At 67.5% G+C, this 56,927-nt stretch carries 50 protein-coding genes and 4 tRNA genes (2 of these 54 running past the window's edge); 26 read left to right on the plus strand and 28 right to left on the minus strand.

Annotated features, from left to right (window positions below; translation table 11 throughout):
• Together INR38_RS17550 and INR38_RS17555 are read left to right on the plus strand one after the other, a co-directional pair.
• A protein-coding gene (locus INR38_RS17550) for an alginate O-acetyltransferase AlgF (protein WP_207443076.1) crosses the window boundary here: on the plus strand, positions 1–453 show its 3' portion. 249 nt of this gene lie to the left of the window's left edge; the window shows 453 of its 702 coding nt (coding positions 250–702); its start codon lies off the left edge, out of view; it ends in the stop codon at positions 451–453.
• 26 nt (positions 454–479) lie between these two features.
• Complete coding sequence (locus INR38_RS17555) at positions 480–1,625, plus strand: acyl-CoA dehydrogenase family protein (protein WP_063326554.1); 1,146 nt, start codon at positions 480–482, stop codon at positions 1,623–1,625.
• A gap of 17 nt (positions 1,626–1,642) precedes the next feature.
• Here the strand turns inward: INR38_RS17555 and INR38_RS17560 are convergent, their stop codons facing one another.
• Together INR38_RS17560 and INR38_RS17565 are read right to left on the minus strand one after the other, a co-directional pair.
• Positions 1,643–2,617, minus strand: a complete 975-nt coding sequence (locus INR38_RS17560) for a DUF4434 domain-containing protein (protein WP_099734084.1) — start codon at positions 2,615–2,617, stop codon at positions 1,643–1,645.
• A gap of 160 nt (positions 2,618–2,777) precedes the next feature.
• Positions 2,778–4,124: a dicarboxylate/amino acid:cation symporter gene (locus INR38_RS17565; protein WP_063326556.1), complete on the minus strand. Its 1,347-nt coding sequence runs from the start codon at positions 4,122–4,124 to the stop codon at positions 2,778–2,780.
• Positions 4,125–4,337: 213 nt separating this feature from the next.
• Between INR38_RS17565 and INR38_RS17570 the strand changes: the two genes are divergently transcribed.
• Positions 4,338–6,989, plus strand: coding sequence for a PAS-domain containing protein (locus tag INR38_RS17570; protein ID WP_207443077.1), 2,652 nt, complete (start codon positions 4,338–4,340; stop codon positions 6,987–6,989).
• A 24-nt stretch (positions 6,990–7,013) separates the two neighbouring features.
• On the opposite strand, the gene INR38_RS17575 is transcribed toward INR38_RS17570, so the two are convergent.
• Positions 7,014–7,652, minus strand: coding sequence for a response regulator transcription factor (locus INR38_RS17575; protein ID WP_034392075.1), 639 nt, complete (start codon positions 7,650–7,652; stop codon positions 7,014–7,016).
• Positions 7,653–8,181: 529 nt separating this feature from the next.
• Between INR38_RS17575 and INR38_RS17580 the strand changes: the two genes are divergently transcribed.
• Positions 8,182–9,210 carry a porin gene (locus INR38_RS17580; RefSeq protein WP_013803085.1) on the plus strand — a complete coding sequence of 343 codons (1,029 nt, stop codon included), beginning with the start codon at positions 8,182–8,184 and terminating at the stop codon, positions 9,208–9,210.
• Positions 9,211–9,444: 234 nt separating this feature from the next.
• Complete coding sequence (locus INR38_RS17585) at positions 9,445–9,609, plus strand: hypothetical protein (RefSeq protein ID WP_013803086.1); 165 nt, start codon at positions 9,445–9,447, stop codon at positions 9,607–9,609.
• Between the two features lie 59 nt (positions 9,610–9,668).
• On the opposite strand, the gene INR38_RS17590 is transcribed toward INR38_RS17585, so the two are convergent.
• The 4 genes from INR38_RS17590 to INR38_RS17605 all read right to left on the minus strand — a co-directional run bounded on the left by INR38_RS17590 (position 9,669) and on the right by INR38_RS17605 (position 12,798).
• On the minus strand, positions 9,669–10,403 hold the full coding sequence (locus INR38_RS17590; protein WP_207443078.1) for a hypothetical protein: 735 nt from the start codon (positions 10,401–10,403) through the stop codon (positions 9,669–9,671).
• Positions 10,400–11,392, minus strand: a complete 993-nt coding sequence (locus tag INR38_RS17595; protein ID WP_013803088.1) for an MlaD family protein — start codon at positions 11,390–11,392, stop codon at positions 10,400–10,402. Before INR38_RS17595 ends, INR38_RS17590 begins: the two co-directional genes overlap by 4 nt.
• Positions 11,393–11,457: 65 nt before the next feature.
• Positions 11,458–12,261, minus strand: a complete 804-nt coding sequence (locus INR38_RS17600; RefSeq protein ID WP_012204765.1) for an ABC transporter permease — start codon at positions 12,259–12,261, stop codon at positions 11,458–11,460.
• 72 nt (positions 12,262–12,333) lie between these two features.
• Entirely contained in the window at positions 12,334–12,798 is a 465-nt protein-coding gene (locus INR38_RS17605) for a Cd(II)/Pb(II)-responsive transcriptional regulator (protein WP_207443079.1), read from the minus strand.
• 39 nt (positions 12,799–12,837) lie between these two features.
• Between INR38_RS17605 and INR38_RS17610 the strand changes: the two genes are divergently transcribed.
• From INR38_RS17610 to INR38_RS17655, 10 genes are all read left to right on the plus strand, one after another.
• Entirely contained in the window at positions 12,838–15,036 is a 2,199-nt protein-coding gene (locus INR38_RS17610) for a cation-translocating P-type ATPase (protein ID WP_207443080.1), read from the plus strand.
• Positions 15,033–15,419, plus strand: a complete 387-nt coding sequence (locus INR38_RS17615; RefSeq protein WP_012204762.1) for a DUF3703 domain-containing protein — start codon at positions 15,033–15,035, stop codon at positions 15,417–15,419. Before INR38_RS17610 ends, INR38_RS17615 begins: the two co-directional genes overlap by 4 nt.
• A 48-nt stretch (positions 15,420–15,467) precedes the next feature.
• Positions 15,468–15,947 carry a hypothetical protein gene (locus INR38_RS17620; protein ID WP_224986015.1) on the plus strand — a complete coding sequence of 160 codons (480 nt, stop codon included), beginning with the start codon at positions 15,468–15,470 and terminating at the stop codon, positions 15,945–15,947.
• Positions 15,948–16,068: 121 nt separating this feature from the next.
• Entirely contained in the window at positions 16,069–16,428 is a 360-nt protein-coding gene (locus INR38_RS17625; RefSeq protein WP_063326562.1) for a hypothetical protein, read from the plus strand.
• Positions 16,425–17,873: a TolC family protein gene (locus tag INR38_RS17630; protein WP_207443082.1), complete on the plus strand. Its 1,449-nt coding sequence runs from the start codon at positions 16,425–16,427 to the stop codon at positions 17,871–17,873. Before INR38_RS17625 ends, INR38_RS17630 begins: the two co-directional genes overlap by 4 nt.
• 1 nt (position 17,874) lies before the next feature.
• A complete protein-coding gene (locus INR38_RS17635) occupies positions 17,875–19,257 on the plus strand; it encodes a copper oxidase (protein ID WP_088165228.1) in 1,383 nt (460 codons plus the stop codon).
• 20 nt (positions 19,258–19,277) lie between these two features.
• A complete protein-coding gene (locus tag INR38_RS17640) occupies positions 19,278–19,769 on the plus strand; it encodes a cupredoxin family protein (RefSeq protein WP_012204757.1) in 492 nt (163 codons plus the stop codon).
• A gap of 35 nt (positions 19,770–19,804) precedes the next feature.
• Positions 19,805–20,335: a DUF411 domain-containing protein gene (locus INR38_RS17645; RefSeq protein ID WP_065346266.1), complete on the plus strand. Its 531-nt coding sequence runs from the start codon at positions 19,805–19,807 to the stop codon at positions 20,333–20,335.
• A 15-nt stretch (positions 20,336–20,350) separates the two neighbouring features.
• Positions 20,351–20,743, plus strand: coding sequence for a copper-binding protein (locus INR38_RS17650; RefSeq protein ID WP_013803097.1), 393 nt, complete (start codon positions 20,351–20,353; stop codon positions 20,741–20,743).
• Positions 20,744–20,809: 66 nt separating this feature from the next.
• Positions 20,810–21,820 carry a P1 family peptidase gene (locus INR38_RS17655; protein ID WP_034392050.1) on the plus strand — a complete coding sequence of 337 codons (1,011 nt, stop codon included), beginning with the start codon at positions 20,810–20,812 and terminating at the stop codon, positions 21,818–21,820.
• Positions 21,821–21,826: 6 nt separating this feature from the next.
• Here the strand turns inward: INR38_RS17655 and INR38_RS17660 are convergent, their stop codons facing one another.
• The 3 genes from INR38_RS17660 to ettA form a co-directional block, all read right to left on the minus strand.
• The gene (locus INR38_RS17660) at positions 21,827–22,972 is read right to left on the minus strand and encodes an FAD-dependent monooxygenase (protein WP_207443083.1); all 1,146 of its coding nucleotides are present in this window, start codon (positions 22,970–22,972) and stop codon (positions 21,827–21,829) included.
• 194 nt (positions 22,973–23,166) lie between these two features.
• The gene (locus tag INR38_RS17665; protein ID WP_207443084.1) at positions 23,167–25,770 is read right to left on the minus strand and encodes a DUF1631 family protein; all 2,604 of its coding nucleotides are present in this window, start codon (positions 25,768–25,770) and stop codon (positions 23,167–23,169) included.
• A 60-nt stretch (positions 25,771–25,830) separates the two neighbouring features.
• Positions 25,831–27,492 carry an energy-dependent translational throttle protein EttA gene (gene ettA, locus INR38_RS17670; protein WP_013803101.1) on the minus strand — a complete coding sequence of 554 codons (1,662 nt, stop codon included), beginning with the start codon at positions 27,490–27,492 and terminating at the stop codon, positions 25,831–25,833.
• A 267-nt stretch (positions 27,493–27,759) separates the two neighbouring features.
• On the opposite strand from ettA, the gene INR38_RS17675 reads away from it, so the two are divergent.
• The 4 genes from INR38_RS17675 (at position 27,760) to INR38_RS17690 (ending at position 31,671) form a co-directional block, all read left to right on the plus strand.
• On the plus strand, positions 27,760–29,559 hold the full coding sequence (locus tag INR38_RS17675; protein WP_063326567.1) for a DEAD/DEAH box helicase: 1,800 nt from the start codon (positions 27,760–27,762) through the stop codon (positions 29,557–29,559).
• 94 nt (positions 29,560–29,653) lie between these two features.
• Positions 29,654–29,803: a hypothetical protein gene (locus INR38_RS17680; RefSeq protein WP_156517002.1), complete on the plus strand. Its 150-nt coding sequence runs from the start codon at positions 29,654–29,656 to the stop codon at positions 29,801–29,803.
• Entirely contained in the window at positions 29,800–31,509 is a 1,710-nt protein-coding gene (locus tag INR38_RS17685; protein ID WP_207475982.1) for a M14 family metallocarboxypeptidase, read from the plus strand. The genes INR38_RS17680 and INR38_RS17685 overlap by 4 nt, the downstream gene beginning before the upstream one ends.
• Before the next feature lie 85 nt (positions 31,510–31,594).
• Positions 31,595–31,671, plus strand: a tRNA-Arg gene (locus INR38_RS17690).
• Between the two features lie 428 nt (positions 31,672–32,099).
• Here INR38_RS17690 and INR38_RS17695 read toward each other — a convergent pair.
• Positions 32,100–33,002, minus strand: a complete 903-nt coding sequence (locus INR38_RS17695) for a LysR family transcriptional regulator (protein WP_016445413.1) — start codon at positions 33,000–33,002, stop codon at positions 32,100–32,102.
• Between the two features lie 132 nt (positions 33,003–33,134).
• On the opposite strand from INR38_RS17695, the gene ycaC reads away from it, so the two are divergent.
• Both ycaC and INR38_RS17705 read left to right on the plus strand, forming a co-directional pair.
• Positions 33,135–33,761 carry an isochorismate family cysteine hydrolase YcaC gene (ycaC, locus tag INR38_RS17700; protein WP_043823485.1) on the plus strand — a complete coding sequence of 209 codons (627 nt, stop codon included), beginning with the start codon at positions 33,135–33,137 and terminating at the stop codon, positions 33,759–33,761.
• A 10-nt stretch (positions 33,762–33,771) separates the two neighbouring features.
• Positions 33,772–34,461, plus strand: a complete 690-nt coding sequence (locus INR38_RS17705) for a hydrolase (protein WP_013803115.1) — start codon at positions 33,772–33,774, stop codon at positions 34,459–34,461.
• 105 nt (positions 34,462–34,566) lie between these two features.
• On the opposite strand, the gene INR38_RS17710 is transcribed toward INR38_RS17705, so the two are convergent.
• The 16 genes from INR38_RS17710 to INR38_RS17785 all read right to left on the minus strand — a co-directional run bounded on the left by INR38_RS17710 (position 34,567) and on the right by INR38_RS17785 (position 51,672).
• The gene (locus INR38_RS17710; RefSeq protein WP_197945244.1) at positions 34,567–34,980 is read right to left on the minus strand and encodes a type IV pilin protein; all 414 of its coding nucleotides are present in this window, start codon (positions 34,978–34,980) and stop codon (positions 34,567–34,569) included.
• Between the two features lie 95 nt (positions 34,981–35,075).
• Positions 35,076–39,581 carry a PilC/PilY family type IV pilus protein gene (locus INR38_RS17715; protein ID WP_207444435.1) on the minus strand — a complete coding sequence of 1,502 codons (4,506 nt, stop codon included), beginning with the start codon at positions 39,579–39,581 and terminating at the stop codon, positions 35,076–35,078.
• A gap of 19 nt (positions 39,582–39,600) precedes the next feature.
• Positions 39,601–40,194 carry a PilX N-terminal domain-containing pilus assembly protein gene (locus INR38_RS17720; RefSeq protein WP_207444436.1) on the minus strand — a complete coding sequence of 198 codons (594 nt, stop codon included), beginning with the start codon at positions 40,192–40,194 and terminating at the stop codon, positions 39,601–39,603.
• Positions 40,191–41,051: a prepilin-type N-terminal cleavage/methylation domain-containing protein gene (locus INR38_RS17725; RefSeq protein WP_242699100.1), complete on the minus strand. Its 861-nt coding sequence runs from the start codon at positions 41,049–41,051 to the stop codon at positions 40,191–40,193. Before INR38_RS17725 ends, INR38_RS17720 begins: the two co-directional genes overlap by 4 nt.
• On the minus strand, positions 41,014–41,535 hold the full coding sequence (gene pilV, locus INR38_RS17730) for a type IV pilus modification protein PilV (protein WP_228676794.1): 522 nt from the start codon (positions 41,533–41,535) through the stop codon (positions 41,014–41,016). The genes INR38_RS17725 and pilV overlap by 38 nt, the downstream gene beginning before the upstream one ends.
• A 23-nt stretch (positions 41,536–41,558) precedes the next feature.
• Positions 41,559–42,071 (minus strand): GspH/FimT family pseudopilin, encoded by a 513-nt coding sequence (locus INR38_RS17735; protein ID WP_013803121.1) that lies wholly within the window; start codon positions 42,069–42,071, stop codon positions 41,559–41,561.
• 450 nt (positions 42,072–42,521) lie between these two features.
• Positions 42,522–42,597 (minus strand) — tRNA-His (locus tag INR38_RS17740).
• Between the two features lie 254 nt (positions 42,598–42,851).
• Positions 42,852–42,927, minus strand: a tRNA-His gene (locus tag INR38_RS17745).
• Positions 42,928–43,001: 74 nt separating this feature from the next.
• Positions 43,002–44,897, minus strand: coding sequence for a SurA N-terminal domain-containing protein (locus INR38_RS17750; protein WP_013803122.1), 1,896 nt, complete (start codon positions 44,895–44,897; stop codon positions 43,002–43,004).
• A gap of 60 nt (positions 44,898–44,957) precedes the next feature.
• Positions 44,958–45,033, minus strand: a tRNA-Val gene (locus tag INR38_RS17755).
• A gap of 14 nt (positions 45,034–45,047) precedes the next feature.
• The gene (locus tag INR38_RS17760) at positions 45,048–45,320 is read right to left on the minus strand and encodes an HU family DNA-binding protein (protein WP_012204727.1); all 273 of its coding nucleotides are present in this window, start codon (positions 45,318–45,320) and stop codon (positions 45,048–45,050) included.
• A 452-nt stretch (positions 45,321–45,772) separates the two neighbouring features.
• Positions 45,773–46,342 carry a CDP-diacylglycerol--glycerol-3-phosphate 3-phosphatidyltransferase gene (gene pgsA, locus INR38_RS17765; protein WP_207444437.1) on the minus strand — a complete coding sequence of 190 codons (570 nt, stop codon included), beginning with the start codon at positions 46,340–46,342 and terminating at the stop codon, positions 45,773–45,775.
• 77 nt (positions 46,343–46,419) lie between these two features.
• Positions 46,420–48,372 carry an excinuclease ABC subunit UvrC gene (uvrC, locus tag INR38_RS17770; protein ID WP_063326573.1) on the minus strand — a complete coding sequence of 651 codons (1,953 nt, stop codon included), beginning with the start codon at positions 48,370–48,372 and terminating at the stop codon, positions 46,420–46,422.
• Positions 48,373–48,430: 58 nt separating this feature from the next.
• Complete coding sequence (locus INR38_RS17775; protein ID WP_207444438.1) at positions 48,431–49,417, minus strand: tripartite tricarboxylate transporter substrate binding protein; 987 nt, start codon at positions 49,415–49,417, stop codon at positions 48,431–48,433.
• A gap of 51 nt (positions 49,418–49,468) precedes the next feature.
• Complete coding sequence (locus INR38_RS17780) at positions 49,469–50,458, minus strand: hydroxymethylglutaryl-CoA lyase (protein WP_034391949.1); 990 nt, start codon at positions 50,456–50,458, stop codon at positions 49,469–49,471.
• Entirely contained in the window at positions 50,455–51,672 is a 1,218-nt protein-coding gene (locus INR38_RS17785; protein WP_207444439.1) for a CoA transferase, read from the minus strand. Before INR38_RS17785 ends, INR38_RS17780 begins: the two co-directional genes overlap by 4 nt.
• Before the next feature lie 168 nt (positions 51,673–51,840).
• Here INR38_RS17785 and INR38_RS17790 point away from each other — a divergent pair, with 168 nt between their 5' ends.
• From INR38_RS17790 to INR38_RS17810, 5 genes are all read left to right on the plus strand, one after another.
• On the plus strand, positions 51,841–52,725 hold the full coding sequence (locus INR38_RS17790) for a LysR family transcriptional regulator (RefSeq protein WP_012204721.1): 885 nt from the start codon (positions 51,841–51,843) through the stop codon (positions 52,723–52,725).
• A gap of 5 nt (positions 52,726–52,730) precedes the next feature.
• A complete protein-coding gene (earP, locus tag INR38_RS17795) occupies positions 52,731–53,864 on the plus strand; it encodes an elongation factor P maturation arginine rhamnosyltransferase EarP (protein ID WP_207444440.1) in 1,134 nt (377 codons plus the stop codon).
• A 162-nt stretch (positions 53,865–54,026) separates the two neighbouring features.
• Positions 54,027–54,581 (plus strand): elongation factor P, encoded by a 555-nt coding sequence (gene efp, locus INR38_RS17800; protein WP_012204719.1) that lies wholly within the window; start codon positions 54,027–54,029, stop codon positions 54,579–54,581.
• Positions 54,582–54,717: 136 nt separating this feature from the next.
• A complete protein-coding gene (locus INR38_RS17805; RefSeq protein ID WP_207444441.1) occupies positions 54,718–55,338 on the plus strand; it encodes a DUF2239 family protein in 621 nt (206 codons plus the stop codon).
• Between the two features lie 54 nt (positions 55,339–55,392).
• The gene (locus INR38_RS17810; RefSeq protein ID WP_071954990.1) at positions 55,393–56,811 is read left to right on the plus strand and encodes an MATE family efflux transporter; all 1,419 of its coding nucleotides are present in this window, start codon (positions 55,393–55,395) and stop codon (positions 56,809–56,811) included.
• 63 nt (positions 56,812–56,874) lie between these two features.
• On the opposite strand, the gene adhP is transcribed toward INR38_RS17810, so the two are convergent.
• Positions 56,875–56,927 carry the 3' portion of an alcohol dehydrogenase AdhP gene (gene adhP / locus INR38_RS17815; RefSeq protein WP_034391942.1) on the minus strand. 976 nt of this gene lie beyond the right edge of the window, so the window shows 53 of its 1,029 coding nt (coding positions 977–1,029); its start codon lies beyond the right edge, outside the window; its stop codon occupies positions 56,875–56,877.

Consider the following 56,927-nt stretch of genomic DNA (forward strand, 5'->3'; position numbering starts at 1 on the left):
AAGGGCGACACGCCCTTTGCCATTCAGCTGGACGGCAAGAGCGCCGGCAGCATGAAGGTGGCGCCGGGCAGCTTCACCACCTTGGTGCCGCAGCGCCAGGGCAAGAACGCGGCCGCGCGCTTCACGTCCATCGACGACTCCGGCGGCAGCCAGGACGCGCTCAAGGCCGAGCTGCGCTTCTACAACCTGATCGACGATTGCACCGAAGGCGGGCTCAAGATCGCCGGGACGGGCACGCCGCTGTTCACGGGCGTGGCGCAGGCCAAGTCGGCCAGCCGCTCCATCAACCCGGTCAGCGCCCAGCTCGCCGCCACCTGCGCCACTGCGGCCAGCGCGCCGCTGGCGCTGCCCCAGCTGCAGCCGGGCGACCACTACAGCCTGTTCATGACGGGTACGGCCGCCGCACCCGTGCTGCGTGGCCAGGCCAGCGCCACCGACACCTACCGCCCCTGACCCGGCCCAAGGAGACCGACACAGACATGCGAACCCGCTCCGTATTGCGTGAAGACCACCTGCTGTTCAAGGAACAGGTGGACCGATTCGTGGCCACCGAGATCCTGCCCCACATCAATGACTGGGAGGCCGAGGGCATCACGCCGCGCGCCCTGTGGCGCAAGGCCGGCGACAGCGGCCTGCTCAACTGCGACCTGCCCCCGCCCTACGGCCAGGGCGGCGACTTCGGCCACGCGGCCGTGGTCATCGAGGCGCTGGCGCGCGCCAACTGCCTGGGCATCGGCTTTTCCATCCATTCCGACATGGTGGCGCCCTATCTCTGGAACTTCGGCACGCAGGTGCAGAAGGACCGCTGGCTGCCGCGCATGGCCACGGGCGAGCTGATCGGTGCCATCGCCCTGACCGAGCCCGGCGCGGGCAGCGACCTCAAGGCCGTGCGCACGCGCGCCCGCCGCAAGAGCGAGGGCGAAGGCGGCGGCTACGTGCTCAACGGCCAGAAAACCTTCATCACCAACGGCGTCAACGCCGGCCTGATGGTGGTGCTGGCCAGCACCGAGCCCGACCTGGGCGCGCGCGGCCTGTCGCTGTTCGTGGTGGAAGAAGGCATGAAGGGCCTGGGCAAGGGTGCCGCCCTGCGCAAGATAGGCCAGCACAGCCAGGACACCTGCGAGCTGTTCTTCGACGAACTGCACCTGCCGGCCGACCACCTGCTGGGGCGCGAAAACGCCGCCTTCGAGCATGTGACGCAGGAGCTGGCGCAGGAGCGGCTGGCGATCGCGCTGCGCGCGGCAGCCTCCACCGAAGGCATGCTGGACGAGGCCGCCGAGTTCGTGCGCAACCGCAAGGTCTTCGGGCGCCGCGTGCTCGACTACCAGAACACCCGCTTCAAGTTCGCCGACGCCCTGGCCAAGACCACCATGCTGCGCGTCTTCCTGGACGACTGCCTGGCCCAGCACATGGAAGGCTCACTGGACTCCGTCACCGCCGCCATGGCCAAGCTCAACGCCACCGAGCTGCAGGGCCAGGTGCTGGACGAGCTGCTGCAACTGCACGGCGGCTACGGCTACATGGCCGAATACGGCATTGGCCGCGCCTGGGCCGATGCACGGGCGCTGCGGATCTTCGGGGGCAGCAGCGAAATCCTCAGAGAGATCATCGGCAAGCGCTTCTGACCCGGCAGCCACCGCGCTCAGCGGGCAGCGGCCTTCCACTCGCGCAGCAGTTGCCGGGCCTCCGGCGTGTCGTTCAGCACCCAGGGGTCGATGGCGAAGGCGACGACGCGCTGGGCGCCGTAGTCGCGGGCCACGTCCCACTGGCGGCGCACGCGCTCGAAGCTGGCCGTGCGCGCCTGGAAGTCCGAGCCATCGGGCCGCGTGGACGGCAGTTGCTCGAACAGTTCCACGATGAGGTCGAACGGTGCCCTGCGCTCCAGCAGCATCTGCTGCAGCGGTGCCAGCGCCTCGTAGTTGCGCAGTCCCGCCACGCCCACGCCGTCCTGCACCATGGGGCGCAGGGACACGCGGTCCAGCAGGATGCTCCACAGCGTGGGCAGGCTGCCCAGCGTCTGCAGCTGGCTGAAATAGGTGGAGATGCCGGGCACCTGGCCGGACGTGGCCGCTGCCGCCTGCGCCAGTGGCTGCAATGCGCTCAACAGCAGCTCGATGCGCTCGGGCGCGGCCCAGTGGTATTGCTCCAGCTCGTAGGGGATGTACCAGCCGCGAAACGCCGCATGGCGCGGCCAGGTGCTGGCGTACATGTGGTTGGTGCCCTGCTCGGCGATATGCGCCAGGTAGGGCGCGGGGCCTGCTGCATTGGAAAGGCTGATCTGCTTCCACCAGCGCTCGTCATAGGGCAGGCCCAGGTGCACGCCCATGCCCAGTTCGGTACAGATGTCCAGCAGGTCGGCGATCTGCGCGTCGGCCAGCATCCAGCTGTCCGCCTCTGAATCGCCCAGCAGGCCGCTCCATTGCACGAACAGCTCCCGGCAGCCCAGCGCCTGGGTGGCGGCCAGGCGCTGGCGCCATTGATCGCGCGGCATCTCCAGATGGCTGCGCCACGGCTGCAGGAAGCTGCCCGACACGGGCGCCGAGGCCGCGCAACCGACCAGCGAGGCACAGGCGGCGGCCGCGCCGGCGCCGAGGAATTCGCGTCTGGACAAATGCATGGTGGGAACGGCCGCAAGGCTGCGTGAAGCGAAGCACCAAGAATACAGCCAAGCGGCGCGGCAGCCGCCTTAAAAAGCAGCAGCCCAGCCAGGCTTGACCTGGCTGGGCTGAGGGTTGTCGCTTTCAGGGGCCGCGCAACATGCGTCGCCCCGGTATGGATCAGGAAACCTTGCCGACAGCGGCAGGTACCGCTGTTCCTGCCGGGGTCACCTCCATGGCGGGAGCACCATCCAGGGCGGCATTGAGCTTGGTGTAGTCCAGCTCGTTTTCCCAACGCGAGACCACCACGGTGGCCACGGCGTTGCCCATGAAGTTGGTCAGCGAGCGGCACTCGCTCATGAAGCGGTCCACGCCCAGGATCAGGGCCATGCCGGCCACGGGCACTTCGGGCACCACGGCCAGCGTGGCGGCCAGGGTGATGAAGCCCGCGCCGGTCACGCCGGCAGCGCCCTTGGAGCTGAGCATGGCCACCAGCAGCAGCGCGATCTCATGGCCCAGGGTCAGGTGGGTGTTGGTGGCCTGGGCGATGAACAGCGCGGCCAGCGTCATGTAGATGTTGGTGCCGTCCAGGTTGAAGGAGTAGCCCGTGGGCACGACCAGGCCCACGACGGACTTGCCGCAGCCGGCGCGCTCCATCTTCTGCATCAGCGAAGGCAGGGCCGATTCCGAGGAAGAGGTGCCCAGCACCAGCAGCAGTTCCGCCTTCAGGTAGCGCGCCAGCTTGAGCACCGAGAAGCCGCACAGCCGCGCCACGAAACCCAGCACTACGACCACGAAGAGCAGCGAGGTGATGTAGAACGAGCCCACCAGCCAGGCCAGGTTCACCAGCGAACCCAGGCCAAACTTGCCGATGGTGAAGGCGATGGCGCCAAAGGCTCCAAGCGGCGCGGCCTTCATCAGGATGCCGACCAGCTTGAACACGGGGGCTGTCAGCGCCTCCAGGAAGTTGAGCACGGGCTTGCCCGCGTCACCGACCATGGCCAGCGAGATGCCGAACAGCACAGCCACGAACAGCACCTGCAGGATGTTGTCGCCCACGAAGGGGCTGACCAGCGTCTTGGGGATGATGTCCATGGCAAAGCCGGTGAGCGTCAGCTCGTGCGACTTGGCCACATAGCCCTTGACGGCGGCCTGGTCCAGGTCGGCCGGGTTGATGTTCATGCCCGCGCCGGGCTGTACCACGTGCGCCACCACCATGCCGACCACCAGGGCCAGCGTGGAGAAGAACAGGAAGTAGGCCATGGCCTTGAGAAACACGCGGCCCACGGTGCGCAGGTGCGTCATGCCCGCAATGCCGGTGACGATGGTCAGGAAGATCACCGGCGCAATGATCATCTTCACCAGCTTGATGAAGGCATCGCCCAGCGGCTTGAACTGCTCGGCGTACTGGGGTTCGAAGTGACCGAGCAGCACGCCTGCCACGATGGCAACCACCACCTGGAAATACAGCTGGCGGTAGAAAGGCAGCCGCTCGGGGCTGGCGGCGTGGGTGGGGACGGCATGCATGGTGCGGCTCCGGCGGGACTGTGTGGGGGTGGGCGCACCACCAAGGTGCGGCGAGGTCCAGTTTGTACCGCTGGCGTGCTCCGGCGCCGATAACCTATTGGTATTAGGCGCAGGTGCGCTCCCAGGGAGAATGCACGCAGAATCAGGGTAATCCCCAACTCCTTCCCGCCCCTGGAAGGCACCAAGCTGGCGCCCAATCGGGTCCAGACCACCATGCCCCAACCCGTTCGACGCCCTTCACGCCGTTCCTTCTGGACCCTGCTGCTGCTGTTCGGCGGCATGCTCGCCTGCATGCTGCTGGCCGGTGAACTGGTCTACCACCGCGCCCTGCGCGGCGAGGCCGAAAGCGTGCAGCGCCAACTCAGCCTCTACGCCCAGGCCCTGGGCCAGCGCATAGACCGCTACCGCACCCTGCCCGAGGTGCTGGCGCTGGACGCGCAGCTGCGCGCCGCCCTCACCCACCCGCTGTCTCCCGCCGAGGTCGATGCCCTGAACCGCAAGCTGGAGCAGGCCAACGGCGCCAGCCAATCGTCCACGCTGACCCTGATCGACCGCCACGGCACGGCCCTGGCTGCCAGCAACTGGCGCGAGACGCGCAGCAACGTGGGCGTGGACTACAGCTTCAGGCCCTATGTGCAGCAGGCGCTGTCACGCGGCAGCGGACGCTTCTACGGCATCGGTCTGACCACGGGCCTGCCGGGCTACTTCCTGTCGCAGGCCATCCTGGACGAACAGAACGCCGTCGCGGGCCTGGTGGTGATCAAGATCGCGCTGCTGGAGCTGGAGCGCGAATGGCTGCAGACGCCCGACGTGGTCATGGCCTCGGACGAGCACGGCGTGGTCTTCCTGGCCAGCCAGCCCGACTGGCGCTACCGCCTGCTGTCACCGCTGAGCCCCGCCGACGAGGCGGACCTGGCCGCCACGCGCCAGTACATCGACCAGGAGCTGCACCCCATGCGCTACCGCGTGCGCCAGGGCCTGGAGCAAGGCAGCCGCCTGGTGCAGATGCAGGAGCCCGCCCTGCCCGGCACCACGCTGTGGCAGACCCTGCCCCTGCCCGGCAGCGACTGGCAGTTGCACCTGCTGCACGACACGCAGGCCAGCACCGTGGCCAGCCGCTGGGCGGCGGCGGCCGCTGCGGGCGGCTGGCTGGCCCTGGGCCTGCTGGTGCTGTTCGTGCGCCAGCGCAGGCGGCTGGCTGCGCTGCGCCTGCGCAGCCGCCTGGAGCTGGAGACCGTGCTGCGCCAGCATGCCCAGGAGCTGCGCACGGCCCAGGACGGCATCGTCCAGGCCGCGCGCCAGGCCGACACGGGCCTGAGCCGCAGCCTGGAGCACCTGCCCCAGGGCGTGGTGGTGATCGATGCCGACCTCAACCTGGTGGCCTGGAACTCGCGCTACGTGGAGCTGTTCCGGTTTCCCTCCGAGCTGCTGCGCACGGGCCAGCCCATAGAGAACCTGTTCCGCTACAACGCCCGGCGCGGCCTGCTGGGGCCCGGCCCCATCGAAGAGGCCATCCACCGGCGGCTGCAGCATCTGCGCAGCGGCAGCCCGCACCTGCGCGAAAGCACCAAGGACGACGGCACGGTGCTGGAGATCCGCGGCAACCCGCTGCCCGATGGCGGCTTCGTCACCAGCTACGCCGACATCACCAGCTACAAGAACGCCGCGCGCGAACTGCGCTCGCTGGCCGATGCGCTGGAGCAGCGCATTGCCGAGCGCACGCGCGACCTGGCCGAAGCCAAGCGCGAGGCCGAGCAGGCCAACCGCTACAAGACCCGCTTCGTGGCCGCCGCCGTGCACGACCTGCTGCAGCCACTGAACGCCGCGCGCATGTTCAGCTCCCTGCTGCGCAGCCATCTGCATGACGACGCGGGCCGCCATGTGGCCGACAGCATCGACGGCGCCCTGGCCGCGCAGGACGCCATCCTGGGCAGCCTGCTGGACATCTCGCGCATGGAATCGGGCCAGTTGGAGGTGCGCGTGCGCGACTTCGCGCTGGGCCCGCTGCTGCAGGTCATGCGCCACAACTTCGGCATCCTGGCCGAAAGCCGGGGCCTGCGCCTGAGCGCGGTGGACACGCGCTGCGTGGTGCGCAGCGACGAGGCGCTGCTGCGCCGCATCCTGCAGAACTTCCTGTCCAACGCCATACGCTATACGCGCCATGGCCGCATCGTCATCGGCTGCCGGCGCCAGGGCCAGCAGTTGCGCATCGAGGTGCACGACCAGGGACCGGGCATTCCCGAAAGCCTGCAGCATGAGATCTTCGAGGAATTCCGCCGCCTGGACGAAGGCCATGGCGACGACCGTGGCGCCGGGCTCGGCCTGGCCATCGTCGAGCGCCTGGGCCGCCTGCTGGGCCACGAGATCGGCCTGCGCTCGCACCTGGGCCGGGGCAGCGTGTTCTGGGTCTGCGTGCCGCTGGGCGATCCCGCAGCCGTGCCGCAGATCGCCGCAGCCACGCACTCCGGCGAGGCAGGCCAGGACGCACCGCTGCAGGGCATGAGCGCCTGGTACGTGGAAGACGATGCCCAGTCCTGCACCGCCATGCGCGCCCTGCTGCAGCGCTGGGGCTGCAACGTGCCGCTGGCAGGTGGCCCGGCCGAGGCGCTGGCGCTGGCCGCGCCCGGCGAAGCGCCGCAGCTGGTGCTGCTCGATGTGCGCCTGGGCCAGTTGCACGGCCCCGATGTCTACGCGCAGCTGTGCCAGCGCTGGGGCCAGTCGCCGCCCGTGATCCTGGTCACGGCCGAGCGCGACGGCATGGTGCGCCGCCAGGCGGCCGAGCGCGGCTGGGGCTTTCTGGCCAAGCCCGTGCGCCCGCCCGCGCTGCGCGCGCTCATGAGCCAGATGCTGCTGCGCCACCGATAGACGTGGCACGGCAGGGCATGGCGCTCAGACCGTGCCGTCGTTCTCCAGGCTCTTGACCAGCACGGCCGCCTGCGTGCGGCTGTAGCACTCCAGCTTCTTGAGAATGGCCGTCACATGCACCTTGACGGTGTTCTCGGCCAGCCCCAGCTCGTGGGCGATCTGTTTGTTGAGCAGGCCATCGGCCAGGCACAGCAGCACGCGGAACTGCTGGGGCGTGAGCTGGGCCAGCCGCGCGGCCAGCGCGGCGTCGGCCTCGGAGCGCTCGGCGGCCATGGGCGGGAACCAGCTGCCGCCGTCCAGCACTTCCTGCAGGGCCGTGCCTATGGCCTCGGCCGGCGCCGATTTCGGAATGAAGCCCGCGGCACCGAACTGCTGCGCACGGCGGATCACGCGCGGATGGTCGTTGGAGGAAATCACCACCACCGGAACATCGGGGTACTCGCCGCGCACATGCAGCAGCGCCGAGAAACCGCGCGCCCCCGGCATGGCCAGGTCCAGCAGCACCAGCTCGATCTCGGGGTGTTGCTGCAGCGCCGCGCCCAGCGTGGCGGCGCTTGCGGCCTCCAGCACGGCGAACTGCGGCAGGGCCTCGCGCAGCACATGGATCACCGCGGCGCGGAACAGCGGGTGGTCATCGGCAACGAGCAGGGTGGATTCGGACATGGGCGCGAGTCTGACACGTCTGGAAGCAAATGCCCGGCTCATGGGGCCCATGCCTGGTCCATGGCCGGGTTGCAAGCTGGCACGCTGTTTGCAATCAGTTGCAGCCAAAGGCCTGGCAACAGGCACAAATCCACCGCCCAACCGACGAACAAGGAGCCCTGAATTGACCTTTGAGCCCTCTTGCAACGACCTGCTGCACAGCCCTGGTGCCCCGGCCCCATCCCAGTGCACGGCAGTGTTCAAGCCGCGAGAGTGCAAAACACAAATTAAGTTTCGTCATAACTGTGTCAAAGACACCACTTTATGGCCGGTGCAATGGCTGGGATGCGTTGTAATACGCGGCTTAGCCAGTCAAGACTGCCTTGCACACAGGCCGCAAAGACGTGCCGACGCCAGCCCGCCCCTGATGCGAAAACGCCACTGTCCCAGGTTTGCCACGTAGCCCAGCCCGGGCGATTGGTTCATCGTCTGCCCCGGTCACAGCACTGGCCACCCGTTTCCACTCTCCAACAATGAAAGACTCCTCAACATGAAACGTTCCTTCATCGCACTGGCCGCTGCACTGGCCTGCGCCGGCGCTGCACACGCCCAAAGCTCGGTCCAGCTGACTGGCCTGGTGGACGCCTATGCCGGCTCCATGCGCATGGCTGGCGACGCCAGCGGCAAGGGTGTCGTGGGTTCGGGCGGCATGACCACCTCCTGGTGGGGCATGAAGGGCCAGGAAGACCTGGGCGGCGGCCTGAAGGTCGATTTCCAGCTGACGGCCTTCATGCGTGTGGACACTGGCAGCCCCGGCCGTTTCGATGGTGACCCGTACTTCTCGCGCGATGCCAACGTCGGCCTGTCCGGCGGCTTCGGCACGGTGCGCCTGGGCCGCGGCATGGCGCCCAACTTCCTGCCCACCATCCTGACCAACCCCTTCGGCGACTCCTTCACCATCTCCCCGCTGGTGCTGCACGCCAACGTGGGCACGACAGCCTGGGGCTCGGCCAACCTGACCACGCCGTCCGACACCGGCTGGAGCAACCAGGTCGTCTACACCACGCCCAAGTTCGGCGGCCTGCAGGCCAACGTCCACTACCAGTTCGGTGAAAAGGGCGGCGATTCCGGCAAGAAGAACATCGGCGTGAACGCCATGTACTTCGGCGGCCCCCTGAGCCTGGTGGCCTTCTACGAGCGCGCCCAGATCAGCAACCCCGTGAGCCTGGCCGTGATGCCCACCAAGACCGACTGGATGCTGGGCGGCACCTACAACTTCGAAGTGGCCAAGCTGTACGCAACCTACGGCCAGGCCAAGGTCAAGGATCTGGACCGCAAGAACAGCACCTACTCGCTGGGCCTGGACGTGCCCGTGACCAGCGCCGGCACCATCAAGGCAGCCCTGGCCCGCACCAAGGCCGAGATCGGCGCCGTGGACTCCACGCGCACCACGGCCAGCCTGGGCTACGACCACTACCTGTCCAAGCGCACCGATGTGTACACCGTGCTGATGCACGACCGCATCACGGACCTGAAGTCGGGCACCAGCCTGATCGCGGGTATCCGCCACCGTTTCTAAGGCGACGCCTGGCCTGCCAGCACGGGCCAGGGACTTACGTCCCGAACTTTCAGCGAGGCTCTGCCTCGCTTTTTTTCGGCCTCTTGAAAGTCGATAGAAATTTTCTCTCAGCAGTTTTTTACAAACGTCAAGAGAGAAAGCGATTGTCCGACAGCCGCGCTGCGCAATCCGGTGTGCAATGGAGTCCAGGCCCAGCCCAATGCTCTGCCTGCGCTGCCAGACAGGAGGTCCACCATGCGCAGACCCAGCCCCTTCGGACGTCATCCCTTCATCGCCTTCACCGCCACGGTCGTGCTTGCCGTAGCCGCCAGCGTTGCCACCTTCTGGCTGGACAGCGCCGCCCCGGCCGCAGACACCTTGCTGCAAAAAGACCCGGGCGCCCTGCTGTCGTCGATGTAAGCCCCGCAAACGCCTGCAAATGCCTGCCCAGCGCCATCCCTTTCGGACTGGCGCTGTTTTCATTTGCCGGCCGATGCACCCCCACCGCTGGCCGTCTTCTCCAGCAGCGACAGCCTGCGCCTGACGGCCTGGGCCTTGTCCACCTCGCCCGCCTGATCATGGGCCCTGGCCTGCAGCAGCAGCCAGGCCATCACCGCACGGCGCCAGCCCTGGGCCGAGGCGGTTTCGGCACCCAGCTCCAGCAACTGCGGCTGTGCCGCACCCGCCCGCAAGGCCGCGCCAGCCGCCACCAGCCGGGGCAGCGGCTCCTTGATGGCGCTCACGGCGGCCAGCGCCGGCGCAGACCCGCCCAGCACCGCCTGTGCCACGGGGCGCTGTAATTCTGGCAATAGCGCAATGTCTTCGGGCCGGGGCCTGCCTTGCAGATACCGCGCATAGGCGGCCTCGGCCGGCGCAGCATCAAGCGCCAGCGCCTGGTAGCCGGGGCAGTCGTCCCATTCGAGACTGGCCACCTGGGCCGCGCAGCGCATCAGCTCCAGACGTGCGGCCAGGTCGGTGCGGCCCGTAGCGGCCACCTCGGCGCGGGCCTTGTCCCATTCCATGGCCTGCACGCGCTGGCGGCCTTCTAGGTAGGCGGTGGATGCGCGTTGCGAAGCCGATTCGGCATTCAGCGCCCAGTCAGGTGCGGGCGGGCGGCTGCTGCAGCCGGCCAGCACCAGGGTCAGCACGGCGCCGGCGGCGGCCTGGCGCGCCAGGAGGGTTGCGGCAGAAAGTTTCTTGGCGGCAGCACTCATGGCAGCTTCAACTCCGGTTGATGGGCAAACGGCCACTTGCGCTGCAGGTCGGCCAGCACGCCTTCCAGGCGGCGCAGGTTGCCCTCGACCTCGGCGCGCAGGGCGCCCAGGTCGGCCGTGGCCTCGCGCGCATTGGAGCCCACGGCCTGGGCCTCGGCCAGCACGGCGTCCACCTTGCCCAGCGTGCGGCGCGTATCGGCCAGCAGGCCGTTGAGCTGCACCACGGTGGAACGCACCTCGGGCATGACGCCGCCGGCGTCGAACACCTGGCTGTCGGCCCGCGCCACCATGCGCTCCATGCGGGCCAGCGTGGCGTTGGCGCGGTCCAGCAGGGCCGTCACCTTGCGCGCCTCCTGCTCGCTGCCCATGACCACGCCCAGCACGCCGCCCGGCCCCTGGGCCCGGCCGGCCAGGCCGCGCAGCTCGGTCAGCGACCCGCCCAGGGCCGAGTCCGGCGCGGTGAGCTGGGCGATGTTGCCCAGCACTTCCTTGGCCGTGGACATGATCTGCGGCAGCTCGGCCGTGGCATCGCCGCGCAGCACGGGGCGCACGGCCTCGTCGGGCAGCGGCGGATCGCTGAGGATGCCGCTGTAGGCCTTGATGGTGGTGCCGCCCACCAGCCCCTTGACCAGGGTGAAGACGCTGGACTCGCGCAGCCAGTGCGCGTCCTTGCGCGGCACGTCGATGAGGATGCGCACATTGCCGTCCTCGGCCAGTTCGATGCGGCGCACGCGCCCGATCGGAAAGCCCGAGAAGGTCATGTCCATGCCCACGCTCACGCCCTCGGAGTCGTCGGCCGTGAGCACCAGGCGCTGCGTGGCGTCGAACACGCCGCGCGAGTACAGCAGGTACAGGGCCGATCCAAGAATCAGCACCAGCGTGAACAGCAGCAGGCCAGCCGCCTTGGCGCGCAGGTGCGCCACGGGTTTGAGGGCCTCGATTTCCTCGCCGTCCCAGGGGTCTGGCGGCGTGCGCCGCGTATCGGTCATGGCATTCCTTGTTCTGGCACGGGCCTTGCCGTGCATGTGGGGTTCGTGGAGTTCAGCGGACGTGCTCAGTAATAGTTGCCCATGAGCGAGATCACCTCGATCACCAGCAGCACGGCAAACATGCGCGCAAAGCCGCCCAGTGCCGCGCCGCCCAGCCGGTGGCGCCGCAGCGGCGCATACAGGCCCGAGGCCATGGGCATGATGGCCACGGTGAGGCTGAAGAACCAGGTCTTGAGCACGAAGACCAGGGTCACGGCCGGCGTGAAGATCTGGCCGAAGATGCGCGTGTAGCCGGGCAGGCCCGCCAGCGTGAAGCCATAGACGCTCAGGTAGACGGTGACCAGGGCCACCACGCAGCTGAGCACGGCCAGCGTGACCGAGGCGAACACGCCACCGGCGGCGCGCGGCACCAAGGCCATGCGCAGCGGGTCGGAGCCGCGCTCCTGCCAGGCCTGGAGCTGGCCCCGTGCGCGCAGCTGCGCAATCAGCGTGCCGTTGGGAATGGTGCAGCGCATGGCCACGAACAGCGCGGCCGTCAGCGGGATCAGCTCGATCACCAGCACACGCACCACCATCTCCAGCGCATAGCGCGACAGCCCATAGCTCAGCGCCGTGACGATGACGATGCGCGTGATCACCGCGCACAACAGCGCCGCCAGAGCCGTGAAACCCAGCAGGATGGGGCCGGTCTGCACATAGATCTGGTGCGCCATGGCACGCCGTGCGCCGCGCCGGTAGCTGGAAGGGGACATGGCCAGCACCAGCAGCACGGCGCCCAGGTAGACGCTGCGCCACCAGGCCAGCGCATGGTCGCGCAGCGCCGCCCAGATGCGATCGGGAAGGGACAGGGCTGCGTGGCTGAGGCTCATCGGGCGATGATAGCGAGCCGTACCGGGACGGTCCGTCGGACGCCGGCGCAAGACAGGCGGCTGCGGACGGCGCTACACATGGCGCTTGGCGCCGGAGCTGCCCAGGGCGGGTGCCAGCGGTTCGTCGGCCTGGGCGTGCAGGGCCTCGATCAGATGGCAGTAGCTGTCCGACCCGTCGCACTGGCTGCGCAGCTGCATCAGCTCATGCTCCAGCGCGCGCAGCTCGGCCAGGCGCTCGCGCACATGGCCCAGGTGCGCATCCAGGGTTTCGTTGGCGGCCACGCAGTCGGCCTTGCTGGCGCCGTCCAGCGCCAGCAGGGTGCGGACCTCGTCCAGCGACATGTCCATGGCGCGGCACAGGCGGATGAAGCGCAGCCGGTGCACATCGCTGTCGCTGTACAGCCGGTACTGGTTGTCCTCGCGCACGCCTGCACTGAGCAGCCTTTCCTTCTCGTAGTAGCGGATGTTGGCGGCGGCCACGCCGGAACGCTTGGCCGCCTCGCCGATGCGCCAGCGCGCAGATTCATGCTTTGACATGCTTGACCTTGAAGTGACTTCACCGTTTCCAATGCTCGCATGAACTCCAATCGCCTGCCAAGCCCTCAGGGCAACGAGGCCCTGAAAGCCTCCCCAGCCCTTTCCAAGCCCGCCTCGACTTCGCCGTCTTCCGCCTGCGGCACCGATTGCTGCGCGCCCTTCACCATCACCCAGCCCACGCCGGCCCGCAAGAAGCCGCAAGGCCACTCGCATGCGCATGGCGAGGGCCATGGCCACGATCACGCCCATGACCACGACCATGACCACGGTCACGACGAGAGCGATCCCCATGCCGGCCACGACCACAGCGTGCTGCCCGGCTGGCCGCGCATCACGGCCGCGCTGATTGCAGCCGTGCTGGCCGAAGCCGCCCACTGGTTCAGCGGCTCCCAGGGCGGCGTGCCTGCCCTGCAATACGGCGGCATGGCCGTGGCCGTGCTGGCCATTGCCCTGTCGGGCCTGGGCGTCTACAAGGCCGGCATCCGCGACGTGCTGCGCCTGAAGCTGGGCATCCATGCGCTGATGGCCATTGCCGTCACGGGTGCCTTCGCCATCGGCCAGTGGCCCGAGGCCGCCATGGTCATGGCCCTGTACGCCGCGGCAGAGCGCATCGAGGACCAGGCCATGGACCGCGCGCGCAATGCCATCCGCAGCCTGCTGCAGATGGCGCCCGAGACGGCCGACGTGCTCCAGCCCGACGGCAGCGTGCAGCGCGTGGCCGCCGCCGACGTGGCGCTGGACGCCACCGTGCGCGTGGCCCCCGGCGCGCGCGTGCCGCTGGACGGCGTGGTCCTGCGAGGCCAAAGCTCGGTCAACCAGGCGCCCATCACCGGAGAAAGCGCCCTGGCCGACAAGGCCCCGGGCGACGAGCTCTACGCCGGCAGCATCAACCAGGATGGCGAGCTGCAGATGCGCGTCACCTCGGCGGCCAATGACAGCCTGATTGCGCGCATCGTCCATGCCGTGGAGCAGGCCCAGGCCTCCAAGGCGCCCACCCAGCGCTTCGTCGACCGCTTTGCTGCCGTCTACACGCCCATCGTGCTGGTGCTGGCCATTGCGCTGGCGGTGCTGGCACCGCTGGTCATGGACTGGAGCTGGCATGACGCGGCCTACCAGGCGCTGGCCCTGCTGGTCATCTCCTGCCCCTGCGCCCTGGTGCTGTCCACTCCCGTCACCGTGGTCAGCGCGCTCACGGCCGCGGCACGCCGCGGCCTGCTGATCAAGGGCGGCCAGGCGCTGGAATCGGCGCGCAAGCTGCGCGCCATTGCCCTGGACAAGACCGGCACGCTGACCACGGGCAGCCCGAAGCTGGTCGAATGGAAATCCTGGAGCGAAGAAGACGCGGCCCAGGACTCCAGCCAGCCCGCCGCATACGCCCTGGCCCTGGCCGGCCGCTCGGACCACCCGGTCTCGCGCGCCATTGCTTCCGGCCTCCAGGCCGATGCCGCCGTGGCCGCCGATGCCGCACGGGCCTCGGTCAGCAAGCTGCTGGCCCTGCCGGGCCGTGGCGTGCAGGCCGAGATCGACGGCCAGCTCTGGACCCTGGCCAACCTGCGCTGGGTGCAGGAGCAAGGCTGGGACAGCGCCGCGCTGCGTGCCAGCCTGGCCACCCATGAGGCCCAGGGCCGCACCGTGACCCTGCTGGCCGACAGCAGCGGCGTGCGGGCCCTGTTCGCCGTGGCCGACCCGCTGCGGCCCCAGGCCCGCGAGGCCGTGGCACGCCTGCAGGCCCTGGGCGTACAGCCCGTGGTGCTCAGCGGCGACAACACGGCCACCGTGCGCTCCATCGCTGCCGAAGCCGGCATCCAGGATGCGCGCGGCGGCCTGCTGCCCCAGGACAAGCTCGACGCACTGGCCGAGCTGCAGCGCACACGCGGCCCCACCGCCATGACGGGCGACGGCATCAACGACGCACCGGCACTGGCCCAGGCCGACATCGGCTTTGCCATGGGCGGCATGCACAGCACGGGCATGGCCATGGAAACCGCCGACGTGGTGCTGATGAACGACGACCTGCGCCGCCTGCCCGAAGTGGTGGAGCTGTCACGCAGCGCCCACGCCGTGCTCTGGCAGAACATTGCCCTGTCGCTGGGCGTCAAGCTGGTGTTCTTCGCACTGGCACTGGCCGGCAACGCCAGCATGTGGCTGGCCGTGCTGGCGGACATGGGCGTGAGCCTGCTGGTGGTCGCCAACGGCCTGCGGCTGCGCCGCTGGGGCAGCGACAGGGAGGCGGCATGACCGACGCCCAGCGCCGCGCCGCCTTCACCCACCTGCTGCACAGCTTCCGTTCAAGCCAGGACCAGGCGCCCGCACAGCGCTGGCTGCTGCTGGAGGCCAGCCATGTGCTGGGCCAGCAGCTGCTGGGCCTGCACTGGCGATCCCACTGCTGGATGCTGCGCCATGCGCTGCAGCTGCGCGATGGCGGGGAGGTGGCAGGCCAGTTGCTGCGCCTGGCCCTGGTGCCTGCAGGCCACCTGCTGGACCGGCTGCCGCGCGGCAACACAGGCCGCGCCACGGTGCCGGCCACCCTGCCCATGGACATGCCGCCCGCCGTATCGGCCCTGATCGCCGAGGCCCTGCGCGCCACGCGCCACACGCCCCGGCAAAGCCCACGCGCCTGAGGAACTTCGCGCCGCCGTCCGGTATCATCCAAACCTATGCGCCGCCCCTTGTCCATTGTCCTGGTCTTGCTGCTGGTCCTTCGGGGCCTGCTGGGCGACGCCATGGCCATGGGGGCTGCGCCGGTCATGTCGGCCCTGGCGCCGGCTGCCGCATCTGCGCCAGCGTTGGCTCCGGCGTCGGCACTCCACCACCACGCGCCCGAAATCGCTCTGGAAATCACGCAGTCGCCGGACAGCCCCGAGCAGCATCACGCGGCGCACGCCGCAGATCACGGCCCGGATCACGCATCACACGCCGAGCACAGTGCAGCCTGCGCTCCCCAGGCCGGTGGCCCTGCGGGCGGCAGCTGCGGCGAACATGAACATGGGCCCAGCTGCACCCTGTGCGGCATCTGCCATTCGGCCCTTTTCACCCCTGGCCAGATCGGTTCGGACGGCGCAGCGCCGTCCGCCGCACTGCGCCCCCAAGGCAGCGCGCGCTTTGCCAGCGCGGCCAAGCTGCAGGCCATCAAGCCACCCATTTCCTGAAGCCTGACGCCCGAAGTGCGTCCGCGCCATCCCTGCCGCCCCTTCATGGGCAGCCCGCTTGCGGGCATGGCGGGGCGTCTGGCCGCGGATGCGTTGTCCGTTTCGCATTCAGGAGAACACCATGCGCCGAGCGCATTTTCTCGTCCCCCTTATCCAATTCGGGTTGGCGGCCCTTGCCGCATCCAGCCCCGCTGCCTGGGCCCAAGCCCATGACGGCAGCCACCCCCCGGCCTCTTCCTCCGCAGGCCTGACCGGCGCCATCGATCCGGCTGCGGCCAGCCTGCCGCTGCGCCATGCCCCGCTGCCGGCCAGTGGCGCCGTGGAAACCGAGCTGACCGACTGGCGCCAGGCCAATGCGGCCGTGGCCGAGTTTCCCAACGGCCATATGGACATCCTGCGCTGGGAAGCCGCCCAGGGCGGCCGATCCACGCCTGCGCCGTCTCCGCACGGCTCTCACATGCAGCACGGAGGCCGGCCATGAAGCGCACCCTCTTCGCCCCCACCCGGCTGGTCGGCGCCATGGCTGCCGTGCTGGTCCTGGCCGGCTGCGCCAGCATCTCGCCCGACGGCCTGCGCGGCGCGGTCCAATCCCATACCGCCAGCCGCCTGCCGGACGGCGCCCAGCTGCCGCCAACCGATCTGCAGGCCCGCGACGCGGCGCAGCAGCGCATCGACGAGTGGCTGCGCCAGCCGCTGGACATGGACCAGTCCGTGCGCATCGCACTGCTCAACAACCCCGGCCTGCAGGCGCGCCTGGCGCAACTGGGCGTGCAGGATGCCGAACGCGTTCAGGCCCTGACCCTGCCCAACCCCACGCTGGCCCTGGGCCGCATGGTCAACAGCGACGAGCGCGAGATCGAGCGCCAGCTGAGCTTCGGCCTGGTCAGCCTGATCACCCTGCCCTGGCGCAGCCGCTGGCAGGGCATGCAGATGGAACAGGCCACCCTGACCGCCGCGCAGGATGTGCTGCGGCTGGCCGCCGACACGCGCCGCGCCTGGCTGCGCGCCGTGGCCGCACGCCAGCAGCTGGCGTCCAGCGAGCGCATGCACGAGGCGGCCGAGGCCGGTGCCGAGCTGGCGCGCCGCATGGCCCGCGTGGGCAACTTCAGCCGGCTGCAGCAGGCACGCGAGCTCAGCATCCAGCAGGACACCGCAGCCCAGCTGGCGCGTGCGCGCCTGGCCGCCACGGCAGAGCATGAGCAACTGGCCCGTCTGATGGGCCTGTGGGGACGGCGCATCGATTTCAAGCTGCCCGACCAGTTGCCCGCCATCCCGCAGGCCGCCACGCAGTTGCGCTCCGGGGACGATGCCGAGGCCACCGCGCTGCGCGAGCGCCTGGACCTGCGCGCCCTGCGCCGCGACCTGGATCAGTTGGCCGAGCGCCGTGGCTGGGCACGCCTGGGAGCCATGTTCGGCGACATCGGCCTGGGCTACAACCGCAACACCGCCACGGACCGGGCCACCGGCCACAGCGATGTGACACGCGGCTGGGAGATCGACCTGCCCCTGCCGCTGTTCGACTGGGGTGGCGCCGCCAGCGGCCGCGCGCGCGCCGAGGTCCAGCGCAGCGCGGCCCAACTGCAGCAAGGCGCCATCCAGGCGCGGGCCGAGGCGCGCAGCAGCTGGATGCGCTACCGCACGGCCTGGGACCTGGCCCACCAGCAGCAGGCCGAGGTGCTGCCGCTGCGCCGCTTCATCCAGGACGAAACCATGCTCCGCTACAACGGCATGTTTGTCAGCGTCTGGGAGTTGCTGGCCGAGGCCCGCAACAGCGCCCAGGCCGTGGCCACCGCCACCGACGCCCAGCGCGACTTCTGGCTGGCCGACACCGACCTGCAGCTGGCTCTGGCCGGAACCTCGCCAGGCACGGTCGAGGCCGCATCCAGCGCCGCCGCACCCATTCCCACGAACACAGCGAGCCACTGACATGAACCGCCGCAACTTCTTCACCGGCGCGGCCGTGGCCGCCGTCTCCAGCGCCGCCGTCAGCCGCGTGGCCCTGGCCGCCCTGCCCGAGGCAGCGACCCAGTCCTCGGCCGAAACCGCCGCCCCGCTGGCACCGCCCAACGGCCGCCCCTACCGCCCCGTGGTCACGCTCAACGGCTGGACCACGCCCTGGCGCATGAACGCAGGCGTCAAGGAATTCCACCTGGTGGCCGAGCCCGTGGTGCGCGAGGTGGCACCGGGCTTCTTCGTCAACATGTGGGGCTACAACGGCCAGAGCCCGGGACCGACCATCGAGGTCGTGGAAGGCGACAAGGTCCGCATCTTCGTGACCAACCGCCTGCCCGAGCACACCACCGTGCACTGGCACGGACAGCGCCTGCCCAACGGCATGGACGGCGTGGGCGGCGTGACCCAGCCGCACATCCCGCCCGGCAAGACCTTCGTCTACGAGTTCACGGCGCGCCGCCCCGGCACCTTCATGTACCACCCGCATGCCGACGAGATGGTGCAGATGGCCATGGGCATGATGGGCCTGTGGATCACGCATCCGAAGGCGGCCCATCCGCAGATCGCCGAGGTCCAGCGCGACTACGCCTTCTTGCTGTCGGCCTACGACGTGGAGCCCGGCTCCATGACGCCGCGCGTGGCCGAGATGACGGACTTCAACATCTGGACCTTCAACAGCCGGGTGTTCCCCGCCATCAGCCCCGTCGTCGCCAGGCGCGGCGACCGGGTGCGCCTGCGCGTGGGCAACCTGACCATGACCAACCACCCCATCCACCTGCACGGCCACGAATTCGAGGTCACGGGCACCGACGGCGGCCCCGTGCCCCGGTCCGCTCGCTGGCCCGAGGTGACCACCGACGTGGCCGTGGGCCAGATGCGCCAGGTGGAGTTCATCGCCGACGAGCTGGGCGACTGGGCCCTGCACTGCCACAAGAGCCACCACACCATGGGCGCCATGGGGCATGACACGCCGACCATGATCGGCGTGGACCACCGGGGCCTGGTCGGCAAGATCCAGAAGATCGTGCCCGACTACATGGTCATGGGCGAGCGCGGCATGGGCGACATGGCCTCCATGGAAATGCCCCTGCCCGACAACACCTTCCCGATGATGACGGGCACGGGCCCTTTCGGCCCCATCGAGATGGGCGGCATGTTCACCACCCTCAAGGTGCGCGAGCAGCTGGGCGCCAACGACTACGGCGACCCGGGCTGGTTCACCCACCCCAAGGGCAGCGTGGCCTATGAATGGAAGGGGCCGGCGGCCGAAGCCTCCGCACCGCGCCAGACCACGCCCGGCCAGTCCCCCGGCGCACCCAGCGTGCGCAAGCCCGGTGCGGGCCATGAGCACCACTGATGCCATCCAAGGAGCACCTCATGAACACCTTTGCCCTCCTCCTCGCCACCGCACTGCTCGCCGGCCCCGCTGCCGTCTTCGCCCATGGCAGCGAAGCCCACGATGACGCTCCCAAGACCGCCGCGGTCAAGGAGCAAAAGCCCTGGGGCATTGCCGGCGATGCCTCGGCCGCCCGGCGCACCATCACCCTGGACATGAGCGACAACATGCGCTTCACGCCAGAGCGCATCAGCGTCAAGCGCGGCGAGACGGTGCGCCTGCGCGTGGCCAACAAGGGCCAGGTCATGCACGAGATCGTGCTGGGCACGCCGGCCTCGCTGGACGAGCACGCGCAGATGATGCTCAAGTTCCCCACCATGGAGCACGGCGAGCCCTACATGGCCCATGTCTCGCCCGGCAAATCCGGCGACCTGGTCTGGAATTTCAACCGCGAAGGCAGCTTCGACTTTGCCTGCCTCATCCCCGGCCACTACCAGGCCGGAATGCGCGGAACCATCACGGTGACGCAATGAGCGCGCCACTTCTTCCCCCCTTTCAGGAGCACCCCATGAAACATGAACGCATGGCATCCGCCCACCCGCGCCGCAGTGCGCTGCGCCGCATGGCCCTGGCCTGCACGGCATTCGCCGCCCCTTCGCTGTGGGCGGCTGCACCCACGGCGCCCAAAGAAGCACCCAGCACCCGCATCCCCGTCGAGGTCTGGAAGGACCCCAACTGCGGCTGCTGCCAGGACTGGGTGGTGCACATGGAGCAAAACGGCTTTGCCGTCACCGTGCACGACACCGGCAACAGCGCCGTGCGCGCCCGGCTGGGCATTCCGGCGCGCCTGGGCTCCTGCCACACGGCCCTGGTCGAAGGCTATGCGCTCGAAGGCCATGTGCCTGCGGCCGACGTGCACAAGCTGCTCAAGCAAAAGCCCAAGGCGCTGGGCATTGCCGTGCCCGGCATGCCCGTGGGCAGCCCCGGCATGGACGGCCCCGAGTACGGCGGCCGCAAGGACCCCTACGAGGTGCTGCTGATCACCAAGAACCTCATGAACAGCGACGTTTCCACCCGTACCTTCACCAGCTACCGCTGAACCCCGGAGCACACCATGCACAACACAGCCCTCCTTGTTTCCCGTACGTCCCGTACCGCCCTTGCCGTGCGCCTGGCCCTTGCCGCCGCGCTGATCCCGGCCTGGGCCGGTGCCCAGGCCACGGCCCACGACCATGCGGCGCATGGCGCGCAATCTGCAGAAACCGCACCTGCCGCCGCCAGCCAGGACCTCAGCGAAGGCGAGGTCACGCGCTGGGATGCTCGCACCAGCAAGGTCACGCTGCGCCACGGCGAACTCAAGAACCTGGGCATGCCGCCCATGACCATGGTCTTCCAGCTGCGCGTGGCTGCACCCGAGCCCGCCCTCAAGGCCGGCGACAAGGTGCGCTTTCGCGCCGAGCAGGACCAGGGCGCCTTCGTGGTCACGCAGCTGGAAGTGCTGCGCTGAAGACGGGGTGCAGGGCTGCCGTTTCGGCTAAGGTGAAGGCCTGTCCATCACCGAGCAGAGCAGCGCATGCCAAGCACCGACTCAGACCCCGGCTCCATCACCCGCGTACAGGGCATCGAGGTAGGCCACCACACCGATGCCCGCCGGCCCACGGGCTGCACCGTCGTGCTGGCGCGCGGCGGTGCCGTGGGGGGCTGCGATGTGCGTGGCGCCGCCCCCGGCACGCGCGAGACCGACCTGCTGCATCCTTCCAACCTGGTGCAGCAGGTGCATGCCGTCATGCTCTCGGGCGGCAGCGCATGGGGGCTGGACGCGGCCAGCGGCGCCATGCGCTGGCTCGATGAGCAGGGCATTGGGCTGGATGTGGGCGTGGGCCGCGTGCCCATCGTGCCGGCCGCCGTGCTGTTCGACCTGGCGGTGGGCGACAGCCGCATCCGCCCGGGTGCCGATGCCGGCCATGCGGCCTGCCAGGCCGCCAGCGCCGCGCGGCCTGCCGAGGGCAATGTGGGCGCCGGCATGGGCGCCTGCGTGGGCAAGGTCTTCGGCATGGATCGCGCCATGAAGGGTGGCATTGGCACGGCCTCGCTCACCGTGCATGGCGTCACCGTGGGCGCGCTGATCGCCTGCAATGCCGTGGGCGATGTGGTCGACCCCCACAGCGGCGCGCTGCTGGCCGGCGCGCGCAGCCCCGATGGCCGCCAGCTGCACGACACCTGCCGTGCCCTGCTGCGCGGCGAAGAGCCCCGGCCGCTGCTGGCAGGCACCAACACCACCATCGGCGTGATTGCCACCGATGCACGCATCACCAAGGTCCAGGCCCAGCGCCTGGCCGTGGTATCCCATGACGGCCTGGCACGCGCCATACGCCCCGTGCACACCATGAGCGATGGCGACACATTGTTCGCCCTGGGCACGGGCCTGGCCGAGCACTCGCTGGGCATGCTGACCCTGTCCGCTATGGCCGCCGAGGCCGTGGCCCTGGCCACGGTGCGCGCCGTGCTGGCCGCGCAGTCGCTGACCACGGCCGAAGGGCTGGAGCTGCCCTGCGCCAGGGAGCTGGCCGCCTGCCGGCCCTGACCGGGTTCAGGCCTGCAGCGCAACCGCCCAGGCGTCGTAGCCGTAGACACCATCGGCATTGCCACCGGCGCGCAGCCAGTTGTTGCCGCGCGAGCCGATCTGGATCTCGCTGGTGCGCTGCATGCGCATGGCCTGGTAGCGCGCCAGGACCTCGGGCACCTGCTGCGGACCCGGGGCGGCATCCAGGTTGCGGGCCAGCACCACGGCGTCTTCGATGGCCATGCCTGCACCCTGGGCCATGAAGGGCATCATCGGGTGGCAGGCATCGCCCAGCAGCGTGATGCGGTCCTGCGACCAGGCCGGCAGGGGATCGCGCTCGTACAGCGCGGTCTTGAGCACGCCATCGCAGGCGTCGAGCAGCGCCCGGGCATCGGGATGGAAATCGGCGTAGAAGCCGCGCAACTCCTCGACGCTGCCGGGCGTGGTCCACGATTCCTCGTGCCAGGAATCCTGGGCCGTGGTGGCGAAGATGAAGGTGTCGCGCCCCTGGTTCAGAGGAAAGGTCACGATCTGGCTTTGCGGCGTGGCGCCCCACCATTTGGTGAAGGCCTGGATGTCGGGCACATGGCGCACGCGCTCGGTGGGCACCACCGCGCGGAAGGCCACCACACCCGTGAAGCGCGGGCTCTCGGCGCCGAACAGGGCCGCGCGCACCACGGAGTGGATGCCGTCCGCGCCAATGAGTGCGTCCAGCCCGGCCACTTCGCTGCCATCGGTGAAGGCGATGTCCACGCCTTGCCCCGCCTGCGTGATCTGGCTGGCACGCTTGCCCAACTGCACCTGGTCCAGCGGAAAGGCATCGGCCAGCGCGGCCAGCAGATCGGCGCGGTGGATGGTCAACTGCGGGGCGCCGTACTTGCGCTCGGCCTCGTCACCCATGGTCAGGCGCGAGGTTTCCTCGCCCGTGTCCCAGTTGCGGCTGATGCGGTGCGTGGGCCGGGCGGCGCTGGCGCGCACGGCGGCGGCAATGTCGGCGCCCAGGCCATCGAGGGCGCGCACGGCATTGGGCGTGAGGTTGATGTCCGCGCCCACGCGCAGAAACTGCCGGCTTTGCTCGAACACCAATACTTCATGCCCTGCCTGGTGCAGCGCATTGGCTGCCGCCAGTCCGCCAATGCCTGCTCCGACGATGCCTATCCTCAAACGCGCCATGATTCCTGTCTCCTGCTGGTGGGTCTATTCGGTGATGCGCCCCGTGATCCGGAGCGCACCGATGCAGGACATTGTCTTTTTGACAGGCCTCAGACCTCAACCTCCGCAAGGCCCGAATTGGGCACGATTCGTCCCCATCGGCGCCGGCGCATGTCCGGCAGGTGGGAGATGCAAAGGCAGGTGCGGCAGGCGCCTCAGTCCACGCGCCGCAGTTGCCCTTGCGCCAGCAGCTTGTCGCGCATGCGGCGCGTCATGGACTGGGTGCTGCCATCGGTGGCCGTGAACAGGAACAGCGTCTGCTGCGGGCTGACCCAGGTCAGCTGGGTGCGGATGCACTGCCGGGCATTGGACAGTTCCACCCAGGTGCCCAGCGCCCAGTCTTCGGACACCACGGGAACCACCGGCGGCGGTGGCTCCAGGGGCAGCGCGGGCTCGGCAGGCATTGGGGCGGCTTCGCCAACGGCCAACGCAGCCTGCCCCGCAAGCCCAGCAAGGGCCTGCGGCGCTTGTGCAGCCGGGGTGGCCGGCAGCTCATCCTGCAGCGCCTCGGGCAGTTCCAGGTCCTGCTCGGTCAGCGCGCCGATATCGTCCGCCATCGGCTGCCGCACATCGAGCGGCACCGGCAGGGAGGCCGCCACGCCAAACAACGACTGCGGCAGACGGCCCGCCAGGGAGCCGGGCGTTGTCTGGCCAAGCGTTGCCGCACCAGTGGAGGAAGACAGGGATGCCAGCACCGAGTCCGACCCGTAGATGGTCGGCGGTACGGAGTCCAGATAAATGTCCACGCTCTCTATGGGCTGGCGGACCACACCGGCATCCAGCGCGTCCTGGTGCAGGCCGGCCAGGCGCGCGGCAAAGGCCTGGATTTCCTCTTCCGTACGCCCCACGCTGCGCAGGCCGGCGCGCAGCCGGGCCTGCAGCCGGGGTGCCAGCGCCACCAGGCGGTCGGTATCACGGCCCGCATGGGCTGACACGCTCCACAGCAGGCTGGGCACCAGGGCCAGATAGCCGCCGGGGTCCCGGGCCTCGCTGCCGTCCACGGGTTCCTGAACGCTGGCGATCACTTCAGCCCAGGGTCCCGTGGCGAATTCCAGAATGTCATCGGGCACGCCCTGGGCGCTGGGCAGGCGCCGGATGGCGGCTGCGATCTGCTCGGCCCTGGGCATGGCGGTTTCGGGCCAGCGCGGGTCCACGCCCCGCCTTTCCACATGCCTGAGCGCAGCCGAGACAGGCCCGGTCACCGTGCCGCCTTCCGGCATTTCGCCAGGACCCACGGGCTGCATGCCGCTGCCGCCCCAACCGTCGCGCAGCTGCTGCAGCACCGTGGCAAAGGCCGACGCATCGGCACGCTGCAGGGCCGCCAGCCGCATGGCGGCGGAATCGGCCACCTGCAGGAATTGACCGTAGCCCGGCGCGGATTCACTGTCGAACCACAGGCTGCGTGCCGTCAGCTCATCAAGCAGCTGGCGCGCGGGGTGGCTGCGGTCTTCAAAAAAGCGCGCGTCCTGGACCACCAGCTGCTGCAGCAGCGGCTCCAGACGGCCCACGGTGCGCTGCACGGAAGGCAGCAGGCGCGTGTCGGCTGCCATGAAACGCATCATGCGCTGCAGGGTGTGCAGCGCGGCGCCGTCGTCGGCGCGCACGCCGGGTGCGGGCTCCTGCTGCTCGGGCGGCTGCAGCGCCTGCATCAGTTGCTCCAGCTGGGCCGAGTGGTGCTGCACGGACTCCAGCGCCATGCAGCTCAGCGAAGTCCAGCCTTCGGGCAGCGCCGCCAGCACGGTGGGTGCCGTCTCGCTGCCCTGCCAGGCGGTGGTCTGCAGGCGGCTTGCGCCGTCCATGGCCGGCGCAAACTGCCCGGGCACGGAATAGGCGGATGTGTGGGCCAGCGCCAACATGGAAGAAGGCGCCGCAGCGGGCGCCTCGCGGTGCGAATCCATCCAGCGTGGATCGGACAGCAGGGCCGCCACCAGGCGCCGCGTCAGCTCATCTTCCTGGGCCTGCTGGCCAAAGGAGCCATAGGCGCGGCTCTGGGCCACGGCATCGCCATAGTGGGAAGGTGCCCGCCAGCGGCTTTGCCCCGGCAGGTCGGAATGGCGGCGTCCCGCCTCGGGCGAAGGGGCCTGTACCGGCGCCAGGCCATAGGCCGCAGGCTGCACCCCCTTGTCACGCAGGGATTGGGCGATATGGCCGTACTCGGACACCAGCAGCGCACCCAGGTGCTCGCGCATGAAGCCCAGCCAGCAGGCGGCGGAGCCGGGGTCCACCCCGGTGTCGTCGATCACGCGCTGCAGCGCCTGCACATAGCTGTGGGGCCGCAGCGGATTGCGTTCGGGCTGGACACGGTCCAGGCCCTGGACGGCGCTGACCAGGGCATCGAGCTCGGCCAGCGCGATCTCCACCTGCGGCGCCACATGCTGCAGCAGGCGCTGGTGGGCCAGCTGCGACTGCAGCACGGAGTCGTCCAGGAGGGAGAGGGAGGCGAAATCGGTGGTGCCGGGCACACCGGACGCACCGGACATGCCAGGCACAGGGGGCCAGACAGCAGCGCCGCCGGATTGACCAAAGCATTCCAGCAGCGCCCGCCCATAGCCCTTGAGCATGGGCGCCCGGTGGCGGGCCAGCAGCTCCAGTGCCTCGGGGATTTCAGCGCGGCGCGGCAGGCCGGAGCCCGGCTGGTCGGCCTGCTCCATGGCATGCGCCGTGCGCTGCAGCAGCCGCAGGATCAGCGCCTCCGAGCCACGCACAGCCTGCACCAGGCAGGCTTGCAACGCGGCAACAGAAACGGGTGGAGGATTCATGGCCCGAAGAATACAGGCTCCAGCCCGTGCCGGAGGCGCTTTGAGGCTTGCCTTTGATGCTTACTTCAGTGCCTTGTAGCGCATGCGCTTGGGCTTGGCACCCTCTTCGCCCAGGCGCTTCTTCTTGTCGGCTTCGTACTCCTGGTAGTTGCCATCGAAGTACACCCATTGCGAATCGCCTTCGGCCGCCAGGATGTGCGTGGCGATACGGTCGAGGAACCAGCGATCGTGGGAGATCACCAGCACCGTGCCCGCGTACTCCAGCAGCGCATCTTCCAGCGCGCGCAGGGTTTCCACGTCCAGGTCGTTGGAGGGCTCGTCCAGCAGCAGCACGTTGCCGCCCTGGATCAGCGTCTTGGCAAGGTGCAGACGGCCGCGCTCGCCGCCGGAGAGGTTGCCGACCTTCTTTTGCTGGTCCTGGCCGTTGAAGTTGAAGCGGCCTGCGTAGGCGCGCGACGCCATCTGGAACTTGCCGACGTTGATGATGTCCAGCCCGCCCGAGATGTCTTCCCACACCGTCTTGTCGTTGGCCAGCGCGTCACGCGTCTGCTCCACATAGGCCATCTTGACCGTCTGGCCCACGATGACTTCGCCGGAGTCGGCCTGCTCGCGCCCCGCGATCAGCTTGAACAGCGTGGACTTGCCGGCACCGTTGGGGCCGATGATGCCGACGATGGCGCCAGCGGGGATGTTCATGGTCAGGTTGTCGATGAGCACGCGGTCGCCAAAGCTCTTGGTGACGTTGTTGAACTCGATGACCTGGGTGCCCAGGCGCTCGGCCACAGGAATGAAGATTTCCTGGGTTTCGTTGCGCTTTTGGTATTCGAAATCGCTCAGTTCCTCGAAGCGCGCGATACGGGCCTTCGACTTGGTCTGGCGGCCCTTGGCGTTCTGGCGAACCCACTCCAGTTCCTTCTTCAGGGCCTTGGCGCGGGCTTCCTCGCCCTTTTGCTCGGACTCCAGGCGGCTTTGCTTCTGGAACAGCCATTCGGAATAGTTGCCCTTGTAGGGAATGCCGTGGCCACGGTCCAGTTCCAGAATCCACTCGGCAGCGTTGTCCAGGAAGTAGCGATCGTGGGTGATGGCCACCACGGTGCCGGTGAAGCGGTGCAGGAATTGCTCCAGCCATTCCACGGACTCGGCGTCCAAGTGGTTGGTGGGTTCGTCAAGCAGCAGCATGTCGGGCTTGGACAGCAGCAGCTTGCACAGGGCCACGCGGCGCTTTTCGCCACCGGACAGCTTGCCGATCACGGCATCCCAGGCCGGCAGGCGCAGGGCGTCGGCAGCGATCTCCAGCTGGTGCTCGGAGTCGGTGCCGGCAGCGGCGATCTTGGCTTCGAGCTCGCCTTGCTCGGCGGCCAGCGCGTCGAAGTCGGCATCGGGCTCGGCATAGGCGGCGTAGATTTCATCAAGGCGCGAACGGGCCGCGTTGACTTCGGCCATGGCCTCTTCCACGGCCTGGCGCACGGTGTGCTCCGCATTGAGCTGCGGCTCCTGCGGCAGGTAGCCGATGGACAGGCCCTGCATGGGCAGCGCCTCGCCTTCGAATTCCTTGTCCACCCCAGCCATGATCTTGAGCAGCGAGGACTTGCCCGAGCCGTTCAGACCCAGCACGCCGATCTTGGCGCCCGGGAAAAAGCTGAGAGAGATGTCCTTCAAGATCTGCCGCTTGGGCGGCACGGTCTTGGTGAGGTGGTTCATCGAGAAAACGTATTGAGCCATTCTGGTCCGAGTACTTGAATCGTTGATTTCTGCAAAAACCGGGCAACAAATCGGTTGCACGCCAGCCGTGATTATCCGCGCATGCGACAATACCCTGCGTCACGGGTTCCAGTTGCCCGTGACATCAGCATTCCAGCTGGGGACGATGGACGCTGTTTTCCAGGCTCCCGACATTGAACTACATCCGCCTACGACTGGTCCGGCAACCGCCCTGGTTGCCTCGACAGGCAGATACCCAGCGCCCCGGACGGGCGCATCTTTGATCACATGACATTTGAAGAACTGAATCTGGCTCCCGCCATTCTGAAGGCCGTGCTTGAGGAGGGTTACGAGAACCCGACTCCCATCCAGGCACAGGCCATCCCTGCGGTGCTCGCCGGCCACGACCTGCTGGCAGGTGCCCAGACCGGCACCGGCAAGACCGCTGCCTTCACCCTGCCCATGCTGCACCGCCTCTCGCAAGGCCAGGTGCCGCGCAACAAGTTCGGCGGCAAGGGCATCCGCGCCCTGGTGCTGACGCCCACGCGTGAACTCGCCGCACAGGTCGAGGAATCGGTGCGCAGCTACGCCAAGTACCTGGACATCAACTCCACCGTCATCTTCGGCGGCGTGGGCATGAAGCCCCAGATCGACCGCATCAAGAAGGGCGTGGACATCCTGGTCGCCACGCCGGGCCGCCTGCTGGATCTGCAGCAACAAGGCTTCATGGACCTGTCCACCGTCGAAGTCCTGGTGCTCGACGAGGCCGACCGCATGCTGGACATGGGCTTCATCCATGACGTCAAGAAGGTGCTGGCCCTGGTGCCCAAGGACAAGCAAAGCCTGCTGTTCTCGGCCACCTTCAGCGACGAGATCCGCGACCTGGCCAACGGCCTGCTGCGCAACCCGCAGTCCATCCAGGTCACGCCCAGCAACACCACCGTGCAGCGCATCACCCAGGTGATCCACCCCGTGGGCCGCGGCAAGAAAAAGCAGGTGCTGCTGCACATCATCAACGAGAACAACTGGAGCCAGGTTCTGGTGTTCACGCGCACCAAGTTCGGCGCCAACAACGTTGCCGAATTCCTGACCAAGAACAACATCAGCGCCATGGCGCTGCACGGCAACAAGAGCCAGAGCGCCCGCACCCAGGCCCTGGCCGGCTTCAAGACCGGCGAGCTGCGCGCCCTGGTCGCCACCGACATCGCTGCACGCGGCATCGATATCGACGAGCTGCCGCACGTCGTGAACTACGAGATCCCCAACGTGTCCGAGGACTACGTGCACCGCATCGGCCGCACGGGCCGTGCCGGTCGCGAAGGCCACGCCGTCAGCCTGGTCTGCATGGACGAAGAAGGCTTCATGATGGACATCGAGCGCTTCACCAAGCAGGAAATCCCTGTGCAGGTGCTCGAAGGCTTCGGCCCCGAAGAGGACGAAGTGGCCGAACCCATCGCCATGGGCCGCCAGACCATCTGGGGCGGTGCAGGCAAGCCGCCCAGCCGTGACGTCATGCAGGCCGCCGCCAAGGCTGCGCGCCAGGAAATGATGGACCGCATCCGCACCACCAAGGCCACCCAGCCCGACCGTGGCGGCCGCGCAGGTGGCCGTGGCCAGGCTCCCAAGGCCGGCTCGGACGAAGGCCGCTCCGAAGGCAACGCCGGCGGCCAGGGCCGTGGCCGCAACCACGCCGGTGCAAGCGCCAACAACAAGCCGCGCCGCGATCGCTTCGATGGTCCGGGCAATGGCTCCGGCGCCGCCCACCGTCCCAAGGCAGCCCCCCAGAACGCCCCCAGGCGCGGCCCGCGCCCTGACGGCGAAGGCGGCGGCGGTGTCCGTCGCTTCGATGACCAACCCCCGCGCGCTGATGCCCACCTGGGCACGCAGCTGGGCCATGCACGCAGCAGCGGCCCCCGTGGCAGCGCAGGTGGCGGCCAGCCCGATCCGATGCGCACCAGCGTGGACACCATGGCCGAACGCGGCCGCCGTGGCGGCTTCAACCGCGGCGGCAATGGTGGCGGCGGCGGTGGTGGCGGCTTCGGCGGCGGTGGCCGTGGCGGCCCCTCGCGCGGCGGCTACGGTCGCTGACCTGCACCACGGCTCCTTGGCATGCCCTGCGGCAAGCCGAGGAATCCGCCAGCAAAAATGGGCTGCATCTCTCCGGGGCTGCAGCCCTTTTCACATGGCGCAGATTGCGCATTCAGCCGACAGCGCGCCGCAAGCCTGCATGGCTATCATCCCGATAGCATTGCGGCCTGCGGCGATTGAAGGCCGCGCCCTTTTCCCGGATTTCAAAGACTCCCCCGACTGGTTCCTCAAGGCCACGCCATGACACTGCAGACCCCACACGCCACCCCCTCCAGCCAGCGCCCCGATTCGGAGCTGCCACAGGACAGGTTGCGGTGGTCGGCCCTGGCGTGCGCAGCCCTGCTTTCCGCCTGCGCCAGCACCCCGCTGCCGCCATGGCCCACCACCTCCAAGCCCCAGGCGACCACGCAGCCCATCGCGCCGGCCAACAACCTGGTCCCCCTGCCCTACAACGCGGCCGTGGCTGCGCGCTTTCCCGATCCAGCCACCCGCTACGACACACCGGGCCTGGCGCCGCAGCGCAACCAGTTCACCACGGCCAGCGAACTGTCTTCCTGGCTGAACAGCCAGGCCAGCAAATCCCTGGGCCGCGACACGCGCCTGGGTATCGTGCAGCCCGGCAGCTCGCAGCGCGGCAGCCCCATCCAGGCCCTGGTGGCCACGCGCGCACCCGGCATTCAGCCGTCGGCGCTCTATGACAGCCGCCGCCCCACGGTCATGCTCGTGGCCGGCCAGCACGGCGACGAACCTGCGGGTACGGAGGCCTTGCTCATCATCGCCCGCGAGCTCGCTCCCGGCGGCCTGCTGGAGCCGCTGCTGCAGCAGATCAACGTGATCCTCGTGCCGCGCGCCAACCCCGACGCCGTGGAAGCCGGCACGCGCAACGCAGCCGATGGCACCGACATCGCCCATGACCACCTGCTCCTGAACACGCCCGAGGCCAAGGCCCTGGCCACCCTGGCACGCGACTACCGCCCCGTCGCCGTGGTGGACCTGCAGGAGTTCCCCGCCGCCAGCATCTTCCTGCAGAAGTACCAGGCCATACAGCGCTACGACGCCCTGCTGCAGTACTCGGCCACGGCCAACCAGAATGAATTCGTGACCAAGGCTGCGCGCGAGTGGTACACGGCGCCGCTGCGCACCGCGCTGTCGCAAGCCGGGCTGAGCAGCGACTGGTACTACACCACCAGCCAGGACCTGCAGGACAAGTCCATCTCCATGGGCAGCCTTGCGCCCGATTCGCTGCGCAACGTCAGCGGGCTCAAGAATTCGGTGGGCTACCTGGTCAGCAGCCGTGGCTCGGACCTGGGCCGCGCCCACATCCAGCGGCGCGTGCACACCCTGGTCACCGCGTCCACACGCATGCTGCATTCCAGCGCCGAGCGCGCCAAGGACCTCACCCAGGTGCAGGCCTTCGTGGCGCGCGAGACCGCCTCCCTTGCCTGCCACCAGCAACTGGCCGTACTGGCCGAGCAGACGCCCGAGCAGCGCACCCTCACCATGATCCAGCCGGACACGGGCGCCGACCAGCAGGTGCGCGTGGACTGGAACGCTTCGCTGCAGCCGCGCACCACGCTGTCGCGCCCGCGCTCCTGCGGCTATTGGCTGTCCGCCAGCGCCCAGCCCGCCGTGGACAGGCTGCGGCTGCTGGGCCTGCAGGTGCTCAAGGTGGCCGAGCCCGGCCAGCTTCTGGCCGACTCGTACAACGAAGCCCGCTCGGCCACGCCCGCCAGCGGCGCCTATGCGCTCACGCGCGGCGCCGTCGAAGCGTCCGTGGGCAGCTACTACCTGACGATGAACCAGCCCATGGCCAATCTTGCCGCTGCGGCGCTGGAGCCGGACACACCCTACAGCTACCTTGCACGCGGCCTGGTGCCCACGATGACCGACATGGCGCGCGTGATGGCGCCTCCTTCGGTGGTTTTCGAGGAAGAAGACGACGCCGAATGACGGCAAGGGCGCCAGGGCACGCCGCCAAGCCCTGAGCGCCCGCCCATTGCGGGTATGATCCGCGCTGGCCCGTCAGCGGCCATACCTGCCCGTAGCTCAACCGGATAGAGCAATTGCCTTCTAAGCAATAGGTCGGGGGTTCGAGTCCCTCCGGGCAGGCCATCCTGGCATCCCAAGAAATCCCAATACGTCCAAAGAAGTCCAAGGGCCCGCACTGGTCTCGGGCTTCAGGTACATCCAGCTTCCGACGTCGTCCAACGGCGCCCCGGTGGCGCGATACACGCTTGACGTGATGCCGTCCGGAGTGGGTTCGACGTGCCTGACTACGTGCCTGACTAACGGCAAGCACCGGGACATTGCCGTGCTCTACGGGCAGGATCGATGGCGCACAAGAGCTGTCTCCTGGCGTCCGCTCGGCGCACATGTAACACGACGGCCGCGTGATCGCACGGTCCCGATTGATTGAAAATCTGGTCGCTCTGGAAAAGCAGCTTCCGGAGGTGGAAGGCATCAAGGTACCCGGCCGGATCATTCATCTGTCAGCGATGAAGATGGAGCTCCGGGTGGTAGCCAGTCGGCTTGCCGGCAGCTCAGTCTTCGTCCAGCGCCTCAAACCGCTCTGCCAGGAAATCCAGCAGCGCCCGCACGGCCGGCAGCAGCCCGCGCCGTGAGGCGAACACCGCATGGATGATCTCGCGCCGTGGCGCCCAGCCCGGGATGACGTGGACCAGTTCACCGCGCGCGATCTGCTCGCGCACCATCATCGAGGGCAGTTGCACCACGCCCACCCCCGCCAAGGCCGCCGCGCGCAGCGCCAGCATGCCGCGCGTGACCAGGCGCGGCCGGTGGCGGATGGCCGCCTGCGTGCCGTCCGGGCCGATCAGGTGCCACACATGCTCGTGCTGCGGCAGGCCCAGGTCCATGCTCGGCAGGCCTGCCAGGTCGGCGGGCACCTGGGGGATGCCGCCTGTCAACAGCTGCGGGCAGGCCACCAGGCATTGCCCGCGCTCGGCGAGCATGCGCATCACCAGGTCGCTGTCCTCCAGCGGCGGCGGGCGCACGCGGATGGCAACGTCGATTCCTTCGCCCACCACGTCCACGCGGCGGTTGGTTTCCTCGAGGTGGATCTCCACGCGCGGATACGCGGCCATGAAGGCCGCCAGCATGTCGGCGATGCGCGCATCGAGCAGCGCCACCGGGCAGGTCATGCGCACGATGCCGCGCGGCTCGGCGTGGGTCAGCGCGATGGCCTCGTCGGCGGCGTCGGCCTCCACCAGCATCGCCTTGCAGTGGCCGTAGTAGGTCTGGCCGGTCTCGGTGACGGCAAATCGCCGCGTGGAGCGCTGGATCAGGCGCGTGCCGAGACGCTCCTCAAGCTGCGCGATGCGCCGGCTCAGCTTGGATTTGGGCATCCCCAGCGCGCGGCCCGCGGGCGCAAAGCCGCCGTGGTCCACCACCTGCACGTAGTAGTAGAGGTCGTTCAGGTCTTTCATTGCACACCGCCTTCATCGTTCCTCAGATAGGACTCTGATGGCAAATATTAACGACTACCGCGTTCATCGTTCAAATCCTATTCTCTATCCGTCAGCCAAGACCTTTGTCTCGGCGACCCAAGGAGATTCACCATGACCAAGCCCTACGTCCGCCTGGACAAGGACAACGCCGCCGTACTGCTGGTAGACCACCAGACCGGCCTGCTATCCCTTGTACGCGACATCGACCCGGACAAGTTCAAGAACAACGTGCTGGCGCTGGCCGACATCGCCAGCTATTTCAAGCTGCCCACCATCCTGACGACCAGCTTCGAGAACGGCCCCAACGGACCGCTGGTGCCGGAGCTCAAGAGCCAGTTTCCCCAGGCGCCCTACATCGCCCGGCCCGGCAACATCAACGCCTGGGACAACGAGGACTTCGTCAAGGCCGTGAAGGCCACGGGCAAGAAGCAACTCATCATCGCCGGCGTGGTGACCGAGGTGTGCGTGGCCTTTCCCGCACTGTCGGCCATCGAGGAAGGCTTCGACGTCTTCGTGATCACTGACGCCTCCGGCACCTTCAACTCCATCACCCGCGATGCGGCGTGGAATCGCATGTCGCAGGCCGGCGTGCAACTGATGAGCTGGTTCGGCGCTGCCTGCGAACTGCACCGCGACTGGCGCAACGACGTGCAGGGGCTGGGCACTCTGTTTTCCAACCACATCCCCGACTACCGCAACCTGATCACGAGCCACACCATGCTCACCCAGGGCAATTGAGGAGAAGACCGTGAGCACACCCCAAACCATCGCCAACTTCAACGGCGCCCGCCCGGTCATCGATCCCGACAATGTGGCAATGCTGCTGATCGACCATCAAAGCGGCCTGTTCCAGACCATCAAGGACATGCCCTTCACCGAGGTGCGTGCCAATGCCACCACACTCGCCAAGGTAGCGACACTGGCGAAGATCCCGGTCATCACCACCGCATCGGTGCCGCAGGGTCCGAACGGCCCCTTGATCCCCGAGATCCACCAGTACGCCCCGCATGCCCGGTACGTTGCGCGCAAGGGCGAGATCAACGCCTGGGACAACCCGGAGTTCGTCGCTGCCGTCAAGGCCACCGGGCGCAGGCAGCTCATCATCGCGGGGACGATCACCAGCGTCTGCATGGCCTTCCCCAGCATCGCCGCAGTGCACGAGGGCTACCAGGTCTTCGCGGTGATCGACGCCTCGGGGACCTACTCGAAAATGGCGCAGGAGATCACGCTGGCGCGCATCGTGCAGGCTGGTGTCGTGCCGATGGACACGGCGGCGGTGTGCTCGGAGGTGCAAAAGACCTGGAACCGTGAGGACGCGTTGCAGTGGGCGCAGGCCTACAGCGCAGTCTTCCCGCCTTACCAGTTGCTGATCGAAAGCTACTCCAAGGCGCAGGAAGTGGCCAGGAACGGTGAGCAGCTGGATTCGCAACGCACCTGACTGCGGTAGCACGGCACGGGTACGAGACCGCTTGCCCAAGGTGTCGGCGGCCATGGTGGAATTTGTGGATGAGGCGCAGGACTGAGACCCCGGCCCCGGTGGCGCTCAGCGCCAGCAGTCTCCCACCGTTCCCAAGGGCGAGATGCCCTTCACACCCAGGGCGTTCAGGGTGTAGTCGCCGCAGCGCCTGTCCGATGCCTGGCGGCCGGTGCGCGTGGCCTTGAGCGTGTAGCCGCCGTCATTGGCGGTCGTGGCCATCGTCAGGGTGTAGTGGCCGTTCTCGGACTTGTCCCCCCAGGGCAGTCTGAGGTTGGCGACGGAGCTTGTGTAGCCGCCGTTCTGCGCCCGCCAGCGCTCCTGCCGGGCGGCGGCCTCGCCCAGCAGGCTTTGCGCCTCCACGCGCCGCGATCGCAGCACGTATTCCTGGTAGGAGGGGTAGGCGATCGCCGAAAGAATGGCGACCACCGCCACCGTGATCATCAGCTCGATCAGCGTGAATCCATTTAGCTTGCTGCGCACGCATTTCTCCTTGGGGGCCCGCAGGGCCAGCCAGACGGCCGGGGCCGGCAGGCCCCTGTGTGTAGTGGATGGGTGTGTAGTGGATGGGATGGCGGTCACGGGTTCGCTGGCTGGCGGCGCCAGCTCTGTCGCCCCCGGTCCACTCCGCTGTTGATATCGTCGCCCCCGGTCTTGACTGGGTCTCCCGCCCCGCTTTGCTTTCCGCTGGAGTCGAAGATCTTCGCGCCGCTGATGGTGGGCTTGCCCGGCCCCACCTCGCGGCCGTTGACCTGCTGGCCTGCCAGGTTGTCGGAGGCGTTGAAGATGCCGTCGCCGTTCACATCGAAGGCGACATAGTCGGTCTTGCCCCCGGTGTCGGGATCGATGGCGTAGATCGTGCTGGCCAGGCCTGCGGAGCAGGGGTCGCCCAGCGGCGGCCGGATGGAGGTGAACACCAGCCCCCGCCCGTACAGGCTCATGTCGTAGACCAGTCTTTCGCCGTCGCGCGGCAGATCGACGTACCAGCCCCAGCTGTGCACATTGGAGTCGGCGGTGCTGGTGGCGTCCTTGTACCAGGTGACCGGATTGGCCGACAGGGCAAACTTGCCCGGAAAGCCGCTCACCTGGGTGAACTGCTGGGCCTGCAGATCCCCGCGCCCCTTGCCGGCGGTAGGCAGCGGCTGCGGCGCAGCCGTGGCGGGTGTGCCGTAGCGATCCCAGACGCCGAACACCGATTGCCGGCGCATGTCCAGCTTGTCGTCATCCGTCATGAAGCGGCCCGTGCCGAAGGCCACCACATCGCCCTTGCCGCTGGAGTGCCGCACCACGTAGGGTGCGGTGGTGATGGACAGCCGCTTGCCGCCGCTGCGTTCGGACTCGCGTGCCACAAAGAACAGCTGCGCATTCCATGAGCCGCTGGTACCACTGGCCAGGTCCACGCGCCATACATTGCCCGCAAGATCACCGGCATAGGCCACGTCCACCTTGCCATCGCCGTTGTTGTCCACCACGGCGGCGCGCGACAGGCCGTTTTTCGGCGCAGGCAGCGCGCTCAGCTCTGCGGCCGTCATGCCTGCCGCGAAATCAAAGCGCCGGATGACCTCGCCACTGGAGACATCCAGCACAAACAGGCTGGACTCGCCGGAGGCGCTGTTCGAAGCCTGGTAGCCATTGGACAGGAATACCACCCACCTGCCCTTGGACCGGCCGGCATCGTTGAGCCGCGCAACGACAGGCGCGGGCATCGAGTAACCCATGCGTTCGTCCTGTTCAACCCCGAACTCCCACAGCAACCGGGGGGAGGTGGGGTCCGTGACGTCCAGCGCGAAGACCTGCCGCCCGCCCGCGCCCAGGCTGCCGACCAGCACCCTGTGCCAGGCGTTGCCGAAGTAGACATCCGAGACCACGGGCGTCCCGTCCACGAAGTAGCGGTGAGGAGCGCCGCCCGCGCCATACCGGGACGCCAGGACATTGAGCGAATCCTTCACGCCCGATGGAATGAAGGCGAACTCCTCCTTGCCCGATGCCGCGTCGAAGGCGTGCAGCATGCCGTCGTTGGCGCCCACATACAGCATCTCCTTGGCAGCCTGTTTCGCGGCAAAGGCGGCATAGGTGGTGCTGCCCTCCAGCTTGTCCGCAGCGGAGGCGCGGTACAGGCCGCCCTTGACCCGCACCAGCGAGGAATTGACGATATCGCCCAGCACATTGGGCTTTCCGCTGTCCAGGGGCTTGCGCACGCGCAAGTCATCGCGCACCTCGCCGCGCAGGAACTCGATGCGCTTTTTTGCCTGGCCATCGGCGGAGTTCGTGGCCGGGTCCGTGTTGAGCACGGCCAGCCAGGACGCATCGGAGCGCTGCCCGCTGAGACTGGAGTACGTGAAAGGGCTCAGCGACACGGCACTGCCGGTCCTGCTGGGATAGTAGATCTTGCGGTCATCGGCGGACCGCGCCGACAGGAGTTCCGCCGCGCTCCAGACCAGCGTTCTGTCGCTGGTGGTGAGCTTCTCGCGGATGACATCGCCGCTCCAGTACTGGACCTCGAACGTGGTCCGGTACAGGTCGGCGCCTTCGCCCAGTGTCGCAGTGGGCATGTCCACGCTGACCGCCGTCACGGAACTGATGCTCTGCAGGATGTCGTTGAACGCCTTGGTCAATTGGTCCTTGAGCGTGCCGGCATTGGTCACCAGAAAATAGTTGTCCGGATCTCCCGTGATCTTGGAGGGGTCGCGGTCCGGCACTCCGTACTTGGCGGCATACCACAGCGGCCCCTTCAGGAAGCTGCCCGCGTCGGTCGCATTGCCCGGAGTGAAGCTGCGGGTGGCCGTGAGCCCCAGGTTCGTGCATTCCGTGCGCTGCTGCCCCGAGATGCTGCCCCGGCAGTAGCCCGGATCGCGATTGGGTGGCGTGTTGTAGGCGTAGTAGGCCGAGGCCGTGTCCTTGTCACGCACCTCCAGGTACATGCCGTCCTTGGTGGTGCCCGAGATCACATAGCCCATGTGCTGTCCCAGGCCGCCAGCGGCGTATTCGGACACCATGTCGATCTTCACCTTGCCATCGGCCTGCAGCGCGACCGTGTAGCGCGCGATGGCGTCCATGTCATGGTCGGCGCCCTGCTCCACGTCCTCGTAGTTGATGCGGAACTCCGCATAGGGCCGCCCGCCATTGACCGAGGCATCGATGTCCGCCTTGCCCGTGTTGGCAATGTTGACCACGTAGTAGTCAACGATCTGGTTGGTCGGCGTGAAGACCGCATTGTTCACGGTGCTGCCGCCGGCACTGCCGGAGACGGTCTTGGCAAACGGCGCAATGGTCACAAAGCGTTTGCCGCCGATCGGAAAGCGTATTTCCGGCAGCGGTGACGCAATGGCCACGGAGTAGGTCCTCAGCGCATTCTTGCCCTGGCTGTTGCCGAAGATGGCATTCCTGGCGCCAAAACGGGCCACACCGGCGGCATAGTAGGTGCCTTCCTTGCTGGGCTCCTCGGGAGACAGGCCGCGCGCCCAGGACAGGTCAGCAATGGTCTTGACCGAAGGAGCCTGGTCGGCATTGGCCGACGTTGACTGGCCGATGAAGAAGTTCTTCCCGTCTATGCGCTCGGCCGAGCCGATGGCCGCCACCTCGTCAGAGACATTGAAGCCATTGAGGGCGCTGGCACTGACGCTCGCGTAGCGGCTGCCGGGCAGCTTGCCGTCGTAGGAGGGATTGATGTCGCTGAGCACCGTCATGACGGGACGGGAGCAGTACTGGTAGCCGCCCCCGCCTTCGGCCTTGGCCCTGTAGGGCGTTTCCCAGGCGGGCTTGGACAGGCCCAGGGACGCGTCCTTGGAGGAGCCGCCGGCGTAGTCATAGATGCCGAGGGCCTGGGACGCGCCGCCGAAATAGCGCATGGTCTCGAACATCATTTCGCTGATGGGATTGCCCCACATGGCGCACTTCGAAGGCTTGTCCAGCGAACTGATGGGGCCGGACGTGATCCAGCCGCATTCCACGTATTTGCCGCCGGTGTAGCCGATCAGGCGCTGGCGGTCTATGTTGGCGACCACGCCATTGACACCCGTCCTGAACTGGCCCGTCTGAGGGTCGACTTCCTCTGCGAAATTGCTGATATTGCGGCGCAGCACGCCGCCGGCGATGTTTTTCTCGTACGAGCCTGTGAGCAGGCCGAAGTACATCTTCCCGTTCTCTCCGAAGTCGTGCAGCAGCCCCGTGGGCTTGTAGATGGTCTTGCCGCCGTTGGGATAGGCCTTGCAGCTGGCCTCGAGCAACTGGACATTGCTGCTGGAGCAGGCCTCCACAAGCAGGTTGTAGTCGGTGATCCTGCTGGTGCCTCGCGCGCACGAATTGCCGCCTGCACAGTTGCTCTGCCCTGCAAAGCCCTCCTGGGACACCCAATCCCAGATCTGGAACGAGGAGTCATTGAGCACGCGCAACTGGGTGATGACGCCAGCGGCCTCCCCCAGCGTGGTGACGGCAAACAGATGGCGCGTACCGGACGCCGGCTGGCGCAGCGGCGCATAGTCCGAAATGCTGTAGACCCCGAGATCCCGCGCAGGGTCATAGGCCTTGCCCCAGCTGTGCGCATCCCTGGGAATGTAGGCGGTCTGCAAAACGGTGCGCGAAGCCGTGTCCTCCGCACGCATGCCGCCATAGAGCACGCGGCGTATGGCGTCCATGCGCGATGTGCCCAGATAGTTCAGGAAGTCGCCACTCCAGTTGTTCGAGCACTTTTTCCTGTTGCTTCCGGTCGCTGCCTGCGAGGGCACGTAAACACCCTTGGAATAGCTGTAGCAGACGTTGTTGTTGAAGTAGCCGTAGTAGTCGATCTGGTCCGGCTTGTACCCGACATCGATCACACCGTCGCCGTTGAGGTCGGAGGCATCGTTGTAGGCCTCGTAGTACAGCTTGTGGTCACGCCCCATCACCAGCATGTTCAAGGGCGCCAGCGCCTGGTTCACGAACAGAGGCATCTGGGACAGCACGGTGTCCGCGCCCCCCTGGGCATGCGCCGGCGTACTGGCCAGTGCCAGTGCGCACGTCCACAGCGCCAGGGCCGGCCACACGAGTGCCCGGCCCTGGCGCGCCCTCGGGCCATGCATGGTTTTCCAACTTGCAATGCGAGCCATTGAAGCTCCCTCCCCCTGCTTACTTTATGAACATGTTGACGCTGGACCGCAGGCACAGCGCATCCGCTCCGCAGGCCTGGGCCTGCGACTTTTCGGTGGCCTGGGCATTGACCTCATAGAAGTCCGTGCAGCCGGTGGCGGGTGCATCCAGCGCGGACGTCGCACTACCCGACTTGGGACAGGCGGTCGTGATGTATCGGGGATACCAGTACCCATCGGGCTTCTGAAACCCGGCCGCCTTGGCCTTGGTCGTCCGAAAATCCGTGCCGAGCCCGATGGAGTCCGTACGCACATCGGACACCGAGCAGGGAATGCCGCTGCCCTCGGCCACCGGAGTGCCGGCGCCATTGCAGGGCTTGAGTGCGACGGCATGCTCCAGCAGCTTGCGCTCGCCTTCTCGCAGCGTGCCATCCGCGGTTTCATACAGCCGCTGGCTATCCACCATGTTGGCAGCGATGCGCGCCTCCAGCGTGGCCACGCGCATGCCGACCACCGCCAGCAACAACACCAGCAGCAGCATGATCATGGACACCAGCAAGGCATTGCCGCGCTGGCGCTCGCGCAGGACACAGGACATGCAGCGGCGGCTCCGGGCTCCGATCGGTGCGGTCATGGCATCAGATTCCTCAGGGTGAGCGTGCCGGTGGCCAGTTGCAGCAGGGGGCCGGCATTCGCATCGCATCGGGCCGCGGCGCCGCCCAGTTGCGCCCAACGCTCGCAGACGGTGGAGGCCATGCCCTGCGTCACCTTGCCGGAGCTTTCCAGCAAGAGGGCAAGGCGCAGGGAACGGATGGCTTCCTGCTGCCCGGGCAACGTGGCCGCGAAGGCATCGACCCGGCGTATCGCGCCGGGCGCTGTCTGCCGATCGATGCCGAACTCGAAATGCACCGCCCGCACGCCATCGGCGAGCGGCACAACCTCCTGCGCTGCCCGGCACACCAGCACACCACTTTCAACGGTGTATTTCTCCGCGAACATGCCGGTCGCAGGCGCCGGAGCGTCATAGGGGCCGGCGGCTCCCAGGTTCGCGGGCGTGCCCGCACAATCGGTTTCCGCAGCGTCCCGGGGCTGGAAGCGAAGGCAGATGCTCTGCGTGTCAGCCGCGTAGAGCGCCTGCCCCTGGGCGAACTGGCAGCCGTTGGGATGGGGCGAGGAATCGGCAGGAAATGCGTCGAACATCGCCTGCGAAGGGTCTCTCCTGTAGCCTGCCTTGGAAAACTCGGAGTCCAGCACGGCCAGTGCCAGCCGGCTGTTGCCGAGGTTCTCGCTCTGCCCCACGCGAAAACCGAAGCTCGACAGCCCCTGCATGTAGATGGTGGTGGCAATCAGCACGAGGAACAGGCCGATGGCCAGCGCCACCAGAATCTCCACCAGGGACAGGCCCGCCTGGGACGGCATGCGCACGCGGCACGCCCGTGCGCCCGGCCCGCGCTCAAAGCCGCGACCGCAGCGTGAATGTGCAAAATTCATTGTCGCTTCCATCCAGACATTGGCCTTTCTTGACCGGCCAGGCCACCGTCACGGACACCAGGCCATCGGCATCGGCGCTCACGGCGAAGGAGCTGTCGATGCGGTCCGCGGTGAGATCGGGCACCAGCTTGCGGGCCCGGTCGCCCCAGCAGGCCAGGCGCTGCTCCCGCGGCTGCGGCAAAGGCTGGCAGGCCGCAGGGGCCGCGGGCATCGCCGCACCCTCCAGCTTCTGGTAGCCGCCCAGTTCCGCCACGGGCGCGCCCTTCGCGTCCAGGACCGTGGCCGTATCCCCCCGCAGGGTCTCCAGCAGTTCGGAAGCCAGCATGGATGCCATCTGGCGCCGCTCGGTATCCACGGTGTATTCAATGGCACGCACATGGATGCGCACGGCGCCCAGCAGCCCCACGGCCACCAGCAGCACGGCGACGAGTACCTCGATAAGGCCTGCGCCGCGTTGCCTGCGAGAAGAAAAAGGAATGGACATGTTGCAGACCCGTTGCACGCGCATCAGCAACTGCCGCCGGCAGGCAGCCGCTGCTGGCGCACAAGCCCGGCGCGAGTCACTCTCAGGCAGTGCATGCGCGTGGCATGGCGAGCCGTGACGGTCAGCGTGTACAGCGTGCTGGCGCCGGAGAACTGCTTGGCGGTCCCCGTGGTTTCGAACAGGACGCCCTGGGAAGAATCACCGGAGGGCGACACGGTCACGGCATCAGGCACCCGGGCCTCGCGCACCAGTTGCCCCCCCGACTTGGCGGACCATGTCTGCCCCGTGCCCACGAAGCTGCTTTCCACCCGTTTGTAGACCGCTTCGGAGCGAGCCAGCTGCAGCAACGACTGCAACTCGAGCGCAGCCGAGCTGACGCGCTGGTTGGCTATTTGGACGATGAAGGAAGGAGCGGCCAGAGCGGCCAGAATCGCGACCAGCGCCACCACAACCATCATCTCGATGAGGGTGAAGCCACGGGGCCGTTGCCACCTGCCGCCTGGACAGCCGTTGCGCGTGTAACCGGGATTTTTCATGCAAGCGTGCTTCTCGTTGGCGGGGGACCATGCGACAGGCCTGCAAGTCCTGCGCCATTGCTCTTGATTGATGTTTGCAATCGTAATTCAATAGCAATGCAAAACACCTATTGACACAGGTCATGGGACAAATATAGGACTTGTCTTATAAAAACCTGCGCAGAGCGCAACACCCCATCCAGCAAGCCCGGCCCGCCGTCGGCGCACGCAAGCTCGGCGGAACGGCCCGCGCAACGGGCATGGCCACGGTGGCGGTACGGCAGATCGCGAAGTCAGGCAGGCAGGCCTCGCATCAAGCGCCTGAAAATCCACGGCAGCATGAGCGGCCGCAATCCAGCCGCAGCGCGATTGGCCATGCGAATATCCCGCCCGCTTCCAGCCCGAGAAAGATAAAGTTTTCGCCCAAAGCAAAAATCCCCAGTGCATTTCTGCACTGGGGATTTTCTTGTTTGGGGTGGCTGATGGGGCTCGAACCCACGACAACAGGAATCACAATCCTGGACTCTACCAACTGAGCTACAGCCACCGTTGAAGCATTCGATTATATGCCAAAAACCAGCAGACAAATGCTTTGGAACAGGCGTTGCGCGACGGATCGGGAGCGGCAGGAACAAAGGCGCATCGGGGACGCGGGCAACGGGCAGGATGCCACCATCCTCCATGCAGCCGCAGCCGGCAGGGACCTTGCCCGCCGTCCCTGGAGCTTTCGGGGACAACCAGTCCCCCTGCCGCCCAAAGCAAAAATCCCCAGAGCATTTCTGCTCTGGGGATTTTTTTATTTGGGGTGGCTGATGGGGCTCGAACCCACGACAACAGGAATCACAATCCTGGACTCTACCAACTGAGCTACAGCCACCGTAGAAGAACGCTATTCTATTCCAAAAAACTGCTTGATTTCTGAAATTTCTGTTTTGCTAGAAATTTCTCTCATCAGGGGCGCGGGACCTTGATCTGCACCTTGAGCTGTTTCTTGAGAAGCTCGTAGTATGCCATAGCTTCTGCGACCGCAGAGCTTCGCAGGAAGTCCTGCTTCTGCGCGGCAGCAGCCTGTGCATCATCGGCCGGGCGCTCGACGATACGGTTGATCTTGACCACGGCATAGCCTTGGGCACCCATGTCGACACCCGTCCAGGCAGGCAGCTGAGCGGTCGGTGCGCGCAGGGCGGCATCCACCACTTCGCGCGACAGGCCTTCGGGCTGGTCACGGCTGATCACCTTGGCGGCAGGCAGTTGCGCCGCATCAGGCTTGGCCTTCCATGCTGCAAGCTTGGCCTCGCCATCGGCCTTGGCCAGTTCGGCGGACTTTTGCGCCACGTACAGGGTGCGCAGCTTGTCGCCCACCTCGGCCATGGGCAGCGTGCGGGCAGGCGTGTACTCCACCACGCGGCCGGCCACCAGTTGGCTGGAACCCAGCTCCACCGCATCGGTGTTGCGTTTGTTGTTCAGCGAATCGCTGGAGAACAGCGCTTCCAGGAAGCGGGGGTTGGCCAGGGGGCCCTTGACGTTGGGGCCGGGCTGGCGCGTCACATGGTCTGCCTTTTGCACGGTGAGCTTGAACTTCTCGGCCACGGGCTGCAGGCTGTCCGACTGCTCGTAGACCGCGTTAGAGAAGCCTTCCGCCAGTTCGGCGAACTTGCGCTGGGCCTGCTGCTGCTTGAGTTCGGCTTCCAGCTTGGGACGCATCTGCTCGAAGCTCGGCGCCTTGGGCTTCTTGATGTCCACCAGCGAGATGATGTGGTAGCCGAAGTCGCTGTGCACCACGTCGCTGATGTCGCCCACCTTCATGCCGAAGGCTGCGTCCTCGAAGGGCTTGACCATGGCACCGCGGCCGAAGTAGCCCAGATCGCCACCCGATGCAGCGGAGCCACCGTCCTGCGAATTGGCCTTGGCCAGTTCGGCGAAGCGCTTGGGGTCCTTGCGCAGCTCGGCCAGCAGTTCTTCGGCCTTGGCCTTGGCTTTTTCCTGCTCGGCAGCAGGCGCATCCTTGCTTGCATTGATCAGGATGTGGCTGGCACGGCGCTCTTCGGGGCCGGCCAGGCGCTCGGCGTTCTGGTTGTAGTAGGAACGCACATCGTCTTCGCTCAGCGTAATGCCGGCCTCGATGCTGGGAACGTCCAGCAGCAGGTATTCCACCTTGGCCTGCTCCGATTGCTGGAACTGGCTGGTGTGGGCATCGTAGTAGGCCTTGAGGTCAGCCTCGGTGGGCTGGACCTTGCTGGCGTAGGCGCTGGCTTCAAAGCGGGCCACCTGCACTTCGCGGCGCTGGTACAGCGCATCGATGGCCTGCTTGACCTGGGTGTCGGTCGCAAAGGCCGTACCCGTCACGCCACCCATCACCTGGTTCATGGACAGCTCGCGGCGCAGGTTGGCCTCGAAGCCTTCGGGCGTCAGGCCCTGCGATCCGACCAGGGCGCGATAGGCCTCGGCATCCATCGAGCCGTCAGGCTTCTTGAGCGCGGCAATCGCGGGAATCTCCTGCAGCGTGCGCACCAGCTGGGCATCGGACGCTGCCAGATGCATCTTCTGCACGGCAGCGGCCAGCACCTGGTCACGCACCATCTTCTCCAGCGTGGCGTAGCGCGCCTGCGGCGAGTCCAGCAGCTTGGGGTCGATGTTGGGGTTCTCGGCGCGCAGGCGATCACTCTCCATGCGGTGCGCGTTCTCCCAGTCGGCCTGCTTGATCTCATGACCATCGACACGTGCGACGATGACGCTGGACTCTGTGAAGTAGTTCTGGTTCACACCCACGAAGATGAACGAGGGAATGATCAGCAAGAACAACAAGATCATCACGAACTTGGAATGCTTGCGGATGGATTCGAACATGGTCTGTCGTCTTTCAATGGCAGAAATAGAAAAGGCGAACTTTCGTTCGCCTTTTGTTCTTGGTGGGTGCTGACGGGGTCGAACCGCCGACCTACGCCTTGTAAGGGCGCCGCTCTACCAACTGAGCTAAGCACCCCACCTTGACTGGTGTCAGTTCAGGGCATCTTTCAATGCCTTGCCCGGACGGAACTTTGGAACCTTGGCGGCCTTGATCTTGATGGTTTCGCCGGTGCGGGGGTTGCGGCCCGTACGAGCAGCGCGCTTACCAACGGCGAATGTGCCAAAACCAACGAGCGACACTGTACCACCCTTTTTGAGGGTTTTCTTCACAGCCTCAATCGTGGAATCCAGTGCACGAGCAGCCGCAGCCTTGGAGATGTCGGCGTTGTTAGCGATGTGCTCAATCAGTTCGGTTTTATTCACAAGATGCCTCTGGAGAAATAAGTGAATGGGATGTCTCTGCGGCCACCAACTTGGCTCGGCCAGAAACCCGGCGCGACGGATACGGAATCTGGCTTGCCGTTCGACGCCTGCCTCGGGGCAGACATCGGTGAATTAAAGCCATCGACCTTCCAGGTGTCAATGCACGCTGCGCATCGCAGCGACAGGGGACGATTCTATGCGGTTTTGGCGCCAGCTTTGGCTTTGCGGCCGGTTTTTTGCGCCCGGCGCAGGCTAGCGGCTTCACGAATTGACAAGGGTTGACAATGGACTTGTCCGCTGCAGGCCTTGCCAGTGCTGCAATGCGCCTCACCGCTTCGCATCCACGACGCCGCAGCGGCTGCCCTGCCTGATTCAAATGCTTCCAAAAAAATAGCAACGCCAGACAGTTTGACGTGTCTGGCGCAGGATCCCGGGAACGGCCGGAAAGGCCCTCAGTGCGTGACCCGCGCGCGGATCTCGGGCAGGGCTTTTTGCAGGTAGTACACCATCGACCAGACGGTGAGCACCGCCGCCACCCAGATCAGCACCTGGCCCCAGACGCCGGCGTCGATCATGCCGAACACGCGGCCGTCATACAGCAGGAAGGGGATGGCCACCATCTGCGCCGTGGTCTTGAGCTTGCCCAGCATGTGGACGGCCACGCTCTTGCCCGCGCCCAGGTGCGCCATCCACTCGCGCAGGGCCGAGATGGCGATCTCGCGGCCGATGATGATCAGGGCCACGAACACATCGGTGCGCTGCAGGTGCACCAGCACCAGCAGCGACGCGCAGACCAGGAACTTGTCGGCCACCGGGTCGAGGAAGGCGCCGAAGGCCGATGTCTGGTTGAGCTTGCGCGCCAGGTAGCCGTCGAGCCAGTCGGTGGCCGCGAAGACGATGAACATGACCGTGGCGACCAGGTTGCGGGTCGCCACGTCGAACGGCGCGTAGAACACCCCGACGATCAGCGGAATCGCGACGATCCGCGTACAGGTCATCAAGGTGGGGATTGTGAGAAACATGGCCGCCATTGTGTCACGTACCTTGGTGTTTGAGGTTCTGTTTCAAGGCCCGCGGTGCAGCCTGCGGGACGGTCATTTCAATGCAATGCACGGTAGATATCTTCAGCCAGCGCGGCCGAGATGCCGTCCACGCTGCACAGGTCCTCGACGGTGGCTTCCGACACGCCGCGCACGCCGCCAAAGCGCTGCAGCAGGCGCGCTCGCTTCTTGGGGCCGACGCCCGGAATCTCCTCGAGCTTGCCTCCGCCCACGCGCACCTTGGCACGCGCCGCGCGCATGCCGGTGATGGCGAAGCGGTGGGCCTCGTCGCGGATCTGGGCCACCAGCATCAGCGCGGCCGAGTCGTAGCCCAAGTAGATCTTCTCGCGCCCGTCGGCAAAGACCAGCTCTTCCAGGCCGACCTTGCGCCCCTCGCCCTTTTCCACGCCCACGATGCGCGAGACATCGAGGCCCAGCTGCTCGAAGACTTCGCGCGCCATGCTGACCTGGCCCTTGCCGCCGTCGACCAGCACCAGGTCCGGCAGTTGCGGCTGCTTGCCGGTGAGCTCGGCACCGCCCGCCTCTCTTTGCGCCTCGGCCACGCGGCTGTAGCGGCGCGTCAGCACCTGGCGCATGGCGGCATAGTCGTCGCCGCCCGTGATGCCTTCGATGTTGAAGCGCCGGTACTCGCTGCTTTGCATCTTGTGGTGATGGAAGACCACGCAGGAGGCCTGCGTGGCCTCGCCCGCCGTGTGCGAGATGTCGAAGCATTCGATGGTGAGCTCGTCCAGGTTCTCGCAGGCCAGGTCCAGCGCCTCGACCAGCGCGCGCGTGCGCGCCTGCTGCGAGCCTTCTTCGGCCAACAGGCGGGCCATCTGGATGTCGGCGTTCTTTTGCGCCATCTCCAGCCAGATGCGCCGCTGCTCGCGCGGCTGCTGCACGGCGGTGATGCGCACGCCGCCTTGCTCGCTCAGCAGCGCCAGCAGTTTCTTGTCCACCGGGTGGCTGACGATGAGCACGGGCGGCACGGCCACGCCGGTGTAGTGCTGGGCGATGAAGGCCTCCAGCACGATGTCCTCGACCGGGCGCGCGGATTCGGCAAGATTGGCCTCTTCCTCGCCGGCGTAGACCGAGGCGGCATCGCCCAGGTTGGCGGGAAAGTACGGCCGGTCGCCCAGGTGGCGGCCGCCGCGCACCATGGCCAGGTTCACGCAGGCGCGGCCGCCCTGCACCTTCACGGCGAGGATGTCCACGTCGCGGTCGTCGGCGGTTTCTATGACCTGCTGGTGCAGCACGCGCGACAGCGCCGTCATCTGGTTGCGCACCTCGGCGGCCTGCTCGTATTCCATGCGCCCGGCGTGCTCCATCATGCGGGCCTCGAGCTGGCGCAGCAGTTCCTGGGTTTCGCCGCGCAGCATGGCCTCGGCATTGCGCACATCCAGCGCATAGGCTTCGGGCGAGATCAGATCCACGCAAGGGCCGCTGCAGCGCTTGATCTGGTAGAGCAGGCAGGGGCGCGAGCGGTTGGCGAAGACCGTGTCCTCGCAGGTACGCAGCCGGAAGACCTTCTGCAGCAGCTGGATGCTTTCCTTGACGGCCCAGGCGTTGGGATAGGGACCGAAGTAGCGGTGGCGCTTGTCCACGGCACCACGGTAGTAGGCCATGCGCGCGAAGCGCTGGTGGGCAGGCTCGCCAGCCTGGCCGTCGCGCGCGGCCACGCCGGTGATCTTCAGGTAGGGATAGCTCTTGTCGTCCCTAAACAGGATGTTGTACTTGGGGTGCTGCGTCTTGATGAGGTTGTTTTCGAGCAGCAGGGCCTCGGCCTCGGAGCGCACCACCGTGGTCTCCATGCGGGCGATCTTGCCCACCATGTGGCCTATGCGCGTGCCGCCATGGTTCTTGGTGAAGTAGCTGGAGACCCGGCGCTTGAGGTTGATGGCCTTGCCCACGTACAGCAGCGTGCCTGCCGCGTCGAAATAGCGGTAGACGCCGGGCAGGCCCGGCAGCGCTGCCACCTGGGCCAGCAGTTCATCGGAATGGGGTTCGGACATGCGCCTATTGTGGCCGCTGCCCGGGCCCGCCGCAGCGGGCCTGCGGGCCCTCGGGCTCTTACTCGGCCTCGATCTTCGAGGACTTGACCACCTGGGCCCAGTTGGACCACTCGGTCTTGACCATGGCGCCCAGCTGCTGCGGGTACATGTAGTCCGCCGTGGCGCCCTGCTCCTGTGCCTTTTGCTTGAAGGCCGGGTTCTCCACCACCTTCTTGAGGTCGGCCGTGAGCTTGTCGATCACGGGCTTGGGCGTGGCGGCGGGCGCGAACACGGCAAACCAGGAGGTGGCGTTGACGCCCGCATAGCCGGCCTCAGCCGTGGTGGGCGCATCAGGCAGGCTGGGCAGGCGCTGCGCGCCGGTGACGGCCAGCACGCGCAGCTTGCCGCTTTGCACGTGGGGCATGAAGGGCGGCGCCGTGCCGAAGGTCAGGTCCACCTGGCCGCCCAGCAGGTCCTGCAGCGCGGGGCCGGTGCCCTTGTAGGGGACGTGGACCATCTTGATGCCGGCCTGCTGCTCCAGCATGGCGCCCGTCACGTGCTGCAGCGAGCCATTGCCCGATGAGGCGTAGTTCAGCTTGCCGGGGTTGGCCTTGGCATAGGCCACGAGTTCGGCCAGCGTCTTCACGGGCAGCTCGGACCGCACCACGATGATCTGCGGCGCCGACAGCACATTGGCCACGGGCTGGAAGTCGCCCTGCTCCCAGATGCGGGCCTTGGTCAGGTGGGGCGAGATGACGTGGTAGCCCGAGTACTGCATGAGCAGGGTGTAGCCATCGGCCTCGGCACGCTTGACCAGGCTGGCTGCGATGGAGCCGTTGCCGCCGCCCTTGTTGTCCACCACCACCGACTGGCCGATCACCGGCGCCAGCGCCTGGGCCGCCATGCGCGCCGCCAGGTCGGTGGTGCCACCGGCTGCGGCCGGCACGATCATGGTGATGGTCTTGGCGGGGTAGCCGCCCTGGGCCAGCGCGGCTGTGCCGCCCAGGCCCAGTCCTGCGATGGCCATGGCCACGGCTGCGATCTGTCTGCGTTGAATCTTCTTCATCTTTGTCTCCTTGGTTTGCTCGGTTCTTGTGAATGAGAATGCGCGCCGGCCTCAGCCCTTGGCCAAGGCCCGTTCGCGGATGGCTGCAAAGTCGGCTGGCGGCTGGTGCAGGTCCAGCCGCGCGCCGGCCTTGGCGATCTGGCTGGCCGTGTCATGGCCGATCAGCGCGGGCAGGCTGCGCGCGGCCGCGACGATCTGCGCCAGGTCCACGCCGGTGTCGTAGCCCATGAGCTGCAGCGCGTGGACGATGTCCTCGGTGCAGGCATTGCCCGATGCGCCGGGCGCGTAGGGGCAGCCGCCCAGGCCGCCGATGGAGGCGTCGAAGCGGTCGCCGCCCGCCTCGATCGAGGCCAGCACATTGCCCAGGGCCATGCCGCGTGTGTTGTGGAAGTGCAGGGTCAGTCCCAGCTGCGGCCAGCGCTGCCGGAAGGCGGCCACCATGGCACGCACCTGGGTCGGGAAGGCCATGCCCGTGGTGTCGCACAGCGTGATGCCCTGCACGCCCAGGTCGGCAAAGCGCTGCACCCAGTCGAAGACTTCCTGCTGCGGCACATCGCCCTCCATGGGGCAGCCAAAGCAGCACGACAGCGAGACGTTGACCGGCACGCCTGCCTGCTGCGCCGTGGCCACGACCTGGGCCAGCGCCGCGAACGACTGGCTGCGCTGCATGCGCAGGTTGCACAGGTTGTGCGTCTCGCTGACCGACATGACGAGGTTGAGCTCGTCCGTGCGCGCCTCGATGGCGCGCTCGGCGCCGCGGGCATTGGGCACCAGGGCCGTATAGACGGTGCCGGGCCGGCGTTCTATCTCACGCATGACGATCTCGCCATCGCGCAGCGCGGGAATGGCCGTGGGCGAGACAAAGGCCGTGACCTCGATCTTGGACAGGCCGGCCTGCGACAGCGCATTGACCAGGGCAATCTTGTCCTCGGTGGGGACAAAGGCCTGCTCCATCTGCAGCCCGTCGCGCGTCCCGACCTCGTTGAAGAAGACGCGGCGGCCCGCGCCCTGCCAGACATCCGTGGGGTGGACGGCATTCATTGGATCACTCCCTTGCTGCGCAGCAGCGCAATCTGTTGGGCCGTGAGGCCGGCCTCGGCCAGCACGGCATCGGTGTCATCGCCCACATGGGGCGCACTGCTGCGCACCGTGCCGGGCGTGAGCGAGAGCTTGGGGACGATGCCCGGCACCTCGATGTCGTCGCCGTCGCGCGTGTGCTGGCTGAGGATCATGTCGCGGGCGCGGTAGTGCGGGTCCTCGGCAATGTCTTTGGCCGTGTAGACCTTGCCGGCCGGCACGCGCGCGGCCGCCAACTGGTCCATCACGGCCTGCACGCTCTGCGAGCGCGTCCAGCCACCGATGACGACGTCGATCTCGGCGATGCGCGCCACGCGACCCGCGTTGTCGGCCAGTTGCGGATCGTCGGCCAGGTCCTGGCGGCCGATGGTGGCCATCAGGCGCTTGAAGATGGAGTCGCCATTGCCGGCCACCAGCACCCACCCGTCCTGGCAGGGATAGGCGTTGGACGGCGCAATGCCCGGCAGCGCGCTGCCCGCCGCCTCGCGCACGGCACCAAATGCGCTGTATTCGGGCAGCAGGCTTTCCATGACGTTGAAGACGGCCTCGTGCAGCGCCACGTCGATGACCTGGCCGGCACCGCCGTTCACCTTGCGGTGGTACAGGGCCATCATCACGCCGATCACGCCATGCAGCGCGGCCAGCGTGTCGCCAATCGAGACGCCAACGCGCACCGGCACGCGGCCCGGCTCGGCCGTCAGGTGGCGCAGGCCGCCCATGGCCTCGCCGATCACGCCAAAGCCCGGCAGGTCGCGGTAGGGGCCGGTCTGGCCGTAGCCCGAGATGCGCAGGATGACCAGGCCGGGGTTGAGCGCATGGAGCTCCTCGGGCGACATGCCCCAGCCTTCCAGCGTGCCGGGGCGGAAGTTCTCGACCAGCACATCGGCCTCGGCGATCAGGCGCCGCGCGATGTCCTGGCCCTCCTGCTGGCGCAGGTCCAGCGCCACCGAGCGCTTGTTGCGCGACTGCACCTGCCACCAGACCGAGGTGCCGTTCTTGATCAGGCGCCAGTTGCGCAGCGGATCGCCCGCGCCCGGCGCCTCGATCTTGACCACGTCGGCGCCGAACTCGCCCAGCGTCTTGCCGCAGAACGGCCCTGCGATCAATTGCCCCATCTCGACCACGCGCACACCGTTGAGTGCGCCGGGGGTGGGAACCAGCCTTGTCTGTTGTGTCATGGGTTAGCGCTTCCTCTTTGTCTCCTGCGGCCAGCCTCCGATGGCATTGCCGCGGCGCCGATCTTGCCGCCGTCCGCGCGCGCTGCAAAACGCTCAAGTGCGACGCTGCCATCGCAAACCGGCATGGCAGAACCCAGCCGGGCGGGGCCGGGAGATAATCGCCACCCCATGAAACTCGACCCGATTTCGCTGCGCCTGTTCGTGGCCGTGATGGAGGAAAGCGCCATCGCCCGCGCCGCCGCACGTGAACACATCGCCCCCTCGGCCGCCAGCCGGCGGCTGGCCGAGCTGGAGAGCCAGCTGCAGGTGGAGCTGTTCACCCGCAGCAACCGCGGCAGCGTACCCACGGCTGCCGCCTATGCGCTGCTGAACATGGCGCGCGGCGTGCTCAACGACCTGGACGGCATCGGCGAGCAGATGCGCGAGTACGGCAGCGGCCTGCGCGGCCATGTGCGCGTGATGGCCAACATCTCGGCCATCACGCAGTTTCTGCCCTCCCAGCTGCAGCGCTTCCTGGACCAGCACCCGCATGTGGACGTGCGCCTGCAGGAGCGGGTGAGCAGCGACATCGCGCGCGCCGTGGCCGACAACGAGGCCGACATCGGCATCCTCAACCAGGGCAGCTACGGAGAGAAAATCCGCCTGCGCCCGTACCGGCGCGACCGCCTCATCGTCATCGTGCCCCAGGGCCATGCGCTGGTACGGCGGCGCTCGCTGCGGCTGGCCCAGGTGCTGGACCATGACCTGGTGGGCATGCACGCCGGCAGCGCTCTCAACCACCAGATCACGCGCGCCGCGGCCGACCTGGGCCTGCAGCCCCGGCTGCGCATGAAGGTCACGGGCTATGACGCACTGTGCCTGATGGTGGCCTCGGGCCTGGGCGTCGGCATCCTGCCCGAAGGCAGCGCACGCCTGTACCTGGGCGCCCTGCCGCTGCGCTGCATTGCGCTGGACGAGCCCTGGGCCGAGCGCCAGCTGATGCTGTGCGTGCGCTCGCAAGAGGCACTGCCGCCAGTGGCGCAGTTGCTGGTCGAACACCTGTGCGAACCCTGATTCCCATGCTTGCCTTCAACCCCATCCCCCCGGCCCCTCTGCCAGAGCAGGCCGTTGCACGGACCTGGGACATCTTCTGCCAGGTCATAGACAACTTCGGCGACATCGGCGTGTGCTGGCGCGCGGCGGCCGACCTGGCCTCACGCGGCCAGCGCGTGCGGCTGTGGATGGACGACGCCAGCGCCCTGGCCTGGATGGCTCCCCGGCCCCACCCGGCCGGGCTCAGCGTGCACGGCTGGCCCACGCAGGCGCAGGATGTCCCGCAGGCCGTGGGCGATGTGGTCATCGAGGCCTTCGGCTGCGAGATCCCGCCGCCCTTTCTGGCGGCCATCGCGCGCCGGGCACCGCTGTGGATCAACCTCGAATACCTGTCGGCAGAGGACTATGTGGAGCGCTGCCACCGCCTGCCCTCGCCGCTGATGTCGGGGCCGGCTGCGGGGTGGACGCGCTGGTTCTTCTACCCGGGCTTCACGGCCGCCACGGGCGGCCTGCTGCGCGAGGCGGACCTGGCCGCGCGCCAGGCAGCCTTTGCTTCCGAGGGCCGGCAGGCCTGGCGCACACGCCACGGCATAGGCACTGGCGATTGCGCCATCTCGCTGTTCTGCTACGAACCCCCTGCCCTGCCTCAATGGCTGGCCCAACTGCATGCAGCGCCCCCTGCGCCGCAGGCCACGCATTTGCTGGTGACCCCGGGGCGCGCAGCCGCCGCCGTGCAACAGGCCATGGCCAGCGTGCCCGCCACGGAACAAGGCGCGGTGACCCGGCATGCGCTGCAGCCCTGCCCCCAACCTCAGTTCGACGAAATGCTCTGGGCCTGCGACCTGAACCTGGTGCGCGGCGAGGATTCGCTGGTGCGCGCGCTGTGGGCGGGCCAGCCGCTGGTCTGGCACATCTATCCCCAGCACGACGACGCCCATCACGACAAGCTCGACGCCTTTCTTGACTGGCTGCAGGCACCAGCCAGCCTGCGCGCCTTCCACCATGCCTGGAACGGCATGGCACCGGCAAGCACCCTGCCCGCAATCACGCCTGCGCTGCTGCAGCAATGGCAGGAATGCGTGCAGGCGGCACGCTTGCGGCTGCTGCAACAGACCCCATTGATTGAGCAGCTACAAGCTTTCGTGACCGAAAAAAGCTAGAATGCACGTTTTGCCTCCCTGGAGGCGCCGCTGCGGGCGACCGCCAGCCGGCCGCCATAGACCAACCAGGGTTGCACCCGCCGCGGAACTGCGGCAGGCGCACCGTCCCAGCGACTTCGCTTGCCTGCCCTGTTGAGCGGCTCAACCTCAGCCAAGCAAGCTATGAAAATCGCTCAAGAAATCCGCGCCGGCAACGTGATCATGCACGGCAAGGACCCGATGATCGTCCTGAAGACCGAATACGCTCGCGGTGGCCGCGGCGCCGCCACCGTCCGCATGAAGCTCAAGTCCCTGCTGGGCAACATGGGCACCGAAGTCGTCTTCAAGGCCGACGACAAGATCGACAACGTGATCCTGGACAAGAAGGAGTGCACCTACTCCTACTTCGCCGATCCGATGTACGTGTGGATGGATGCCGACTTCAACCAGTATGAAGTGGAAGCCACCAACATGGGTGACGCCATCAACTACCTGGAAGACGGCATGGAAGCTGAAGTCGTGTTCTACGACGGCAAGGCCATCTCCTGCGAACTGCCCACTTCCGTGGAACGCGAAATCACCTGGACCGAACCCGCCGTCAAGGGCGACACATCGGGCAAGGTGCTCAAGCCTGCCAAGATTGCCACCGGCTTCGAAGTGCCCGTGCCCCTGTTCGTGAGCCAGGGCGACAAGATCGAAATCGACACCCGCACGGGCGAGTACCGCAAGCGCGTCTAAACAACGCTTGCAGTTCCCTCTGCGAAGCCCCTGGCAGCCTCTGCCAGGGGCTTTTTCTTTTGGGCGCGCAGTATTCATGCAGATATTTACCCGGATTTAATTGACTTGCGAATTTTACCCGGCTAATATCCACCGCATGACTACCAAATCCAGCGCAGCGGCCGCCGAGCCCGCCCCCAGCTACACCATCTTCCAGGGCCACAGCCGGCTGCTGCAGGCCGGCAGGCCGGCCATCCTGCAGTTCCTGCAAAGCCATGAGCAACAGGCCCACGGCAACGGATCCGCGCCGCCGCTGTGGGTGTTCGACGACCAAAGTGGCATGCGGCTGGACCTGGACTGGCGCAGCGAGCTGGCCTCAGCGCCTGCCCCCGCCGAAGCCGCCGCCCCGCGCAGCGTGGGCCGCCCCAAGCTGGGCGTGGTGGCGCGCGAGGTGACCTTGCTGCCGCGCCACTGGGAATGGCTCAACCGCCAGCCCGGCGGCGCCTCCGGCGCACTGCGCAGGCTGATCGAGGAGGCGCGCGGCAAGCACGCCGCACAGGATGCCGTGCGCGCCGCCACCGAAGCCGTCTACCGCTTCATGAGCGAGATGGCGGGCGACCTGCCCCATTTCGAGGACGCCAGCCGCGCCCTGTTTGCACGCCAGGCCGAAGCCTTTGCACAGCACACCGCCACCTGGCCCGAGGATGTGCGAAGCTATCTGCAGCAACTGGGCGGCCCCGTGTGGGCGGACTCACCTGCGGCGCCAGCCCAGGACTGAAGACCTGAACCGGCCCAATCTCACCGCTTTTCTCGTCGCATTACCAGACACAACATGACGAAACCAACCGAACCCCTGCCCCAGGCCGCCGCGCCTGCCGCATCCAGCCACGGCGGGCCGCCCATTGCCGGCAGCCAGCCGTTGTGGCGCACCTTTCTGGTGTTCCTGGGCCCCATGGTGCTGGCCAACATACTGCAATCGCTGTCGGGCACCATCAACAGCGTCTTCATCGGCCAGATGCTGGGCGTGCAGGCGCTGGCCGCCGTCGCGGCCTTCTTTCCGGTGATGTTCCTCTTCATCGCCTTCGTGATCGGCCTGGGCGCGGGCTCCTCGGTGCTGATCGGCCAGGCCTACGGCGCGCGCATGCATGACAAGCTGCGCGCGATTGCGGGCACGGCCATGTGCATAGGACTGCTGTTCGGCGCCATCGTGGCCCTGTTCGGCGGGCTGTTCACCGAGCCGCTGATGCGGTTGCTGGGCACGCCGCCCGACATCATGGAGCAGGCCACGCTGTACTCGCGCATCGTGCTGCTGGGCATGCCGGGGCTGTTCGTGTTCCTGCTGGCCACCTCGCTGCTGCGCGGCGTGGGCGACACGGTCTCGCCCATGCTGGCCCTGCTGATCTCCACGGGCACGGGCCTGGCCTGCACCCCGGCGCTGATCGCGGGCTGGGCCGGCCTGCCGCGCCTGGGCGTGGCCAGCGCGGGCGTGTCCATGATCCTGGGCTTCACCCTGGCGCTGGCCTGGCTGGGCTGGCGGCTGCGCCGCATCGGCAGTCCGCTGGCGCCCAACGCCGCGCTGTGGAAGGCCATGCGCATTGACCGAACCCTGCTCAAGAGCATCCTGCGCGTGGGCATTCCCACGGGCGTGCAGATGATTGCCTCGTCCATGGCCGGGCTGGTCGTCGTGTCGCTGGTCAACGGCTTCGGCTCCAGCGCCACGGCCGCCTACGGCGCGGTCAACCAGATCAACTCGTTTGCGCAGTTTCCCGTGATCTCGGTCGCCATCACGGCCTCCATCCTCGGAGCCCAGGCCATCGGCGCGGGCCGCAGCGAGCGCCTGGGAGCCATCACGGCCACGGCCATCCGCATGAACCTGGCATTGGGCGCCGCCCTGGCCCTGATCGGCAGCCTGTTCGCACGGCCGCTGCTGGGCATGTTCATCACCGACGAGCAGGTGCTGGTGCTGGCCATCGAGCTGCTGTACATCGTGCTGTGGAGCGGCCTGCTGCTGGGCTGCTTCATCGCCCTGTCGTCCATCATGCGCGCCAGCGGCGATGTGGTCATTCCCACGGCCATCACCATCACAGTGCTCGCCGTGCTGGAGCTGCCCATGGCCTGGTGGCTGAGCCGCAGCTTCGGGCTGATGGGGATCTGGATGGCGCTTCCGCTGTCCTACACCCTGACGCTGTGCCTTCAGACCGCCTACTACAAGCTGGTCTGGAAGAAGCGCCCCATCCGCCGCATGGTGTAAGGCGTGCGCCATGCAAAACAGGCTTCCCGAGGGAAGCCTGTTTTTTTGGGAGAGGGCAAGGCGTCAGGCGTTCAGGTCCAGCACCACGCGCCCTTCGATCTTGCCTTCATGCATGC

The sequence above is a fragment of the Delftia sp. SD018 genome (genome assembly GCF_017355445.1).
GTDB classification, from domain to species: Bacteria; Pseudomonadota; Gammaproteobacteria; order Burkholderiales; family Burkholderiaceae_C; genus Comamonas; species Comamonas acidovorans.

Coding starts and splice junctions, on each gene's coding strand:
- INR38_RS17635 (WP_088165228.1), top strand. CDS start 17,875: ATGAACCGCCGCAACTTCTTCACCGGCGCGGCCGTGGCCGCCGTCTCC.
- INR38_RS17645 (WP_065346266.1), top strand. CDS start 19,805: ATGAAACATGAACGCATGGCATCCGCCCACCCGCGCCGCAGTGCGCTG.
- INR38_RS17725 (WP_242699100.1), bottom strand. CDS start 41,051: ATGAATTTTGCACATTCACGCTGCGGTCGCGGCTTTGAGCGCGGGCCG.
- pgsA (WP_207444437.1), bottom strand. CDS start 46,342: ATGTTTCTCACAATCCCCACCTTGATGACCTGTACGCGGATCGTCGCG.
- INR38_RS17685 (WP_207475982.1), top strand. CDS start 29,800: ATGACACTGCAGACCCCACACGCCACCCCCTCCAGCCAGCGCCCCGAT.
- INR38_RS17605 (WP_207443079.1), bottom strand. CDS start 12,798: ATGTCAAAGCATGAATCTGCGCGCTGGCGCATCGGCGAGGCGGCCAAG.
- INR38_RS17655 (WP_034392050.1), top strand. CDS start 20,810: ATGCCAAGCACCGACTCAGACCCCGGCTCCATCACCCGCGTACAGGGC.
- INR38_RS17715 (WP_207444435.1), bottom strand. CDS start 39,581: ATGGCTCGCATTGCAAGTTGGAAAACCATGCATGGCCCGAGGGCGCGC.
- INR38_RS17625 (WP_063326562.1), top strand. CDS start 16,069: ATGCGCCGAGCGCATTTTCTCGTCCCCCTTATCCAATTCGGGTTGGCG.
- INR38_RS17600 (WP_012204765.1), bottom strand. CDS start 12,261: ATGAGCCTCAGCCACGCAGCCCTGTCCCTTCCCGATCGCATCTGGGCG.
- INR38_RS17595 (WP_013803088.1), bottom strand. CDS start 11,392: ATGACCGATACGCGGCGCACGCCGCCAGACCCCTGGGACGGCGAGGAA.
- INR38_RS17735 (WP_013803121.1), bottom strand. CDS start 42,071: ATGAAAAATCCCGGTTACACGCGCAACGGCTGTCCAGGCGGCAGGTGG.
- INR38_RS17630 (WP_207443082.1), top strand. CDS start 16,425: ATGAAGCGCACCCTCTTCGCCCCCACCCGGCTGGTCGGCGCCATGGCT.
- INR38_RS17575 (WP_034392075.1), bottom strand. CDS start 7,652: ATGTCCGAATCCACCCTGCTCGTTGCCGATGACCACCCGCTGTTCCGC.
- INR38_RS17615 (WP_012204762.1), top strand. CDS start 15,033: ATGACCGACGCCCAGCGCCGCGCCGCCTTCACCCACCTGCTGCACAGC.
- pilV (WP_228676794.1), bottom strand. CDS start 41,535: ATGTCCATTCCTTTTTCTTCTCGCAGGCAACGCGGCGCAGGCCTTATC.
- ycaC (WP_043823485.1), top strand. CDS start 33,135: ATGACCAAGCCCTACGTCCGCCTGGACAAGGACAACGCCGCCGTACTG.
- INR38_RS17790 (WP_012204721.1), top strand. CDS start 51,841: ATGAAACTCGACCCGATTTCGCTGCGCCTGTTCGTGGCCGTGATGGAG.
- INR38_RS17640 (WP_012204757.1), top strand. CDS start 19,278: ATGAACACCTTTGCCCTCCTCCTCGCCACCGCACTGCTCGCCGGCCCC.
- INR38_RS17675 (WP_063326567.1), top strand. CDS start 27,760: ATGACATTTGAAGAACTGAATCTGGCTCCCGCCATTCTGAAGGCCGTG.
- INR38_RS17580 (WP_013803085.1), top strand. CDS start 8,182: ATGAAACGTTCCTTCATCGCACTGGCCGCTGCACTGGCCTGCGCCGGC.
- INR38_RS17680 (WP_156517002.1), top strand. CDS start 29,654: ATGGCGCAGATTGCGCATTCAGCCGACAGCGCGCCGCAAGCCTGCATG.
- uvrC (WP_063326573.1), bottom strand. CDS start 48,372: ATGTCCGAACCCCATTCCGATGAACTGCTGGCCCAGGTGGCAGCGCTG.
- INR38_RS17665 (WP_207443084.1), bottom strand. CDS start 25,770: ATGAATCCTCCACCCGTTTCTGTTGCCGCGTTGCAAGCCTGCCTGGTG.
- INR38_RS17750 (WP_013803122.1), bottom strand. CDS start 44,897: ATGTTCGAATCCATCCGCAAGCATTCCAAGTTCGTGATGATCTTGTTG.
- efp (WP_012204719.1), top strand. CDS start 54,027: ATGAAAATCGCTCAAGAAATCCGCGCCGGCAACGTGATCATGCACGGC.
- INR38_RS17805 (WP_207444441.1), top strand. CDS start 54,718: ATGACTACCAAATCCAGCGCAGCGGCCGCCGAGCCCGCCCCCAGCTAC.
- INR38_RS17785 (WP_207444439.1), bottom strand. CDS start 51,672: ATGACACAACAGACAAGGCTGGTTCCCACCCCCGGCGCACTCAACGGT.
- INR38_RS17660 (WP_207443083.1), bottom strand. CDS start 22,972: ATGGCGCGTTTGAGGATAGGCATCGTCGGAGCAGGCATTGGCGGACTG.
- INR38_RS17560 (WP_099734084.1), bottom strand. CDS start 2,617: ATGCATTTGTCCAGACGCGAATTCCTCGGCGCCGGCGCGGCCGCCGCC.
- earP (WP_207444440.1), top strand. CDS start 52,731: ATGCTTGCCTTCAACCCCATCCCCCCGGCCCCTCTGCCAGAGCAGGCC.
- INR38_RS17555 (WP_063326554.1), top strand. CDS start 480: ATGCGAACCCGCTCCGTATTGCGTGAAGACCACCTGCTGTTCAAGGAA.
- INR38_RS17590 (WP_207443078.1), bottom strand. CDS start 10,403: ATGAGTGCTGCCGCCAAGAAACTTTCTGCCGCAACCCTCCTGGCGCGC.
- INR38_RS17775 (WP_207444438.1), bottom strand. CDS start 49,417: ATGAAGAAGATTCAACGCAGACAGATCGCAGCCGTGGCCATGGCCATC.
- INR38_RS17650 (WP_013803097.1), top strand. CDS start 20,351: ATGCACAACACAGCCCTCCTTGTTTCCCGTACGTCCCGTACCGCCCTT.
- INR38_RS17720 (WP_207444436.1), bottom strand. CDS start 40,194: ATGACCGCACCGATCGGAGCCCGGAGCCGCCGCTGCATGTCCTGTGTC.
- INR38_RS17570 (WP_207443077.1), top strand. CDS start 4,338: ATGCCCCAACCCGTTCGACGCCCTTCACGCCGTTCCTTCTGGACCCTG.
- INR38_RS17610 (WP_207443080.1), top strand. CDS start 12,838: ATGAACTCCAATCGCCTGCCAAGCCCTCAGGGCAACGAGGCCCTGAAA.
- INR38_RS17695 (WP_016445413.1), bottom strand. CDS start 33,002: ATGAAAGACCTGAACGACCTCTACTACTACGTGCAGGTGGTGGACCAC.
- INR38_RS17810 (WP_071954990.1), top strand. CDS start 55,393: ATGACGAAACCAACCGAACCCCTGCCCCAGGCCGCCGCGCCTGCCGCA.
- INR38_RS17780 (WP_034391949.1), bottom strand. CDS start 50,458: ATGAATGCCGTCCACCCCACGGATGTCTGGCAGGGCGCGGGCCGCCGC.
- INR38_RS17565 (WP_063326556.1), bottom strand. CDS start 4,124: ATGCATGCCGTCCCCACCCACGCCGCCAGCCCCGAGCGGCTGCCTTTC.
- ettA (WP_013803101.1), bottom strand. CDS start 27,492: ATGGCTCAATACGTTTTCTCGATGAACCACCTCACCAAGACCGTGCCG.
- INR38_RS17585 (WP_013803086.1), top strand. CDS start 9,445: ATGCGCAGACCCAGCCCCTTCGGACGTCATCCCTTCATCGCCTTCACC.